43 protein-coding genes (2 of these 43 only partly in view) are annotated in these 57,671 nt (G+C 69.0%); 29 read left to right on the top strand and 14 right to left on the bottom strand.

The features are described 5' to 3' along the window. On the top strand, nt 1–993 hold the 3' portion of the coding sequence (locus IM778_RS17450) for a hypothetical protein (RefSeq protein WP_194410043.1). 129 nt of this gene lie to the left of the window's left edge; only the last 993 of its 1,122 coding nucleotides appear in the window; its start codon lies beyond the left edge, outside the window; it ends in the stop codon at nt 991–993. Between the two features lie 313 nt (nt 994–1,306). Here the strand turns inward: IM778_RS17450 and IM778_RS17445 are convergent, their stop codons facing one another. Further along, entirely contained in the window at nt 1,307–2,152 is an 846-nt protein-coding gene (locus tag IM778_RS17445) for a hypothetical protein (RefSeq protein ID WP_194410042.1), read from the bottom strand. Between the two features lie 235 nt (nt 2,153–2,387). Between IM778_RS17445 and IM778_RS17440 the strand changes: the two genes are divergently transcribed. Next, nucleotides 2,388–4,325 carry a glycoside hydrolase family 13 protein gene (locus tag IM778_RS17440; RefSeq protein WP_228484649.1) on the top strand — a complete coding sequence of 646 codons (1,938 nt, stop codon included), beginning with the start codon at nt 2,388–2,390 and terminating at the stop codon, nt 4,323–4,325. A 29-nt stretch (nt 4,326–4,354) separates the two neighbouring features. On the opposite strand, the gene IM778_RS17435 is transcribed toward IM778_RS17440, so the two are convergent. After that, nucleotides 4,355–5,254, bottom strand: a complete 900-nt coding sequence (locus tag IM778_RS17435; protein ID WP_228484648.1) for a LacI family DNA-binding transcriptional regulator — start codon at nt 5,252–5,254, stop codon at nt 4,355–4,357. 30 nt (nt 5,255–5,284) lie between these two features. On the opposite strand from IM778_RS17435, the gene IM778_RS17430 reads away from it, so the two are divergent. The 6 genes from IM778_RS17430 (at nt 5,285) to IM778_RS17405 (ending at nt 12,337) form a co-directional block, all read left to right on the top strand. Next, on the top strand, nt 5,285–6,148 hold the full coding sequence (locus IM778_RS17430) for an AAC(3) family N-acetyltransferase (RefSeq protein ID WP_194410041.1): 864 nt from the start codon (nt 5,285–5,287) through the stop codon (nt 6,146–6,148). An 85-nt stretch (nt 6,149–6,233) separates the two neighbouring features. Further along, nucleotides 6,234–7,496: a sugar ABC transporter substrate-binding protein gene (locus IM778_RS17425; protein WP_194410040.1), complete on the top strand. Its 1,263-nt coding sequence runs from the start codon at nt 6,234–6,236 to the stop codon at nt 7,494–7,496. Nucleotides 7,497–7,568: 72 nt separating this feature from the next. Further along, nucleotides 7,569–9,185 carry an ABC transporter permease subunit gene (locus IM778_RS17420; protein WP_194410039.1) on the top strand — a complete coding sequence of 539 codons (1,617 nt, stop codon included), beginning with the start codon at nt 7,569–7,571 and terminating at the stop codon, nt 9,183–9,185. Then, the gene (locus tag IM778_RS17415; RefSeq protein ID WP_420488837.1) at nt 9,185–10,126 is read left to right on the top strand and encodes a sugar ABC transporter permease; all 942 of its coding nucleotides are present in this window, start codon (nt 9,185–9,187) and stop codon (nt 10,124–10,126) included. Before IM778_RS17420 ends, IM778_RS17415 begins: the two co-directional genes overlap by 1 nt. A 32-nt stretch (nt 10,127–10,158) precedes the next feature. Then, nucleotides 10,159–11,169 (top strand): LacI family DNA-binding transcriptional regulator, encoded by a 1,011-nt coding sequence (locus tag IM778_RS17410; RefSeq protein ID WP_194410038.1) that lies wholly within the window; start codon nt 10,159–10,161, stop codon nt 11,167–11,169. 703 nt (nt 11,170–11,872) lie between these two features. Then, a complete protein-coding gene (locus IM778_RS17405; RefSeq protein WP_194410037.1) occupies nt 11,873–12,337 on the top strand; it encodes an AAA family ATPase in 465 nt (154 codons plus the stop codon). Between the two features lie 200 nt (nt 12,338–12,537). Here the strand turns inward: IM778_RS17405 and IM778_RS17400 are convergent, their stop codons facing one another. Continuing rightward, nucleotides 12,538–13,233 (bottom strand): TetR/AcrR family transcriptional regulator, encoded by a 696-nt coding sequence (locus IM778_RS17400; RefSeq protein ID WP_194410036.1) that lies wholly within the window; start codon nt 13,231–13,233, stop codon nt 12,538–12,540. Nucleotides 13,234–13,311: 78 nt separating this feature from the next. On the opposite strand from IM778_RS17400, the gene IM778_RS17395 reads away from it, so the two are divergent. Genes IM778_RS17395 through IM778_RS17370 form a run of 6 tightly spaced genes read left to right on the top strand, consistent with a single transcriptional unit; the run spans nt 13,312 to nt 20,991 of the window. After that, on the top strand, nt 13,312–15,072 hold the full coding sequence (locus tag IM778_RS17395) for an ABC transporter ATP-binding protein (protein ID WP_194410035.1): 1,761 nt from the start codon (nt 13,312–13,314) through the stop codon (nt 15,070–15,072). Then, nucleotides 15,069–16,811 (top strand): ABC transporter ATP-binding protein, encoded by a 1,743-nt coding sequence (locus tag IM778_RS17390; protein ID WP_194410034.1) that lies wholly within the window; start codon nt 15,069–15,071, stop codon nt 16,809–16,811. Before IM778_RS17395 ends, IM778_RS17390 begins: the two co-directional genes overlap by 4 nt. 34 nt (nt 16,812–16,845) lie before the next feature. Then, nucleotides 16,846–17,505: an MptD family putative ECF transporter S component gene (locus IM778_RS17385; RefSeq protein ID WP_194410033.1), complete on the top strand. Its 660-nt coding sequence runs from the start codon at nt 16,846–16,848 to the stop codon at nt 17,503–17,505. Nucleotides 17,506–17,524: 19 nt separating this feature from the next. Beyond that, the gene (locus tag IM778_RS17380) at nt 17,525–18,229 is read left to right on the top strand and encodes an energy-coupling factor transporter transmembrane component T (protein ID WP_228484646.1); all 705 of its coding nucleotides are present in this window, start codon (nt 17,525–17,527) and stop codon (nt 18,227–18,229) included. Beyond that, complete coding sequence (locus tag IM778_RS17375) at nt 18,226–19,743, top strand: ATP-binding cassette domain-containing protein (protein WP_194410032.1); 1,518 nt, start codon at nt 18,226–18,228, stop codon at nt 19,741–19,743. The genes IM778_RS17380 and IM778_RS17375 overlap by 4 nt, the downstream gene beginning before the upstream one ends. Nucleotides 19,744–19,752: 9 nt before the next feature. Continuing rightward, nucleotides 19,753–20,991 carry an amidohydrolase gene (locus IM778_RS17370; RefSeq protein ID WP_194410031.1) on the top strand — a complete coding sequence of 413 codons (1,239 nt, stop codon included), beginning with the start codon at nt 19,753–19,755 and terminating at the stop codon, nt 20,989–20,991. A gap of 49 nt (nt 20,992–21,040) precedes the next feature. Here the strand turns inward: IM778_RS17370 and IM778_RS17365 are convergent, their stop codons facing one another. Next, on the bottom strand, nt 21,041–21,532 hold the full coding sequence (locus tag IM778_RS17365; protein ID WP_194410030.1) for a DUF6326 family protein: 492 nt from the start codon (nt 21,530–21,532) through the stop codon (nt 21,041–21,043). Between the two features lie 164 nt (nt 21,533–21,696). Between IM778_RS17365 and IM778_RS17360 the strand changes: the two genes are divergently transcribed. From IM778_RS17360 to IM778_RS17335, 6 genes are all read left to right on the top strand, one after another. After that, on the top strand, nt 21,697–22,311 hold the full coding sequence (locus IM778_RS17360) for a TetR/AcrR family transcriptional regulator (RefSeq protein ID WP_237684667.1): 615 nt from the start codon (nt 21,697–21,699) through the stop codon (nt 22,309–22,311). 68 nt (nt 22,312–22,379) lie between these two features. Next, nucleotides 22,380–22,715, top strand: a complete 336-nt coding sequence (cmtR, locus tag IM778_RS17355) for a Cd(II)/Pb(II)-sensing metalloregulatory transcriptional regulator CmtR (RefSeq protein ID WP_273541851.1) — start codon at nt 22,380–22,382, stop codon at nt 22,713–22,715. Between the two features lie 20 nt (nt 22,716–22,735). Next, nucleotides 22,736–23,407 (top strand): cation efflux transmembrane domain-containing protein, encoded by a 672-nt coding sequence (locus tag IM778_RS17350; RefSeq protein ID WP_194411964.1) that lies wholly within the window; start codon nt 22,736–22,738, stop codon nt 23,405–23,407. Between the two features lie 182 nt (nt 23,408–23,589). Further along, nucleotides 23,590–31,014 carry a DUF7507 domain-containing protein gene (locus tag IM778_RS17345; protein ID WP_194410028.1) on the top strand — a complete coding sequence of 2,475 codons (7,425 nt, stop codon included), beginning with the start codon at nt 23,590–23,592 and terminating at the stop codon, nt 31,012–31,014. Between the two features lie 14 nt (nt 31,015–31,028). Then, nucleotides 31,029–37,286, top strand: coding sequence for a DUF7507 domain-containing protein (locus IM778_RS17340; protein ID WP_194410027.1), 6,258 nt, complete (start codon nt 31,029–31,031; stop codon nt 37,284–37,286). A 103-nt stretch (nt 37,287–37,389) separates the two neighbouring features. Then, nucleotides 37,390–38,370: a Gfo/Idh/MocA family protein gene (locus IM778_RS17335; RefSeq protein ID WP_194410026.1), complete on the top strand. Its 981-nt coding sequence runs from the start codon at nt 37,390–37,392 to the stop codon at nt 38,368–38,370. Between the two features lie 12 nt (nt 38,371–38,382). On the opposite strand, the gene IM778_RS17330 is transcribed toward IM778_RS17335, so the two are convergent. The 3 genes from IM778_RS17330 to IM778_RS17320 all read right to left on the bottom strand — a co-directional run bounded on the left by IM778_RS17330 (nt 38,383) and on the right by IM778_RS17320 (nt 40,219). Beyond that, nucleotides 38,383–38,784, bottom strand: coding sequence for a DUF2255 family protein (locus tag IM778_RS17330; protein WP_194410025.1), 402 nt, complete (start codon nt 38,782–38,784; stop codon nt 38,383–38,385). Nucleotides 38,785–38,867: 83 nt separating this feature from the next. After that, nucleotides 38,868–39,878 (bottom strand): cation diffusion facilitator family transporter, encoded by a 1,011-nt coding sequence (locus IM778_RS17325; protein WP_194410024.1) that lies wholly within the window; start codon nt 39,876–39,878, stop codon nt 38,868–38,870. Then, on the bottom strand, nt 39,875–40,219 hold the full coding sequence (locus IM778_RS17320) for an ArsR/SmtB family transcription factor (protein WP_194410023.1): 345 nt from the start codon (nt 40,217–40,219) through the stop codon (nt 39,875–39,877). The genes IM778_RS17325 and IM778_RS17320 overlap by 4 nt, the downstream gene beginning before the upstream one ends. Nucleotides 40,220–40,400: 181 nt before the next feature. Between IM778_RS17320 and IM778_RS17315 the strand changes: the two genes are divergently transcribed. Then, complete coding sequence (locus IM778_RS17315) at nt 40,401–41,924, top strand: MATE family efflux transporter (protein WP_194410022.1); 1,524 nt, start codon at nt 40,401–40,403, stop codon at nt 41,922–41,924. Between the two features lie 64 nt (nt 41,925–41,988). Here IM778_RS17315 and IM778_RS17310 read toward each other — a convergent pair whose 3' ends face one another. Next, nucleotides 41,989–43,374: an HNH endonuclease gene (locus IM778_RS17310; RefSeq protein ID WP_194410021.1), complete on the bottom strand. Its 1,386-nt coding sequence runs from the start codon at nt 43,372–43,374 to the stop codon at nt 41,989–41,991. 288 nt (nt 43,375–43,662) lie between these two features. On the opposite strand from IM778_RS17310, the gene IM778_RS17305 reads away from it, so the two are divergent. Continuing rightward, a complete protein-coding gene (locus IM778_RS17305) occupies nt 43,663–44,913 on the top strand; it encodes an alpha/beta fold hydrolase (protein WP_194410020.1) in 1,251 nt (416 codons plus the stop codon). A 66-nt stretch (nt 44,914–44,979) separates the two neighbouring features. On the opposite strand, the gene IM778_RS17300 is transcribed toward IM778_RS17305, so the two are convergent. From IM778_RS17300 to IM778_RS17290, 3 genes are all read right to left on the bottom strand, one after another. Next, the gene (locus IM778_RS17300) at nt 44,980–47,259 is read right to left on the bottom strand and encodes an esterase-like activity of phytase family protein (RefSeq protein ID WP_194410019.1); all 2,280 of its coding nucleotides are present in this window, start codon (nt 47,257–47,259) and stop codon (nt 44,980–44,982) included. A gap of 168 nt (nt 47,260–47,427) precedes the next feature. Further along, a complete protein-coding gene (locus IM778_RS17295) occupies nt 47,428–47,604 on the bottom strand; it encodes a CsbD family protein (protein WP_194410018.1) in 177 nt (58 codons plus the stop codon). 56 nt (nt 47,605–47,660) lie between these two features. Then, nucleotides 47,661–48,371, bottom strand: a complete 711-nt coding sequence (locus IM778_RS17290; protein ID WP_194410017.1) for a hypothetical protein — start codon at nt 48,369–48,371, stop codon at nt 47,661–47,663. Between the two features lie 143 nt (nt 48,372–48,514). Between IM778_RS17290 and IM778_RS17285 the strand changes: the two genes are divergently transcribed. Further along, entirely contained in the window at nt 48,515–49,330 is an 816-nt protein-coding gene (locus IM778_RS17285) for an alpha/beta fold hydrolase (RefSeq protein WP_194410016.1), read from the top strand. A gap of 111 nt (nt 49,331–49,441) precedes the next feature. Here IM778_RS17285 and IM778_RS17280 read toward each other — a convergent pair whose 3' ends face one another. Further along, on the bottom strand, nt 49,442–49,882 hold the full coding sequence (locus tag IM778_RS17280; protein ID WP_194410015.1) for a hypothetical protein: 441 nt from the start codon (nt 49,880–49,882) through the stop codon (nt 49,442–49,444). A 129-nt stretch (nt 49,883–50,011) separates the two neighbouring features. Here IM778_RS17280 and IM778_RS17275 point away from each other — a divergent pair, with 129 nt between their 5' ends. The 4 genes from IM778_RS17275 to IM778_RS17265 all read left to right on the top strand — a co-directional run bounded on the left by IM778_RS17275 (nt 50,012) and on the right by IM778_RS17265 (nt 52,577). Further along, on the top strand, nt 50,012–51,394 hold the full coding sequence (locus IM778_RS17275) for a pyridoxal phosphate-dependent decarboxylase family protein (RefSeq protein ID WP_194410014.1): 1,383 nt from the start codon (nt 50,012–50,014) through the stop codon (nt 51,392–51,394). A gap of 147 nt (nt 51,395–51,541) precedes the next feature. Then, on the top strand, nt 51,542–52,108 hold the full coding sequence (locus IM778_RS17270) for a hypothetical protein (protein ID WP_228484645.1): 567 nt from the start codon (nt 51,542–51,544) through the stop codon (nt 52,106–52,108). Beyond that, the gene (locus IM778_RS17825) at nt 52,105–52,251 is read left to right on the top strand and encodes a hypothetical protein (RefSeq protein WP_228484644.1); all 147 of its coding nucleotides are present in this window, start codon (nt 52,105–52,107) and stop codon (nt 52,249–52,251) included. Before IM778_RS17270 ends, IM778_RS17825 begins: the two co-directional genes overlap by 4 nt. Continuing rightward, the gene (locus IM778_RS17265) at nt 52,248–52,577 is read left to right on the top strand and encodes an amino acid transporter (protein ID WP_194410013.1); all 330 of its coding nucleotides are present in this window, start codon (nt 52,248–52,250) and stop codon (nt 52,575–52,577) included. Before IM778_RS17825 ends, IM778_RS17265 begins: the two co-directional genes overlap by 4 nt. A gap of 173 nt (nt 52,578–52,750) precedes the next feature. Here the strand turns inward: IM778_RS17265 and purB are convergent, their stop codons facing one another. Further along, nucleotides 52,751–54,145 (bottom strand): adenylosuccinate lyase, encoded by a 1,395-nt coding sequence (purB, locus tag IM778_RS17260; protein WP_228484643.1) that lies wholly within the window; start codon nt 54,143–54,145, stop codon nt 52,751–52,753. A 44-nt stretch (nt 54,146–54,189) separates the two neighbouring features. Further along, entirely contained in the window at nt 54,190–54,696 is a 507-nt protein-coding gene (locus IM778_RS17255) for a low molecular weight protein-tyrosine-phosphatase (RefSeq protein ID WP_194410012.1), read from the bottom strand. A 185-nt stretch (nt 54,697–54,881) separates the two neighbouring features. On the opposite strand from IM778_RS17255, the gene IM778_RS17250 reads away from it, so the two are divergent. Together IM778_RS17250 and IM778_RS17245 are read left to right on the top strand one after the other, a co-directional pair. Beyond that, nucleotides 54,882–57,518: an ExeM/NucH family extracellular endonuclease gene (locus IM778_RS17250; protein WP_228484642.1), complete on the top strand. Its 2,637-nt coding sequence runs from the start codon at nt 54,882–54,884 to the stop codon at nt 57,516–57,518. Between the two features lie 147 nt (nt 57,519–57,665). After that, a protein-coding gene (locus tag IM778_RS17245; protein WP_194410010.1) for a hypothetical protein crosses the window boundary here: on the top strand, nt 57,666–57,671 show its 5' end (the start). It continues 297 nt past the right edge of the window; the window shows 6 of its 303 coding nt (coding positions 1–6); it begins with the start codon at nt 57,666–57,668; the stop codon falls past the right edge of the window.

Here is a 57,671-nt window from a genome sequence, read left to right as displayed (position 1 = left end):
GCCGTCCAGACTGTCCGCACGTACATGAAGCCCGACAGGGAGCGCGTTGAAGGCACCCTCCTCCTCGACAACATGGAGGACCTCGCGGTCACCAGCCCTGACGTCGCTATGGGTGCGCTGCGGGAGCGCGTCTTCGCAGACGTCGACGCGGGCACCCGGGTCGTGCTGCTCTCGAGGGCACCTCGGATCGCATACCCCGCAGTCGTGGGGAGCTCGCTCCTCGATGACGCGAGCTTCGCGCACGCGCCAGTCGTCAAATCGAACGGACCGGAAGGGTTTCCAGCGTGCGTGGAGGATGGCACGGACCCCACACCTCTGCTGCGGCAGGCATTGAGCGAGCTAGGGCCGGAGCTTTGCGCGTCCCTGGACAGAGCCCTTTACGAAAGCATGCTCACCGGAGAAACCGCCTTGAGCACGCTCTCCGCGCGAGAGCTCGAGGCTCTCGACGGAGCCGGAATCACTGCCCCGAACGGCGCAACCCGAAGCTGGAACTTCTCCAAGCATCTCGTCCCCCTGAAGTCAGCACTCGATGACGTCCTCTCGGATGACCTGGATCCCCAGCACCAGCTAACCGACGTCAGCGCCGGGCTGTGGAAGATCGAGCGGATCATTCGCCGCGAGATCCGCAAGCGGGCAGTGACCGCGTGGGGCGGGAGTTGGCGGCAGCAATGCCTGAACGCTGACCTCACCGAAAAGGTGTTGGAACGTGCGACAGAAGAGGCATACCTTGCCGCCACCTCCATCAAGCACCTTCGCGATCCACTGGAGTGGCTCTCTCTCGGGGAGTTGCTGCAACTGAAGGACAGGACGGAGATCGGGGACCTCGGTCTCAACGCCGCATTCTGGCGTCGCTTCGGCGCTCAGATCATGCCGATACGCAACCGCCTCGCCCACATGCGCACCCTCCGGCCGGACGACGCGACCAACGTGGTGAAGTGGCAGCGCGTCCTGGAACTCCGACTGCTGAAATCTGGGACTAGCGCGGTCAGCTGAGCGGACCGAGCGAAGAGGCGGCAGGCATCCATAGAACCTCGCCGGATCCTGCGGAACTCCCTGTCGCTACGTTGATTCAGAACCTACACCGATCGGGATGCGCTGCAGGAGGAGATCTCGCGCAGCTTTGGGTTAGGGCGTCTGCTCGAGCGAGATTAACTGTCGGCGCCGTTGGCGAGCGGTGCCCAGCGCCCATGCGTAGCGATGGTTGGGACAATCACGCTTGCGCTCAGTCTCTGGGCCTTTTTGACAGCGCAGGTTCGCCACGCGCACATCGTATTGACGATTGTGGCGGCGCGTGGACACGGCGGATTCAGGTCCAACCGAGGCGCAGAGCGACGACGTCGGCCGCTCGTGAAGGGAACTCGCTCCAGCCGGGCTCAAGGATCTGACGCGCGAGTTGGTACAGGTTCAGTGCAGACTCCTCGATCGGCAGGTCGAGCGCTGCGGCGATGCGCGCGCCCCAGATCGGGAAGTCGAGCTCGAAACGCCGCATCGGATCGTTCGTGTCGCGGAGAGCGGTGGATGCTGCGGCGAACCGCCCCCTAATGGCGCGCACCAGAAGCTGCACCGCCCACTGCCTGATGAATGCGTTGCCGTTGAGCGCCTCGCCACGCCGCACCCTGCCGACGCCGATCAGCAGCTTCACGAGCACAAGGCGCACGTCGTTCGCCGGGTCGAACCGGTCCTCCTCGCTGGCGCGTGCCCGCGCCCGTGCCAGCAACCTGGCTGTCGTTCCCGACTTGTCATCGACGACGACCGCGGCGTCCCCGGCGCGGGCGCCGTCGACTTCCTCAGCGTCCGCCAGGGCGAACTCGAAGATGTGCGCATCGTCGTACAGGGCGACGAAGCCGATGTCGCCTTCCCTCGCCGTGAGCACCAGGCGGTCGTAGTCGGGAAGCCACGACAGATCGGGTCGAATCTCGGCGCCTCGCCCCGTTTCAATGAGTGTGAAGAAGTCGTGGTCCGACCACTCGTCACGGCGACCACGCGCCTCATCCGATGCGGAACCGAGCAGCACGAGGCCGATGAGACCCTCACGCTCCCCCACGGAGGTCGCTAGAGCCGCGCTCATTGCATCGAAGCGCTCAGACGCGGTCATGCGCGCTCCATTCGCTGACTGGGCAGCATGCTCTCCGCATAGGTTTTGACGCTTCACGAATGAAGTCACCACCGGCGATCACGCGGGCCACCACCGTACCAGCATCTGCAAGACGTTTCACGAACGTGAGTCTGACGCATCCGACGCACTCTGACAACAGCCGGTTCGACTGTATGTCCGGCCTCGCCGCGGTTCGGCTTCTCGTATAGCCACACGGCAGTCTGCTACGAGCTTGCAACTGATTTCAATGACTGCACGAGTTTGCTAATCTCTCGGGATCACCGTCTGATCGATGACCGAAAAGCCAGAAAGCCTGCCAATGACATCCCTTCACGCGCTCCCGCACCACGACGGCTCCGAACTGTATGCGCCAATCCGGACGCCGATTCTCGGTGGGCTCTACACGGTGCGCCTGCGGGTTCCCGTGGAGTTTGGCCGCATCGGGTCAGCTGCCGTCAGGGTCGTCTCCGACGGAGAGCCGTGCTTCCATTCGATGGCGGCTACCGCACCGGTGACTGGCACAGGCGGCGGGTGCGAATGGTGGACAGCCGAATTTGAAATCCCCAACCAGGTCACCCGGTACCGGTTCCTGCTCAACACAATCGACGGGGATGCCTGGTGGCTGTCGGCAGACGGCGTAGATCGCATCGAGCCGACGGATAGCCGGGACTTCCGCGTCACGACGTTTGACCCCGCTCCTGAGTGGGCGGCATCGCAGGTGATGTATCAGATCTTCCCCGACCGCTTCGCGCGTTCCGCGGCGGCCGACGATCGCTCATTGCCTGACTGGGCCCAAGCCGCAGAATGGACCGCGCCGGTGATCTCTACCGGTCCCCACACGTCTCGGCAATGGTTCGGCGGTGATCTGGACGGCATCGTGGAACACCTCGACCACCTCGAGCGCCTCGGTGTCACCCTGATCTACCTCACACCGTTCTTCCCCGCCCGATCGAACCACCGATACGACGCGTCGACGTTCGACATCGTCGACCCGCTCCTCGGCGGTGACCCGGCCCTCATCCGGCTAGTGGAAGCCGTTCACGCTCGCGGTATGCGTGTGATTGGTGATCTGACAACCAATCACACCGGCGCCGCCCACGAGTGGTTCACGGCCGCGCTGGGAAACCCGTCGGCTGAGGAATCAGACTTCTACTACTGGACGAACGCCCAGCAGACCGAGTACGTCGCCTGGTACGGAGTTCCCTCGCTCCCCAAGCTGGACTGGGGGTCCGACACATTGCGCCGGCGATTCATCGAAGGTCCGGAGAGCGTGGTCGCCAAGTGGCTCCAGCCGCCGTTCAACTTGGACGGATGGCGTATCGACGTGGCCAACATGACCGGACGCCTCAGGGACGTCGACCTGAATCGGGATGTTCAGCGCACCGTCCGACAGACGATGGACACGACCGCTCCGGGACGAGTCCTCTACGCCGAGTCAACCAACGATGCCGCAGGCGACTTCGACGGCGAGGGATGGCAGGCGCCGATGAGCTACTCGGCGTTCACCCGCCCCGTATGGCATTGGCTCCGCCAGCCGAGCGGCGATCCCGCCCACCACTTCGGGATCCCGTTCCGCGTCGAGCCGCGCTACTCCGCAGCCGATGTCGTGAAGAGCTATCGCAATTTCACGGCGCCCTACCCCTGGGCGGTGCGGGAACTTGCCATGAACGCGATCGACACGCACGACACGCCACGATTCGCTCAGCAGGCTGATGATGCCGCGCAGATCGTCGCGGCCGGCCTGTCAATGACACTGCCGGGCACGCCGGTGATCTTCGCCGGCGACGAGTTCGGATTGCGCGGCACGCATGGCGAGGACTCCCGCACCCCGCTGCCGTGGGGTGACACGCCGCGGCTAGCCGAAGCGTACGGCGGCCTCGCGCGGCTCCGTCTAGGGTCCAGAGCGCTGCAGCGCGGCGGGCTGCGGTGGTTGCACGCAGACGACGAATGCATGATCTTCGTCCGGGAGGCCAGCGAAGAGGTGGTACTGGTTTTCGCATCCAGCGGCGCTGCCACCGTTCAGCTCCCCTGTGGCGCTTTCGGCGCTGTGGGCGAGGCGGCCGTCACTTTCGGCGAAGCAGCCGCAGAGCAGTTCGCAGACGAGGTCCGCATCACGTCAACGGGGCTCGCCTTCGCCGTGTGGCGCGTCGTTGAGGACACGGCAACCGTCGCCCGGAGTCCTCAAGCTGACGCGGGGCGCGTCATCGACCTGGCCCGGGCGGGGCTCTGAGAGTGCGGCGTCGGGAACCATAGCGTGCACTAGAAACGGGCGCGGTCGATTTGCGTTAGGAGCGTCTCGACTAGCACCGTCGCGATCGCCCCTGTGCGGCTCGGCAGTATGATCACTTTGCGAGCGTCCGCGAGCGGATGCGATACGGCGCAGATCAGTGGCGCGATCGAATCGTGGCGCTCCAATGAGAACGATCCGGCCGCCGCCGTGACGGCGTCCAGCGCGACATAGGCGACGCGCGCGTCGCGGCGCTGACGTGCCCGGCGATCGAGCTGCTCGGTGAAAGCACCCACCGCGCCTGCGAACGATCCGTCATGCCAGCAGGCGATCCCGCGTGAGACGGTTTCGGCGAGTCCGGAAAATCGCGCCAGAGAACGATCACGTGCCCCACCGACCGCGACGACAAGATCAGCTGACCGCAGCGGCAGCAAAGCGCCGACGCGGCGCCCCACCTCTGCGCCGAGGAGAGGATGCCTTGCTGCCCGAAGAAGCGTCTGTTCCGTCTGGCCCGCCGCGCCCACCTCGGCGCGGGACAGCTGTGCGTCCAGATCGATCACACCGTCAAGCGAGTGCGCCTGACTAAGGCGACGAAGGTACTGGTCGCGGGGCCGCCCGCTCGCGGGGACGAAGTGCAGGGAGGAGCTTCGCTCGCGCACCCAGATTGCCCGCACGCACGATGAAGCCAGCTCGACGGCCTCGACGTCGGCGCCCGCCGTCACAAGAACTCCGAGTCGACCCCGTCCACTGCGGCTGAGGAGTTGGGCTGCTTCCACCGGCTCGTATCCCAGATGGGTGATCGCCCTCCCGACCCGCATCAGCGTGCGGTCGGCGACCAACTCCGGTCTTGACAGCGCCCGTGACACCGTTGCCGTGGAAACGTTTGCGAGTCGGGCGACATCGACCACCGTCGGTCGGCGAGACATTGTCATGGGCCGCGATCGTACGCCAAACTTGCTGACATGAAAAGTCTTGCAGGAGCTGACAGTGCATTCAGTTCAACAATCGTCACGGGGGCCGAGCTGCGCACCGGCCTGGCGACCCTGGGCGTCGAACCCGGCCAGGTCGTTCTCGTGCATGCGTCATTGTCGAGCTTCGGTGTGGTCGCCGGAGGCGAGCAGACCGTGATCGCGGCGCTGCGTGAGGCGGTCGGCCCATTCGGCACCGTTGTCATGCCTTCACAGAGCTGGCAACTATGCGATCCGGACTTCCTAGACGATCCCGCGCTCGGCCCTGCCGCGCGAGCGCAGGTGCGGCAGGGCCTGCCGGCGTTCGACGAGGTGCTCACGCCGACCCGCTCGATGGGTGCCGTTGCGGAACTGTTTCGCCTCCAGCCCGACGCCCACCGCAGTCCGCATCCGCATCGCTCGTTTGCCGCAGCAGGTTTGGAGGCGCGGGAGATCACCCACGTCCATGAACTGAACTCTCCATTCGGTGAGTCGTCGCCGCTGGCTCGGCTCTACGCGCTCGACGCCGTGGTCGTGTTGCTCGGAGTCGGATTCGACAAGTGCACGAGCCTTCACCTCGCCGAACACCGTGCCGCGGAGGGCGGGGAGCGGGCGCTCGTACGCAATGGAGCGCCGCTCGCTGTCTCGGGCGCGCGACAGTGGGTGACATGGGAGGAGCCGGTCGTTGACGACGCGGCATTCGCGTCGATCGGCCGGGACTTCGACTCGGGCGGACACGTCCGCACCACGAACATCGGCGCTGCGATCTGCCGCGCCATGTCGATGGTGGAACTGGTGGACTTCGCTACTCAGAAGATGAAGATCACTTTCAACGGACATGAAAGCAGTTGCAGTTTGAGTAACGGTCTGCCAGCATGATCGCACCCGGGAATGGTGCTCGCGCGTTCGTGAGAGTGCAAGCGCTTGCATCCCGGCCTGACAATCACGCAGAAAGGCACCACCAATGAAGGTGAATCGGAGAACGGCGGCCGCGATCACAGCAGGCGGCGTCATCCTCGCTACCACGCTCGCGGGCTGCTCGGCCGCAGACGACGGCAATGACGGTGATGCGCAGACGGACGCGTCCTCGTCACTCACCGTCTGGGTCGACGCGAACCGCATCGAGGAGATGCAGGAGATCGCGGCAAAGTTCGAAGAAGACAGGGGCATCGCGGTCGAGCTCGTCGAGAAAGAGTACGGCGATGTGATGCGCAACGACTTCATCCAGCAGGTTCCGACCGGCGAGGGGCCCGACGTCATGGTCGGCGGCCACGACTGGCTTGGCCAGCTCGTTCAGAACGGCGTCGTCGCGCCGCTGGAGCTCGGCGACACCGTGAACGACTTCTCCGATGTCGGCGTCCGCGCGATGAGCTATGAGGGCGTCACGTACGGCCTTCCGGTATCTCTCGAGAACATCGCGCTCGTGCGCAATACGGCGCTGGCCGACTCGACCCCGGCGAACTGGGACGAGCTGATCGCCGCCGGCCAGGAGGTCGTCGCAAGCGGTGCGGCGCAGTATCCGGTGCTCGTCCCCTCCGATCCCGTGGACTCCGACCCCTATCACCTCTACCCGATCCAGACCTCCTACGGGGCCCCCCTCTTCGGCATCAGCGAGGACGGCAGCTACGACCCCGACCAGCTGCTCATCGGTTCCGAGGGCGGCAATGAGTTCGCCGCCAAGCTTGTCGAGTGGGGAGCCGATGGTGTGATCAACACCAGCATCACCGGTGACATCGCACGCGACGAGTTCGCAGCGGGGAAGTCGCCGTACATGCTCTCCGGACCCTGGAACCTGCCCGCGTTCCAGGAGGCGGGTATCGACTACGCCATCGAAGCCATCCCGCAGGCAGGCCCAGAGGCGCCGACCCCGTTCGTCGGCGTGCAAGGCTTCTTCGTCAGCTCGGAGAGCGACAACGCACTGGCTGCGAACGAGTTCGTCGTGAACTACCTCGGCAGCGAAGAAGCACAGCTGACCCTGTACGAGGCGGGGGGACGCCCGCCCGCCCGGATCTCCGCGTTCGAGATCGCCGCAGCCGACAACCCCGACGTCGGCGCGTTCGGCGAGGTGGGTCTCACGGGTGTGCCGATGCCGGCCATCCCCGAGATGGGCGCGGTATGGGACAACTGGGGCTCCACTCAGTCGGCGCTCGTCAACGGCACCGCCGGTGACCCGACAGACGCGTGGCAGGCCATGTCGGGCCGGATCCAGGCTGCGATCGACGGCTAGACCCAGCGCCGGGGGCAGCCGAACGGCTGCCCTCGGCACCCTCTCGTTTCGACTCATCCCCCTGGAGACCACATGACTAGCGCAACGACGCCCGAAGTGGATTCGACAATCGTCGCACGGCCGCCTCGCCCGGATCGACGCCGTGCCCTTTCGGCCACTCCGTCGGTCCGGGCCACGATGATCAAGATCGTCAGTCTCGGCCTGCTCGACGCGCTCGTGTTCTACGCGGCGTTCGTGCTGACGTTCAACTCCGAATGGGTGCTCGCCGTCGGCGTCGTCGCGGCTGCCGTCGTCATCAACGTGATCTACCTCAGACGCGGGTGGCTGCCCGCCAAGTATCTGATCCCCGGCACGGTCTTCCTGTTGATCTTCCAGGTGTACGCGATCGTCTACAGCGGCTACGTGGCGTTCACGAATTACGGCGACGGCCACATGATCAGCAAAGAGTCGGCCATCGAGGCATTGATCGACAAGTCGCTGGTTCGGGTTCCGGAATCGCCCGCCTACGGTCTGGTCGTCGTGGAGCGGCTCGGGCAACTCGCCTTCCTCGTAACCGATCCCGAGGGCGAGGCGCTCCTCGGAAGTGACGAGCAGCCGCTGCGCCCTGCAGACAACGCGGAGTTCGCTGGCGATCGCGCGATCGCGGTCGACGGGTACACAACACTCGACTTCTCCGAGATGATCGCCGACCAGAAGCGGATCGCCGCGATGAGCGTTCCGTTGACCGATGACCCGAACGATGGTGCGCTGCGGACGCCCGACGGGTCGCAGGCGTTCGTGTACGCCGCCACCATGCAGTACGACGAGGAAGCGGATGCCTTCGTGGACACCGCGACCGGCACTGTCTACGAAGACACCGGCGAGGGAGCGTTCGTCGCCCCCAACGGCACAGAGCTGAGGCCAGGCTGGAAGATCGACGTGGGTCTGCAGAACTTCGTCGACGCTTTCACCGAAGAGTCGATCCGTCAGCCGCTGCTGGCCGTCCTGATCTGGACGTTCGTGTTCGCGGGGTTCACTGTGGCCGCGACCTTTGCGGTGGGCGTGTTCCTCGCCGTGATGCTCAACGACGAGCGGCTCAGGTTCCGGCGCACGTTCCGTGTGCTGGTGATCCTTCCGTACGCGTTCCCGGTCTTCTTGTCGGCAATCATCTGGAGTGGGATGCTGAATCCGCAGTTCGGCATCATCAACCAGGTGTTCTTCGGCGGCGCCGCCATTCCGTGGCTCACCGACCCGGTGTTGGCCAAGCTGAGCATCTTGACGGTCAGCCTGTGGCTCGGCTATCCGTACATGTTCCTGGTCGCGACGGGTGCGCTGCAGTCGATCCCAGAAGAGTACGTCGAGGCCGCGAAGGTCGACGGGGCGAGCCCGTGGGCGATCTTCCGGCACGTCAAGCTTCCGCTGCTGATGGTGTCGATGGCGCCGCTTCTGATCGCGTCGTTCGCGTTCAACTTCAACAACTTCAACCTCATCTACATGCTCACCAGGGGCGGGCCGCAGGACATCAACACCGGCATGAACGTCGGCGCCACCGACATCCTCATCACTCTCGTCTACAAGGTTGCCTTCGGTGAGACCGGTGGCCGCGACTTCGGCCTGGCGAGCGCCTTCTCGATCATCATCTTCGTGATGGTCGCGATCATCTCGGTGGTCAGCTTCCGGCGCACCAAGGCACTCGAGGAGCTCAACTGATGCACACCGACGCCCAAATGGCAACGTCCAATGTGCCCGCGGTGAACCCGCGCAATCACCCCGCCGCACGAACGAAGATGCAGCCGTCGCAGCGCCGCCGGACGTCCCTCGGTCTTTTCGGGAAGTACGCCGTCGCCGTAGCGACGTCGTTGATCGCGATCTTCCCGATCCTCTACATCTTGTCGGCGTCGCTGAATCCGAATGGGAGCCTTGCGGGATCGGCAGGACTGTTCAGCCAGCTCAGTCTCGAGAATTACCTCGATCTGTTCGACGATCCCGCGCAGCCGTTCGGCGCTTGGTTCGTCAACACCCTGATCATCGGGCTCATGACCGCGGCGGGCACAGTGTTGCTCGGGGGGCTGGCCGCCTACTCCTTCTCGAGGATGCGGTTCTCTGGCCGCCGGTTCGGGCTGATCACCATCCTGCTGGTGCAGATGTTTCCACAGCTGCTCGCGGTCATTGCGATCTTCCTGCTGATGAAGGGAATCGGCGACATCTTTCCCGCCTTGGGGCTGAACACCCACGCTGGACTGATCGTCGTCTATCTCGGAGGTGCGCTCGGGGTCAACACCTATCTCATGTATGGCTTCTTCAACACCGTTCCCGCGTCGATCGACGAGGCGGCCAAACTCGACGGGGCCGGCCATGCGCGGATCTTCTTCACGATCATTCTGCGTCTTTCGGCCCCGGTGCTCGCTGTCGTCGCGCTCTTGGCGTTCATCGCGACGGTGAACGAGTTCGTGATCGCGAGCGTATTGCTCACGGATCCTTCGAAGAAGACTCTCGCGGTCGGTCTTTACCAGTTCATCGCTCAGGAGACCTCCGCGAACTGGCCGGTCTTCGCGGCGGGCGCAGTGATCGCGGCACTCCCGGTCGTGCTGCTCTTCTTCGCGCTTCAGAAGTACATCGTCGGAGGACTCACCGCGGGGGCCGTGAAATAGCCGTGGGCACAGCCGGTGCTACCCTCTTGGGCATGGGGGCGACGCTCGCGGACATCGCCGCACATGCGGGGGTGAGCGAGGCGACGGTCAGTCGCGTGCTCAATGAGCGACCCGGGGTCGCACAGTCCAAGCGTCAAGCGGTTCTCACCGCGCTGGACGTGCTCGGCTACGAGAGGCCGCCCCGATTGCGACGTCGCGCCGGCCGGCCGGTCGGCTTGGTGCTGCCAGAACTGACCAACCCCGTATTCCCAGCATTCGCGCAGGCGCTGGGGCCGAACTTCTCGCGTCGCGGCTTCACACCCCTCGTCGGTGTGCAGAGCGAGGGAGGCCTAGACGAGGACGAGTACATCGATATCTTCGTGGAGTCCGGCGCCACAGGAATCGTCTTCATTTCGGGGCGCCATGCCGACATGAACCTCGCAACGACGCGGTACCAGGAGCTGCGCGGCCTCGGACTGCCACTGGCGTTCGTCAACGGCTACCGCTCTGACGTCGACGCCCCCTTCTTCTCGGTTGATGACGCCAGCGCCATGGAGCTCGCAGTCCGCCACCTTGTGGCGATGGGGCACCGCAGCATCGGCCTCGCCAACGGGCCAGAGTCGTTCGTCCCAGCCCAACGCAAGGCTCAAGGATTCCGCGACGCGATCTGCAACGCCCTCGGCGCCGAGGTCCCGGTGCGGATCGAGGCCGCGCTGTACAGCGACGACGGCGGAACCAGCGCTGCCCGTGCCTTGATTGCGGATGGGTGCACGGGAATCGTCTGCGCGAGCGACATGATCGCTGTCGGCGTTCTCGCCGAAGCCCGCCGGCGGGGACTCAATGTCCCACGCGACGTCTCCGTAGTCGGGTTCGATGATTCGGCGATAGCGCGACACTCCTGGCCGCCGCTGACCACGGTCCGGCAGCCGGTTGCGGCGATGAGCATCTCGATCGCCGACGCATTCGTTGGCGAGATCAACGGCATTCCGGCATCGCGCAACCAGTACATTTTCCAGCCTGAGCTCGTCGTTCGCGAGTCGACCGGGCCCGCCGCGCGAACCTAGTGGCGCCCGACCTCGCCTTCGACATCACGCTGACCGTGCGGTCTCGCCGGAAAGACGATCCAAGAGATCGTGAACATTGCAGACGGCCCGCAACTGCTTTGGCGATGCAATCTCAGACGGTGCTGTGACCCGCGAATCCACGGCCGATCTAGTCCGGGGAGGCGCCGGGCGCCTTGAAGGGCAACCGGAAGGGTCCTGGTTGGAAGCGAAGAGCCAGGACTGTGACCTAACGACAACACGTGGGTCCGTCTCCCTCGCTCAGGCCGTCGCGCGGTTCTGCACCGCGGAAGCGGCGGACTGATCGTTGTCGGCGCCCAGACGAGAAAGACGGTCGGCGCGGAGACAATCTCAAAGATGCGGGGCGTTCCTACGCGACAAGGTCGACCCACCCGCTACCAGCAAGTGATAAATGATCGCGTCTACCCGCCTTCGTTCGTACTGCGGATTGAACTATTCGACGCTGGCGAGGAGAGCGCGGGGCGTTCGGTCGCCGCATGGAGCGTCGTAGGAATCTGTCATCTTGCGTGGAATCTCGATCCTGAGACCGCTGCCAACTACCGTGGAATCCCCGCATCCTTCGCCATCTCGACCGTGAACCTACAGTAGTAGTGGGTTCCGCACCGACGGGTGGCAGTTGACACCCGCAGTGGGTTCTTCGGCACACGCGGGCAGCCGTCATCCCGGACGCCGTACCCTCGCAGGTATGGTGCGCGTGCTGATCACTGGCATGTCCGGGGCGGGAAAGTCGACCTTGCTGGGTCGGCTCGCTCGACGAGGGCACCGCACCATCGACACGGACTACGACGGATGGGAGCTTGCCGACGGAACCTGGGACGAGCCTCGAATGGACGCGCTTCTCGCTGACGGGTTTCCAGTGGTCGTGTCGGGCACCGCGGAGAACCAGGGACGTTTCTACAACCGGTTTGAGTACGTTGTACTGCTCAGCGCCCCGGTCGGTCTCCTGCTTGAGCGTGTTCGCGCTCGCACGAACAATCCATACGGAAGATCGGCACACGATCAAGAAGAGATCCGCCGCTACGTGATCGAGGTCCAGCCGTTGCTCCGCTCCGGCGCCGATCTTGAGCTCGACGGTCGTAGGCCCGTCGATGACTTGGCAGATGAGATCGAGTCGCTTCTCAAATCCGGCACTGCAGCGCCGTCAGTCTAGGAATCCGCCACTTCGTGTGGACTCGCGCCCGCGGCCGAGGACTGACTATCGAGCAGCAGCGGCTCGAGATGGGTCGATGATCGCGGGCCGGTCGACGAGCGAGTTGTCGACCACGAGCGAGGCACGCTCCCACGGCCGTGCGGCCGGGAAACAGATGCGCTGCGCGCCGGATCCGCCATGGTCGATGACGGGTGCACACGTCATTGCTCGGTGCGCTCCGGGAGTCGCTCGAGTCCGGCGATCGTGGTGTCGACGATGAAGTCGTAGTATCGCCGCCGTTCGCGGTCCGCCGGCTCGCCGCCGGCGACGAAAGACGCGACGAACTGGGTCGCCAGCACGGCGACGCCCGGGCTGTGCTGACCCGCCCGGTCGAACTCGGCCATCAGCGCCCCATGATCGCGCGGGCCGTCGTCTTCGTGGATGAGGCGCTCGTCGCCGATCGAGACCGTCAGCATCGCGTTGTTCAGAAGCGCCGCGTACGAGAACGCCGCCCGATCACCGAACCCGGCGTCCTGAAGTACCCCGATCCCCGTGTCGATGATCGGCAGAACCGACGGGAAGGTCGGTCCGTGTAGCAGCAGCCACTTGGCCGAACCGGGATGCGAAACGACTCTGGGATACAGGTCGGCGAGCAGGCCACGGAACCACTCCTGCCACGCGAGCCGCCTCGAAGGAACCGGGGTGCCGGTGAGCACGCGCTCGACGACGTGACGGGCGAGGAGGTCCTTCCCGCCGACGTGGTGGTAGATGACCGAGGGACTGACATCGAGCCGTCGTGCGAGGTCTCGGATCGACCATCCCCACAGATGCGTGGCTCTCGTCAGGCCGACCGCTGCGTCGATGACCACGGATGGCGTGAGTCCGACGTGAAACGAGACGGCCGCGGAGTCAGACATATAGCCATTAGAACACCGTTCGATGTACTGTTGAGAATCGTTCTCATCTCCCATCGTTTGCCGCGAAGGTTCCACGCCATGCCCGACACGTCCACCGAGAGCTTCTTCGCGCCCATACGCGGCAGCCTCGCCGCGATCGTAGGCCTGAGCCTGCTCGGCGCGGTGAGCAGCGTGGTGCCGTTCATCGCGATCGTCGAGCTTGCCCGAACGCTCCTGCCCGCACTGTCCGGCGCCGCTGTCGACTCCGCGCGGGTGTGGGCGATCGTCGCGATCGCCGTCGCGGCTCTCGTGGTGAGTTTCGGGTCGGCGTTCCTCTCGAGTTTCGTGAGCCACATCGCCGACGCCGAGCTGCAACTGTCGCTGCGCCGGCGCATCGTCCGTCATCTTCAGCGTCTTCCCCTCGGCTGGTTCGACCGCCGAGCTTCGGGTACCGCGCGCAAGCTCGTCGAGAACGACGTGAGGTCGCTCCATCAGCTGATCGCCCACGCGATCCACGACGTCGTCACCGCGGTGGCCGTGCCCGTGGTCAGCCTGGTCTACCTCTTCGCCGTGCAGTGGCAGATGGCCGTCGCCGCGCTGGTCCCGCTCGTGCTGACAATGATGCTGTTCCCGCTCATGATGCGCGGGTCGAGCCAGAAGTACCGGCAATATGACGAGGCCACCCATGCGCTGGCCGGCGCCACTGTCGAATTCGTGCACGGCATCGCTGTCGTGAAGCGGTTCGGGCAGGTCGGACGCAGCCACCGCCGCTACCGCGAGGCGACCAAGTCCTACGCCGAGTTCGTCGGCGAGTGGACACGAGAAACGGCGCTGCTCTTCACCATCGTCGAGCTGGTGAGCTCACCGGTTGTCGGGTTGGTGTGGCTGCTGGCGGCGGGCACCTGGCTCGTCGAGATCGGTGCGGCCACACCGATCGAGGTGCTGCCCGGACTGATCCTCGGCCTCGGGCTGTCCAGCCCGTTCATGAAACTTGGAGCATCAGGGCAGTTCCTGCGGAACGCCTCGAAGGCTCAGCAGTCGCTGGCCGCGTTCTTCGCCATCCCCACCATCCCGCAGCCGACCTCGCCGGGCACGCCGCAGGGGCATGACATCGAGTTGGACGCCGTGTCATTCAGCTATGACGAATCGCATCGGGTGCTGCACGACATCGTCGCGGCGTGCGCTCCGGGCACCGTCACCGCGCTCGTGGGGGCATCCGGATCCGGCAAGTCGACACTGGCGAAGCTCGTTCCGCGGTTCTATGACGTGGAGTCGGGCACGTTGACCGTCGGCGGGGTGGACGTGCGGCAGATCGCCTCGCGGGACCTGTACCGGGATGTCGGGTTCGTCTTCCAGGACGTGCAGGTGCTGCGCGCGAGCCTGCGCGACAACATCCGGCTGAGCCGGCCGAGCGCGACCGGCCAAGAGGTCGAGGACGCCGCCCGTGCGGCGCAGATCCACGACCGGATCCTCCGCTTCGACCGTGGCTACGATGCCGTCGTCGGCGAGGATGCGAATCTCTCGGGCGGCGAGGCGCAGCGCGTCACAATCGCTCGCGCACTGCTCGCCGATGCGCCGATCCTAGTGCTCGACGAGGCGACCGCGTTCGCGGATCCCGACTCCGAAGCCTCGATCCAGCAGGCCCTGAGCGTCCTCGCGGTAGACCGAACCGTCCTTGTGGTCGCCCACCGGTTGCACACCATCACCAACGCCGATCAGATCCTCGTCCTCGAAGGCGGACGCATCGTCGAGCGCGGCCTGCACTCCGAGCTGGTGGGCGCGGGTGGCCGGTACGACCAAATGTGGTCGAACTACGTCGACAATCACGCCCGGTCCCTCTCGCAAGGAGTCGAACGATGATCCGCAGGCTGCTGCACTACTGCTCGACCCGAGCCCGGCGACTCGTCATCGTCGAACTGGCCTTCATCGTCGCGTCCGCCGTGCTGCAGGGAGTCGCCTTCCTGCTGCTCGTCCCACTGCTGCGCGCGCTCTTCGATGGCCAGGCCGGCGTGGCCGCGAACTGGCTCGCCGTGGAGGCTGTTGTCGCGGTGCTCTACGTGGCCGTCGCGTGGTTCGCGAGCCAGATCGGGATGCGGGCGAGTACCGCTGTGCTGGAATCGCTCCTGGACCGTCTGGGCGACAATCTGGTGGAGCTCCCCGTCGCCTGGTTCGGCGTGGAGCGGTCAGGCCTGGCCACCGGAATCGCCACGCAGGGCGCCATGTTCGTCTCGACGGCGCCCTACGCGATCCTGCGCCCCGTGCTCGCCGGCTTCGTCACGCCCGCGACGGTGCTCGTAGGGATGTACTTCTTCGATTGGCGCCTTGCCCTGGCGATGACCGCGATGGTGCCCATCCTCATGTGGGGCTACCGCGGGCTGCGCAACAGGATCGGGCGAGGCGACGCGCTGCACGCCGAAGCCGTCGCGGAGGCCTCGAGCCGCGTCATCGAGTTCGCGAGGATCCAGCCGGCCCTGCGCACCGCCGGCGACGACTCCATCGCCGAAAGTCTGGTCGACGATGCCCTCCACCGTCAGCATCGCGTGTACCGAGGGATGCTGATCACCGGCGGAGCGGGGATCGCGACGTTCTCGGGTCTCGTGCAGCTCTCGCTCACGGTGGTCCTGATCCTCGGGGCGTTCCTGGCCATCGGCGGATCAGTCGATCCCGCGACGCTGATCGCACTTCTCGTCCTCGGCGTCCGTTTCAACGAGCCCATCGTTCAGGCCGGGGACCTTGGCGGCGGACTCGCGGTCGCCCGCACCACGCTCGACCAGCTCGACGTGCTGGCTGCGGTGGAGGGGCTCCCCGAGCCGTCCCATCCCGCGACGCCGGACGACTGGAGTGTGGAGTTCCGAGGCGTCTCCTTCGGATACGGGGGCCGTTCTGTCCTCCGCGGCCTCAGCTTCGCCGCACCTCCCGGCAGGATGACGGCGATAGTCGGCCCGTCGGGCTCGGGCAAGACGACCATCACAAAGCTCGTCGCGCGGTTCTACGATCCCGAGGACGGCATGGTCGCGATCGGCGGTGTCCCGCTCCCGGCGCTCGGCACGGCTGTCGTCGAGGGGGCGGTCGCCCCCGTCTTCCAGGAGGTCTACCTCTTCGACGACAGCATCCTGAACAACATCTGGATCGGCAATCCGGAACTGCCCCGCGACGCCGTCATCGCCGCCGCCACGCGCGCACGTGTCGATGAGATCGCCGATCGCCTACCCGGCGGCTGGGATGCGCGCGTGGGAGAGGGCGGCTCCAACCTGTCCGGAGGCGAGCGGCAACGCGTGTCGATCGCGCGCGCACTGCTGAAGGACGCCCCCATCCTCGTCCTCGACGAAGCGACTTCGGCCCTGGACATCGGCAACGAGATCGCCATCGGCGAGGCCATGGACCACGCACGCGTCGGCCGCACCATGATCGTCGTCGCACACCGGCTGCAGACGATCATGACGGCCGACCAGATCATCATGCTCGACGGCGAGGGCGGGATCCGCGAATGCGGCACTCACGACGAACTCCTCGCCGTCGACGGCGCCTACGCCCGCTACTGGCGCGAGCGTGTCGACGCAGCGGGCTGGCAGCTCGCCCCGAACGACTCACGGCTCTGACAGCCCTCCAACCTCCACCCGAAAGAAGGACCGCATGACCGAGCAAGACGCTTCGACGCACGCCACCGAAACCCCGGTGATGCAGGCCTCTGCACCACGTCCGCGATCGAGCGTCGCATTCAGCGCGCGGGATCTGCTCAACGTGGCGATCTTCGCCGTCATCTACTTCGTGATCGTCTTCGCGATCGCCATGCTCGGGATCATCGGCCCTCTCATGATGCTGCTCACCCTTCCGCTGAGTGCGATCGCGGCCGGCATCCCGTACATGCTGTTCCTCACTCGCGTGCGACACGCGGGGATGGTCACGCTGTTCGGCGTCGTCGTGGGCCTGCTGTACCTCATGATGGGTCACCCCTGGCAGAGCACTCTGGTGACGATCGCCCTATCGTTGGTCGGGGAGCTCATCCTTTGGGCCGGCCAGTACCGTTCGAAGTGGGCCGCGATTTGGGCGTACACGGCATTCTCCGGCTGGTTCATCGGGCCCTGGATCCCCCTGTTCCTCGATCGCGAGGCATACCTGCGCACACAAGGCATGGAGCAGATGGGCGCGGAGTACGTCGCCGCATTCAATGAGGTCGTGACCGTCCCGGCAATCCTGGGGCTCTGGGTGGCGACGCTGGTCTGCGGATTCCTGGGCGCAGTCCTGGGCACGGCGCTGTTGCGCAAGCACTTCCGCAAAGCCGGTCTCGCGTGACGTTCCGGTCTCGATCGCTGTGACCGGCCGACCCGGCTTGGACCCTCGCACCAAGATCGTGCTCGTCATCGTGGTGAGCGCGCTCGTGATGAGCCCCGGCGGGCTGCTGTTCGTCCCGGCCGCCCTCGCCCTGGCGGCCGGCCTCGCTGCTTGGGAGGGGGCGTGGGGACGAGTGGGAGGACTCATCGCGACGGCGGCCGTCATGTGGCTGCTCGGCTGGATCCTGCCGCTGCTGTGGGTGAACCCGTTCACCGCGGTCCTCTCGCTGGCGTGCACATACCTGATCAGGTTCGTCGCAGCGATCGGCGTCGGGATGCACCTCATTGCGACGACGTCGCCCACGAAGCTCAGTGCAGCCCTGCGGGCATGGCGGATGCCCCGTGCCATCGCGGTGACGCTCGCCGTCATGATGCGCTTCTTCCCCGTGGTCGCCGGCGAGGCGGCCGCCGTGCTGGATGCCATGCGCCTTCGGGGACTCGTGGGCGCTGGAGGACTCGTGCGGCATCCGATCCTGAGCCTCGAACGCTTCACCGTCCCGATGATCGCCGCGAGCCTGCGCGCCAGCGACGATCTGTCGGCTTCGGCGATCCTGCGCGGACTCGGCGCCCGCCGCACGCCCACGACGCTCGACCCACCCCGATTCGGCATCGCCGATCTCACCCTGACGCTCACCGCCGCCGTGCTCGCGACCGCGAGCCTGACCCTGCCCTCGCCACTCGCATGATCCGACTCGAACAACTCACGTGGTCGTATCCGCACGCCGAGACACCGAGCCTCAGCGATCTCGATCTGCACGTTCGGCCCGGCGAGTTCGTCGTTCTGTGCGGCGCGAGCGGGTCCGGAAAGTCGACCGCGCTCCGTGTCATGAACGGGCTCATTCCTCACTTTCACGACGCAGGGGTGCTCACCGGCACGGCGTTCGTCGGCGGGATTGCGACCACCGGCGCCGAGCTGGACGAGATCGGAGCGCTCTCGGGCACCGTGCTTCAGCATCCGCGCCGCCAGTTCTTCACCGACAGCGCGCGCGAGGAGCTCGCCTTCGCGATGGAGAACCTCGGCTTTCCCGTCGCCCGAATGCGCGAGCGGGTCGACGCGCTGATGCAGCGCCTTGCCGGCGCGGTGCCGCTGGGGCAGCGCCTGCAGCAGCTTTCAGGCGGTCAGCAGCAGCAGGTCGCCATCGCCGCGGCGACGGCGCATGAGCCCAAGGTGCTCCTGCTCGATGAGCCCAGCTCCAATCTCTCGGCCGACGCCGTGCACCGACTCGCCGACACCCTCGGGGCGCTCAAAGCCGACGGGGTGACGATCGTCGTCGCCGAGCATCGCCTGCGGTACCTGGAGCATTTGGTGGACCGTGTCATCGTCATGCGTGACGGGCGCATCGACCGGGAGTGGACGGCGGAGCAGTTTCGGGGTGTGTCCGACGAGACCCTCAAGGCCGAGGGCCTACGCGGTGAGGTCGCGACGCCGGAGCTCCCGTTGCTGCCGGCCGCCGGGGCGAGCATCGCCTCACCTGCGCCGGCGGGCAGCATCTCACCCGGGACGCTCGAGCTCGACGGAATCCGCTGCCGGCTCGGCGGCCGGCTCGTGCTCGAGATCGACCGCCTCATGTTCAACGCCGGATCCGTCAACGCCATCACCGGCGTGAACGGAGCCGGGAAGTCGACGCTCGGCCGCGTCGTGTCCGGGCTGCAGCGCAGCAGCGGCACCGTGCGCCTCGACGGGAGAGTCCTCAACCGTGGCGCGCGTCAGCGGGCCACGGCGGTCGTCATGCAGGACGCGCAGCGACAGCTGTTCACCGATAGCGTGCGTGCCGAGATCGAGTTGGCACGTGCGGATGCTGGGTCCGCTACCGGCGTGCGCGACATGCTGAAGGCCCTGGATCTCGACCATCTGGCCGACCGTCACCCGCTCTCGCTGTCGGGCGGTCAGCAGCAACGCCTGGTGTTGGCGGCCGCGCGCGTCGCGGGGCGGAGGATCGTGATCTTCGACGAGCCCAGTTCGGGCGTCGACCGCCGTCACCTCGCCTCCATCTCTGAGCAGATCCGGCAGGTCGCCGCTGACGGTGCCGTGGTGATTCTCATCAGCCACGACGACGACCTGCTCGCGCTGGCGGCGGATCGACAGCTCATTCTCTCCCCACCGCATGCCCGGTGGGGGCCGTCCACGGAAGATCGATCGGCGCAGGAGGCGCGGTGCCGCCCGCTCGGCTCGACGACTCCCCCGGGTCGCGCATCGTAGGTTGGAGGAATGGCTCGCATCCTCGCCGTGACCGGCGGTCACCTCGTTCCCGTCAGCTCCGACCCGATCCCCGGCGGCACCGTGGTCGTCACGGACGGCGTCATCACCGCGATCGGCGGGCCCGAGACCCCGGTGCCCGACGGAGCGCACATCGTCGACGCCTCAGGTCGCTGGGTGGTTCCCGGATTCGTCGAGTCGCACGGGCACCTCGGCGTGCACGAAGACGGCGAGGGCTGGTCGGGTGAAGACACCAACGAGATGACCGACCCGAACGGCGCGCGCTTCCGCGCCCTCGACGGGATCGACATCGAGGAGGTCGGGTTCCGCGACGCCCTGCGCGGCGGAGTGACCACGGCCGTCGTCAAGCCCGGATCGGGCAACCCCATCGGCGGACGTACCGTCGCGATCAAGACGTGGGGCGGACGCACCGTCGACGAGCAGATCCTCGCCGCCGACGTGTCGGTCAAGTCCGCGCTCGGCGAGAATCCGAAGCGCGTGTACGGCGACAAGAAGCAGACTCCGTCGACACGCCTGGGCGTGGCATCCGTCCTCCGCGAAGCGTTCGTCGCGGCCCGCACCTATGCCGAGAAGCGGGACGCGGCCACCGAGAAGGGCGAGCCGTTCGAGCGCGACCTCGGAAAAGAGACCCTGGCCGCGGTGCTGGCCGGCGAGCTGGTGTGGGATCAGCACTGCCACCGGCACGACGACATCGCGACGGCGATCCGCATCGCCGAGGAGTTCGGCTACACGCTGGTCGTGAACCACGGGACCGAGGCGCACAAGATCGCAGACGTGCTGGCGGAGAAGCAGATCCCGGTGATCTTCGGCCCGATGCTGACCTCGCGGTCGAAGGTCGAGCTGCGCGACCGGGCGATCGGAAACCTCGCGCTGATCGCCGAGGCAGGCGTGAAGGTCGCGATCACGACCGACCACCCCGTCGTGCCCATCGACCACATCCGGCTGCAGGCCATCCTCGCGGTGCGCGAAGGTCTGCCGTCGGCGACGGCGCTGCAGGCGCTGACGACGAACCCGGCCGAGATCCTGCGACTCGACGAGCGCGTCGGCGCCCTCGACGTCGGCCGAGACGGCGACATCGTGGTGTGGTCGGGAGACCCGCTCGCGGTCGATTCGCACGTCGAGCGCGTGTTCATCGAGGGCCGCGCGGTGTACGAACCAGGAACGGATGCCGCGTCCCCGCGCGTCGTCGAGCGCTGGGAGCGCTTCGGCCGATCGTCCTGGACGGCATAGGCTCCGCATCTCGCCGCGAGCACTCCCGCGCTGAGGCCTGCTCCGCGACCTACTGTCGAAGGTCGTGGCGCAGGTCAGTCGTCGCAGGCACCATGGCGGGGACGGCGGCGGTTCGAGGCCAGGTCCACGCGGTGCGCAGGATGAAGGCCAGGAGCAGCAGCTCGACTCCGATGGAGAGGCCGTAGAAGAACGCCCACTCCCAGGTCTCCCCTGCCGCGTTGAACACCGAGTAGGGGATGAGGAGTGAGGCGACGACGAGGTTCGTGACGCGGTTCACCCGGGCGGGCAGCGTCATGGACAGCATCACCATCACGGCGGGGATCGTCACGGAGACGAGGAAGATCGTCAGCAACGTCGAGCTGACGTCGAACTCCCACACGCGGCCCTTCAGGATGTCGTCGACGACGCCGGGCTTGTAGAAGTTGACGACGTCGACGTAGACGTAGAGGAACATGAAGCTCGTCCATGCGGCGGCGAGCTTGGCCTGCACGGAGACCGGCGGGTTCTCGAGCGGGTGCGAGGTCTTCGTTCGGAGGGTCATCGGTTCTTCTTCCTTCTCGAGTTCTTCGTACACCGTACGTCGTACGCTGTACTATGGCCGTACGCTGTACGATTGTCAAGCCGTTCGAGCGAGCGAGGAGGCCTGTGTCTGCGAGGGAACAACGCCGGGGCGCGTCAGACGCCGGGCTGAGCAAGCAGCGGGTGGTGGTCGAGGCGCTCCGGCTCGCCGACAGCGAGGGAGTCGACGGGCTGAGCATGCGCCGGCTGGCCGGCGTGCTCGATGCGGGCGCCATGTCGCTTTACCACTACGTGGCGAACAAGGACGAGCTGCTCGACGCCATGATCGACCGGGTGTTCGAAGAGATCGAGCTGCCTTCCGAAGCGACCGACTGGCAGTCGGCGATGCGACGCCGGGCGGTATCCGCCCGGCAGGTTCTCGTGGCCCACCCGTGGGCCATCGGCCTGATGGAGTCGCGCACGTCGCCGGGGCCTGCGAACCTCCGCCACCGCGAAGCTGTCACCGCGTGCCTGCGAAAGGCCGGCTTCTCGGTCGTGATGGCGACGCACGCCAACTGGCTGCTCGACAGCTATGTCTACGGTTTCGTCCTGCAAGAAGCCAGCCTGCCGTTCGACACCGCCGACGAACTCGCGGACCTGACCGAGGGCGTCTACCTGCCCCAGCTTCCTGCTGACGAATTCCCCTACCTCAACGAGTCCGCCGCAGCGCTCCTCGCCGCCGGCTACGACCCGGCGGATGAGTTCATCTTCGGCCTCGATCTCGTCCTCGCCGCTCTCGAGCCCTTGCGAACCTCCGCATAGCGACGCCCGCACTGCACACCGTACGCGCCGGCTGGCAGACGGGTCAGCCAAGACTGTATAGTCAGCGAGTGCTGACCATTGCTTCGCGCCTCGACGTGATGAACCGACTCGGCCGTGCGATGGCCGACCCGACGCGCTCCCGCATCCTGCTGACGCTGCTCGAGGGGCCCGGCTACCCGGCCGAGCTCGCCCGCGAACTCGGCCTCACGCGCACGAACGTCTCAAACCACCTCGCCTGTCTTCGCGGCTGCGGGCTCATCGTCGCCACGCCCGAAGGGCGGCGCACGCAGTACGAGACCGCCGATCCGCACCTCGCAGTCGGCATGCGACAGCTGCTCGAGGCCGTCGTCGCCGTGGACGAGGGTGCGCCGTGCCTCGACGTCGACTGCGAGTGCCACGCGTGACCGGCGGGCCCGCCACCCCGATGGCACTCAGCGCCGAGCGCCGCAGCGTCCTCCAGCGGCGGATCCGCTGGATCGTCGCGGCGACGATCGGCTACAACCTCGTCGAAGCCATCGTGGCGATCGCGGCCGGGACCGCGGCATCCTCCGTCGCCCTCATCGCCTTCGGACTGGACTCGACCATCGAGGTGCTCTCGGCGGCCGCCGTCGCCTGGCAGTTCACGCGTCGTCGACCGGAACGCTGGGAGAAGGGCACGCTGCGGGTCATCGCCGCCGCCTTCTTCGCGCTCGCGGCATACGTCACGGCGAGTTCACTGATCGCGCTGATCGCGCGCGTCGACGTCGAGCACTCGCCTCTCGGGATCGGCATCACGGCGCTCAGCGTCGTCGTCATGCCGTTCCTCTCCCTCGCCGAACGGCGTGCCGGGCGAGAACTCGGATCGGCGACGGCGGTCGCCGACTCGAAGCAGACTCTTCTCTGCGCCTACCTCTCTGTCGCCGTGCTCGTGGGACTCGTCCTCAACAGCGCATTCGGATGGTGGTGGGTCGACGCGATCGCCGGGCTCGTCATCGCGGGATTCGCGGTGCGGGAGGGCGTCGAGGCTTGGCGCGGCGACGCGTGCGCCACCTCGGTCGGAATGCTCCTCGACGACGAGGGCGACGAGGACGACGAGGACGACGAGGGCGAGCACTGAGGGCGAGCTCGCACCGCCCCGACCAGGCATTTCATTCCATCTAGGTGATGACCCCTCCTGGGGGGAGTGGCCACGGTGGATTCAAGCGCCGAAGCGTCGGCCCGTCGGGAAAGACTCAGGGGGTCCCCCGAAAGGCCGCAGCGAACCGCTCCACGGTTCGGGCGCGGACGGGGGTGGATGCTGTGAAGACACGTATCTCTACGGCAGCGGTCGCGGTGCTCGCACTGCTGCTGGGCGTACTGGCGCCGGTCGCGGTCCCCGCGGCGGTCGCAGGCCCGGGGAGCGCCATCAGCGGAGTCGTCTGGGCTGACGTCAATCGCGACGGCATGCGAACCGCGGATGAGGCCGTGAAGTCCGGCGTCACCGTCGAGCTGCTGTCGTCGCCGACCGGCCCGGTCGTCGCCACGACCACGTCCGCGGCGAACGGAGGCTACAGCTTCGCCAACGTCGCCGACGGCAGCTACCACGTGCGGGTGGTCGCGCCGGGCGCGCATCGCTTCCCCGACGTCGCCGAGGGGCAGAACGTGTTCGTGCGGGCCGAGGTGCCGACGGCCGGCAACCCCGAACGCGGAATCACCGGGCCGGTGACCATCACGGGTGCGACACAGGCGACGAGTCTGCACGCCGGCCTGCAGCCGATCGCGACCCTCGAGATCGACCGGCTCGAGATCCCGAACTCGTGCGAGGGCTACGCGACGACGGGCACCCCGCCCTTCGATGCGACCTCCGGACCGGGTCTGGACACCGGACCCGACAACTGCATCGTGCGCGTCGGCGACACGGTGCTGCAGAACTACTCGGTGTCGCTCACCGGGCTGCCGACGGGCGTGACCGTGCCGAACGTCGTGATCGAGATGACGATCAACCCCGTGCCGAACCCGAACGATCCGGGCGATGTCGCGGACTCGACCCTCCAGCTCGCCGGGCCCGGTACGAACGGACTGCCCGCGGGGTGCCTGGCGGCGGCGAACGGTGCGAACCCGGTGTCATCCGCGACGACCAACGCCGACGGCTCCATCACCGTCGTATGCAACCTCGGGCCGATGTCGTCGAACGTCGGCACCGTGCAACTGGCGTACCGGTTCGCCGACAACACGCCGATCCCGGGCTTCGCCGAGGTCACGGCCCACGCCTACACGGGCCAGGACGACGCCGCCGCATCGGGCACCGTCCAGGGTCCCGTGATCGAGGTCACCGGGACGGCGGAGTGGGAGGCGAAGAAGTCCCTGCAGGCCGGACCGTTCGCCTCGAGCCGCACCATCAACGGAGTACTCACGCCGGGATTCCGAGTGCAGTACTGGATCGACATCGACAACATCGGCGGCACCGGCGGGTCCGACCTGGAGTGGCCGATCAGCTTCACGGACCGGTTGACGAAGTTCCCGAACGCCGTCCTGTACCTGTGCGAGGATCGCCGCACCGACAACATCAGCGCCCGCAGCGGCTGGACCATCACCTGCCCGATCGATGAGGCGGCCGGCGCCGACGGCTGGCCGATGACCGTCAGCAAGCCCGCGAACTCGCCCTACGACAGCACACGCATCCTCGTGCACGTGTTCGTGCCCACGGCGGACGCGTACCGTTCGGTCGACCCGGCGTGGCAGCACGGTGACACTCCCCCCACCGGAACGGTGTCGTGGCAGAACAACGTGGAGGACACCGATGGCTGGCACATGATCGGGGGCCAGCTGAACAATCCGCCCGGCGGAGTCGGCCCCGGCTTCGAGGCCGGGTGGGACGGCACGATCGCGACCGGCGACAACGTCGTGCCCAGCCAGTTCAACATCACCGAGCCCCGCTGGGACTTGTCGAAGACCAACACCGGCAACGTCACGTTCGTCGATGGATCGCTCGACAACAACCCCCTGACTCCGCCGGTTCCCGGCTTCCAGGTCGTGTATCAGTTCAGGGTGGACGAGTCCAACGGCAACCTCCTCAGCACCAACCTCGACAACATCGCATTCAAGGACTTCATGCCGGACTGGCCGGATGCCGTGCTCACACAGTGCCTGTGGCACTCCGGCAACTTCAACACCGGCACGCCGACGTGTGAGACCGGGGTGCAGCCGGCCGACGGCTGGGATATGAGCTTCACCCCGAACGCCAACGGCAACAACACCAAGACCAACACGTGGCAGGCGTTCTTCTTCGTGCCGACGCCGACGGTGCCCGACCCGTGTCGCGCCAACGTGAGCGACACGCTCTCGTTCCGCAACGAGGCGCGGAGCACCGAGGGGTGGACGGCGGACGACTGGCCGATGAACAACACCGGGTTCGAGCCCGGCTGGGACGGCACGACCGCCACGGGCAACAACGTCTCGACGCGCACGTTCAACGTCCGCAGCACGGTCAGCGACTGCGGCACGCTCACGGGCAACAAGCAGTACGAGGGCATCGCGGGCGGCCTCACGAACTGGAACCAGTTCTCGATCGGCGACGTCGTCAACTCCCACGTGTGGACGACGGCGAGCACGACCCGGATCTCGGTGACAGACCCGGTGGTGTGCGACGTGTTCGACGTGTCGGTGTGGCGCGTCTCGGGCAACCCGCTGGCACCCATCACCGGCGCCGACCCCAATCCGCACCTCCAGGCGCGGACGGCGACGATGAACCCGGGCTTCGACCTCAACAACTACGTGATCGAGTACGGCGTCGGCTCCAACACGGTGGACACGCAGACCGGCACCGGCAACGGGCTGGACAACTCCCCGAACGTCACCGACGCCCGGCAGTGCCGTGACGACGAGGGCCCGTGGACCACGGATCCCGCGGCGACCTTCGGCGCCGACTGGCGTGACGAGGTGAACATGGTCCGCGTGAGCCCGATCAACGCCGGGCACGTGGAGGTCGGTCCGTTCACCCTCGGCCTGTACGTGCCGCTGCAGTCGCGCTGGCAGTACAACGGCGGCCCCAACGCGGGCGAGGACATCCCGCAGGGCGTGCTGCTGAACAACACCGGCAGCTGGCCCGAGACCAACCAGGACGGCGGCATCGTCTACGACGACGTCTCGCGCCAGCTCGCGGCGAACCTGCCGATCACGGGCTACAAGTACTTCACCAACGAGGCCGGCAACGCGTGGGCCGACAACACGACGGTCGCATCGGGCCAGCGAGTCCAGTCGTGGGCCGGCCTCGAGGTCGACTGGAACGGCATCCGCAACGCCGGGACGGCACGCGGCGTCCAGGCTCCCGGAGCAGAGGAGGCCATCGGATTCCCCGTCGACAACCCGATGGTGTGCGACACCTTCGACGTGTCGGTCTTCCAGCTCGACGGCCCCGCCTGGTTCACGGCGCAGGGCCGCGCCACCGCCTCCGAGTACGTCATCGAGTACGGCGTCGGCACCAACGCGGTCGACACCCAGGCGGGTGCGCCGGTCGGCGGGCTGTACCCGGTGGACCGGACCTCACTGCTCGGAGACAACAACGGATGCCGCGAGCACGACGGTCCGTGGCACACCGACGCCGCTCAGTTCGGCGCCGACTGGCGCGACCGGGTCAACATGGTGCGGATCCGCGCCGTGGAGCCCGACCACGTCGAGCACGCCGCGTTCCGGCTCGACCTGAAGATGTTCCTGCGGGCCCGCGGGTCGTACAACGGCGGTCCGAACGACGGCGAGCCGCTGCTGACGGGCATCCGCCTGTCGAACATCGGCGGCTGGTCCACGGGCCCCCGCGGTGATGGCTGGACCACGATGCAGCAGGAGCTCCGGTTCCAGGGTCTTCGCCTCATCGTCGCGAAGAACGTCGGGCAGGCGACGTACCTGCCGGGCCAGGACGCGATCTGGAATCTCAGCGTCGGCGTCAACAACGCCCCCATCGGCGCGATCGTCGAGAACCTGCGCCTCGTCGACACGGTGCCGATCGGCCTCATCTACAACGAGGCCTGCACGCAGAGCAGGCTCCCGGCCGGTGTGACCGTCAGCTACAACGCAGCGACCCGGGAGGTCACGTTCGTCCTCGGCGACATCACCACGACCGCGGCGAACTACTGGATCCGCACCGGCGCCACCGCCCTTCAGCTGTGCGCGACGCTCGAGACGGTCGCACAGCCCGGTGACACCTACGTCAACCAGGTGCAGGCGTTCTCGAACAGCGCCGAGAACGCGCCGACGGCGACGGCGACCACCACCGCGACCGGGTCGGGCCAGCTGGGCCTGGTCAAGAACGTCGACAAGGCGTTCGTGGCCAGCGGCGAGACGTACACCTGGTCGCTGGACTGGGCGAACACCTCGACGGTCATCTCGTTCCAGCCGACCGACCTCATCGACGTGCTGCCGTGGAACGGCGACGGCGACCCGGCGGCGGGCTCGGCCCGCGGTCAGTACGCATCGGCCTACGAGGGTCTCTCGGAGCTGACCGGACCGCTCGCGCAGCCCATGTATGTCCGTGGTGGCATGGGCGAGGTCGCCGGCACGTGGTACTACTCCGTCGCGGATCCGTCGACGTTGAACCACGACCCGCGTGATGCTTCGAACGCGGACCCCGCCGCGCCGGGCGGCACCTGGCGGACCGCCGCCGAGATCACCGACTTCGCCGACGTGACGGCGGTGCGGTTCGTCGCCACCGAGTGGCTCGGCACGGGGGCGCGCGTGCGCGCTCTGATCCCGATGGTGTCGACCAGCGACGACCTCAACAACGTCTATGTCAACCGCGCGATGATCTTCTCGGGCACCTTCCCCAACCAGCCTCTGCTGTCGAACGAGCCGTACGTGCTGATGCCGGGGTTCACGCTCGGCGACCTCGTGTGGCTCGACCGCAACGGCAACGGCCGATTCGATGGGGAGGAGCAGGGCATCGCCGGCGTCGACATCGAGGTGCGGAACCAGGACGGCGATGTCGTCGCGACCACGACGACCGATGCGCAGGGTCGCTGGTCGGTGACGAGGATCCCCGCAGGCGTGTACACGGTGCACATCCCTGCCGAGATGTTCGGCGACGGCGGACCGCTCGAGACCTACGTGGTCCGCACCGTCGGATCGGGCAGCTCCGACATTCCGAACGAGAACAGCGACAACAACAACACTGCGACGCCCGATCCCCGCGCGACGGGTCTCACGAGCACGCCCGTGACGCTGGCCTACCGCTACGAGGACGATCGCCTCATCGGTGCCGACGGCCCGTCGGGCGACGATGTGGCGCAGCTCGCCCCGCCTCTCTTCCCGGACGCCTTCAGCACGTTCACGGTGGACCTGGCTCTGCTCCCGGGGCCGTCGGTCGACATCGAGAAGTCGACGAACGGGCAGGATGCCGACACCCCGACCGGCCCGAACGTCGCGGTGGGCGGCGAGGTGCGGTGGACGTACGTCGTCACCAACACCGGTGACGTCGATCTCACGAACGTGACGGTGACCGACGACCAGGTCGACGACGCCGCCATCGACTGCGACGGCACCGGCAGCAATGTGGTTCCGGGCCCGCTCGCCCCCGAGGCATCCTTCACCTGCGTCGCGACCGGCACGGCGACGCCGGGGCAGTATGCGAACACCGGCACCGTGACCGGCTTCGACCCCGCCCAGGTGGCGGTGACGGACGAGGATCCTTCTCACTACTTCGGCGCCGAGCCCTCGGTCGACATCGAGAAGGCGACGAACGGGCAGGATGCCGACACCCCGACCGGCCCGCTGGTCACCGTCGGCGGTGCCGTGCGGTGGACGTACGTCGTCACCAACACCGGCAACGTCCCACTCACGAACATCACGATGACCGACGACATGGTCGCCGCCGAAGACATCGACTGCGCCGGGTCGGGCAGCAATGTCGTCGCCGGCCCGCTCGCGGCCGGGGCATCCGTCACCTGCGTGGCGAACGGCACCGCCGACACCGGCCAGTACGCGAACCTCGGAACCGTCGTCGCCAGCGGGCCCGAGACGACCGACGTCGACGGGAACCCGGTCGCCGCCGACGAGGTGGGCGACGAGGATCTGTCGCACTACCTCGGGATCCAGCCCGCCGTCGAGCTCGAGAAGGCGACGAACGGGCAGGATGCCGACACTCCGACCGGCCCGAACGTGGCCGCCGGCGGTGACGTGCGGTGGACGTACGTGGTGACGAACACCGGTGACACCGCGCTCACCGACGTCACGGTGACCGATGACCGGATCGCCGCCGCCGACATCGACTGCGACGACACCGGCTCGAACGTGATCCCCGGTCCGCTCGCGCCGGGCGCGTCCTTCACGTGCGTCGCCGAGGCCACGGCGGTCGAGGGTCAGTACGCGAACCTCGGGACGGTGACGGGCACCGCGCCCGCCACGACGGACGTCGACGGGAACACGGTCGCCGGACAGCAGGTGAACGACGACGATCCGTCGCACTACTTCGGCATCGCGCCGGGCATCGACATCGAGAAGGCCACCAACGGGCAGGATGCCGACACTCCGACCGGCCCGTTCGTCGCCGTCGGCGGTGACGTGCGGTGGACGTACGTGGTGACCAACACCGGCAACGTCCCGCTCACCGACGTCACGGTCACCGACGACCAGGTCGCCGCGGCCGACATCGACTGCGCCGGGACGGGCAGCAATGTGATTCCGGGACCGCTCGAGGCCGAGGCATCCGTCACCTGCGTCGCGACCGGCACGGCGACCGCCGGCCAGTACGCGAACCTGGGTTCGGTCACCGGCGTCGGGCCGCAGACGACGGATGTCAACGGCAACCCGGTGACGGGCGTCACGGTCGACGACGAGGATGCCTCGCACTACTTCGGCGCCTCCCCCGCCGTCGACATCGAGAAGTCCACGAACGGCGAGGACGCCGACGAGCCGACCGGGCCCTTCGTGCCCGTCGGCGGCACGGTCGAGTGGAGGTACGTCGTCACCAACACGGGCGACGTGCCGCTGACGAACGTCACGGTGACCGACGACATGATCGCCGCCTCCGAGATCGATTGCGCCGAGACGGGGACCAATGTGATCCCCGGCACGCTCGCACCCGGCGACGGGTACGTCTGCCTCGCGACCGGCACCGCGGTGCCCGGGCAGTACGCCAACCTCGGCACCGTGACCGGGACCGGCCCCGACACCACAGGCGTCGACGGCGGCATCGTCCCCGGCGACCCGGTGACCGACGGCGACCTGTCGCACTACTTCGGCGCCGACCCGGCGGTCGACATCGAGAAGAGTACGAACGGGCAGGATGCCGACACCGCGCCGGGTGTGGCGCTCGCGGTCGGCGCCGTCGTGGAGTGGACGTACGTCGTGACGAACACGGGCAACGTCCCCCTCACGAACCTCACCGTGACCGACGACAGGATCGCCGCGTCCGAGATCTGGTGCGGCGACACCGAGTCGAACGTCGTGGCCGGACCACTGGAACCCGGTGAGTCGTTCACGTGCAACGCGTTCGGGGTCGCCGTCGCGGGCCAGTACGTCAACGTCGGCGGGGTCTCCGCAGAGGTCCCGGCCCTCGGCACCACCGTGACCGACGACGACCTGTCGCACTACATCGCGCCGGCTCCGTCGGCCACGCCGCCCCCGCCGGTACCGCCGGCGCCGGCCGCTCTGCCCGCGACCGGCGGCTCGCTGCCCGTCCTGCCGATCGTCGGCGGGGCACTGGTGATCCTGCTCGGACTGATGCTCGTCGCCACCGGCCGCCGCCGGAGGGCGTGAGAACGGAGAACGTCGTGAAGAGACGTTCACAGGTCACGCTGCTGGTGGTGGCGGCGTTGATCGCCGGGGTGGTGGCGCCGTCCGCTGCGATCGCGGGCCCCGGCAGCATCGTCAGCGGCATCGTGTGGGCCGACACGAACCGTGACGGCGTACGCCAGCCGACCGAGCCGGCACGGGCCGGGGTCACGGTGCAGCTCCTCACGGCACCCGGCGGCGCGGTCGCCGCCACGACGACCACGAACGCCAGTGGCGCGTACTCGTTCGCGAACGCGGCGGACGGCGACTACATCGTGCGCGTGGATGCCCCCGGTGCGTTCGTCTTCCCGGCGACCGCCACCGGACAGAACGACTTCGTCCGCGAAGGTCAGCCCCTCCCGGGTCAGCCCGAGCGGGGCGTGACCGCCGCCTTCCCCATCACGGGTGCGGGCCAGGTGACAGGAGTGGACGCCGGCATGCAGCCGATCGCCACCCTCCAGCTCGCCCGCCTCCCGATGGCCGACGCCTGCGAAGGGTTCGCGCGGACGGGCACGCCTCCCTTCGACGCGACCGACGGTCCGGGCCTCGACAGCAGCAGCGCCAACTGCATCGTCCGCACCGGCGACACGGTGATGCAGCAGTACGGCGTGTCGTTGACGGGGCTTCCCACCGGCACGTCGGTGCCGAACGTCGTCGTGGAGTTCCGGGTCTCCTCGCCCGACGGTGCGAGGCTCGCGCTGGTGGGCCCGGGCGTCAACGGCATCCCGTCCGAGTGCCTGACGGCGGCGACCGGCGCGAATCCGCCGTCGTCCCGCACGATCAACGCGGACGGGTCGATCACCGTGCGCTGCAATGTGGGAACGCTGTCGTCGACCGCAGCAGGGATCCCGCTCTCCTACGAGATGACCGAGGCATCCCCGATTCCGTCGCACGCCCTGATCGAGGCGGTCGCCTATGCCGGCGGAGGTGACGCCGGCGTGTCGAGTCCCGTCGCCGGGCCGATCGTCGAGGTGACCGGCCGCGCCGACTGGGACCTCGTGAAGAACCTGTATCCGACGAACCAGTACCACCAGGCCGGCCCGGACTACCGAGCGATCGAGGTCGCCGGCGTCGGAACACTCGAGGGCTACGTCGTCAGATACCAGTTCGACATCCGCGACCTGACGGACGGGCTCGGCGGCGGCCAGCTCCAGTGGCCGGTGACGTTCACCGACGTGATGCCGGACTTCCCGAACGCCCGGATCCTCGAGTGCCGCAACACGAACCTGAGCGACCGCGCCGGCCGTTCGTTCTGGACGCTCGGCTGCCCCGCCGTGACCGAGACGCAGGGCGCCGACGGGTGGCAGCTGAGCATCTCGCCGAACTTCGCCAGCAACCCGGACCTCACCGAAGGTCACATGGTGATGACGGTGTTCCTCCCCGTCGATGAGATGAACCGCGCGATCGACCCGTCGTGGCAGCCCGGCGATCCGTTCGCGACGGGGGATGTCGTCTTCGACAACGTCGCCGCGGGCACCGACCACTGGACGATGAACGGCGGTCAACCCAACACGGGCGAGGATCCCGCGAACAACACGGCCACCGTCACCGGCGCGGCCGCGGCGCCGCGCTGGGACCTGGTGAAGGATGTCTCGAACACGATCACCTTCGCCGAGCGACAGATCGATGGCGTCCCGACCGAAGGCTACGACGTGCTGTTCGCCCTGACGGTGATCGACCTCGCCGGCGCCGGCAACATCGCTCCGTGGTTGGACCGGCCGGTGGCGTTCAAAGACCGCTTCGTCAGTCATCCCGGCTCCTACCTGATCGAGTGCACGCAGCGAGCAGTCGGCACGGGTGGCGCGACGGCCACACCGACGTGCGAGACAGGTCTCCAGCCTGCCGAGGGATGGGACATGAGCCTCGTGCCCACGGAGTGGGGCCTTGAGAGCCGGCGCGGCGACTTCTGGGCGCGGGTCTTCATCCCGATGGATGCGATGGAGCTCGACCCGTGCGCGGCGGCGAACCCGCAACTGCACGTCAGGAACGAGGCGATCGACTCCAACGGCTGGACCGCGGGCGGCGCGCCCAACTACAACTTCGGCACCGGATTCGAGCCGGGCTGGGACGGCACCGTAGCCACCGGCAACAACCTCGTGAATCGCACGATCAACGTTCCGCCCGCGGCCTGTGGCACATTGGCGGGCGACAAAGGGTACTTCCGCGTTGCGGGGCAGGCTCCGATCACGCCCGCGTTCGCCGGCCATATCGTCGGATCGCAGGTGCTGGCCACGGCGAACAACGACCGCGTCCGCGTTCCGAACTTCCAGCTGTGCGATGTCTTCGACGTCTCGGTGTTCCGGCTCACCGGCGAAGCGTGGATGCTGGAACGACCGGAGTGGCCGAACCCCGGGGCGTACGTCATCGAGTACGCAGTCGGGCCGAACGAGGTCGACACCCAAGCCGGCCCGATCACCGGCGGGCTCTATCCGATCAACTCGTCCTCGGTGCGAACAGCCGCGACCCAATGTCGTGACGACGGGACGATCGCCTGGTCGTCCGATCCCGGCGCCGACTTCGGGCCGGCCTGGCAGGACAGCGTCAACATGGTGCGGATGCGGCCGATCGACCCGGCCCACGTCGAGGTCGGCCCGTTCTCGGCGCATCTGCAGATGCACCTCCAGGTGCGCGAGTCCTACAACGGCGGGCCGAACGCAGGCGAGCAGATCCCGACGGGCGTCCGCCTGACCAACGTCGGAGGCTGGCCGACGGGGCGCACCGGGTCCTCCTGGAACACGGTCGCGCGCGAGATCACCTTCTCGGGCATGCTCCTGGGCGTCGCGAAATCGGTCACGCCGACCCAATACCTGCCGGGCACGAGTCCGGTCTGGGACCTGTCGGTGTCGATCGACCGCGCCACGATCGGATCGACCATGCGGAATCTGCGCATCGTCGACACGCTCCCGGCGGATCTTCACTTCGATCTCCCGTGCACGCAAGGCCTGCTCCCGGCGGGCGTGGCGGTGAGCTACGACTCGCAGACACGGCGGGTGACCTTCCAGGCCGGCGACATCCCGCTCGTGAATGCGCCCACGCAGGTCGTGTTCGGCCCCAATGCGAACGCAACGCACGGGCGGCTGCGCATCTGCACGACCATCGACTCTCTGGCCCAGCCCGGCGACACCCACGTGAATCGCGTCCAGGCGCTCGCCGACAACGCCGAGAACGCCCCGACCGCCCAGGCCACGATCCAGGTCGTAGGCTCCGGTCAGCTGGGCATCACCAAAGCCGTCGACAAGCCGTTCGTCGCGTCGGGCGAGGACTACACGTGGTCGCTGGACTGGGGGAACACGTCCACCTCGATCTCGTTCCTGGCGCCCGATGTGATCGACGTCCTCCCGTGGAACGGGGACGGGGATCCGGCATCCGGCTCGGCACGTTCCCAGTTCCCGTCCGAGTACACCGGGCTGGCGCAGCTGACGGGGCCCCTCACGGCGCCGACGTACATCCGGGGCGGCACCGGCGCCGTCGCGGGAGCGTGGTTCTACTCGACCGCCGATCCCTCGACGATCACCCATGACCCGCGCAGCCCGGCCAACGCCGATCCGGCGGCACCGGGTGGTCTCTGGCAGACCGAGGGCGAGATCGCCGCCGGAGCCGGATTCGGTGCGGTCACGGCGATCCGGTTCGTCTCGGGCTCTGCCCTTCCGGTGCAGTCGCGCGTGCGAGCCGTGGTCGGAGCGGTTTCGACGAGCAACGACCTCGACAACGTCTACGTGAACCGGGCGATGATCTTCTCGCCCTCCTTCCCCGACCAGCCGCTGCTCTCCAACGAGCCGTACGTGCTGATGCCCGGGTTCACGCTCGGCGATCTGGTCTGGATCGACCGGAACGGCAACGGCCGGTTCGACGCGGGTGAGCAGGGGGTCGCGGGCGTCACGGTCCAGGTCATGGACGACACCGGATCCGTCGTCGCGACACGCGTCACCGACGCCGACGGCCGCTGGTCGGCGGCCGCCCTTCCGGCGGGGACCTACACCGCGCACATCCCGCCGTCGATGTTCGCCGACGGCGCGCCGCTTGCCGAGCATCTCGTGCGGCTCGTGGCGTCCCGGCCGGATCAGGACGTGAACGAGAACGCCGACAACAACAACACCGCCAGTCCCGACCCGACGGTGACCGGGTTGACGAGCACGCCCGTCACACTCGCGTACATCTACGACGACGGGCTCCTCGAGAGCGGCAACGGCCCGCTCGGTGACAACGTGGCGGGTCTGGGCAGTGACATCATCCCCGACGTCTTCACGAACTTCACCGTCGACCTCGCGCTCATGCCTGCGCCGGGCATCGACATCGAGAAGGCGACGAACGGGCAGGATGCCGATACCGTGTCGGGGCCGGCTGTCACGGTGGGCGGCGACGTGCGCTGGACGTACGTGGTGACCAACACCGGCGGGGTCGACCTCACGAACGTGACGGTGACCGACGACGTGGTGGACGACTCGACCATCGACTGCGACGGGACCGGCGGAAACCTCGTCCCGGGCCCGGTCGCCCCGGAGGCATCCTTCACCTGCGTCGCCACCGGCACGGCGACGGCGGGGCAGTATGCGAACACCGGAACGGTGACCGGGCTGGATCCCACCCAGGTGGAGGTCACCGACGAGGATCCGTCGCACTACTTCGGCGTCCAGCCCGCGATCGACATCGAGAAGGCCACGAACGGGCAGGATGCCGACACCCCGACCGGCCCGCTGGTCACGGTCGGCGGGGCCGTGCGATGGACGTATGTGATCACCAACACCGGCAACGCCGCATTGACGAACGTGACTGTGACCGACGACCAGGTGCCCGCGGCCGACATCGACTGCGAAGGCACCGGCGGCAATGTGATCGCGGGCCCGCTCGAGCCCGAGGCGTCCTTCACGTGCGTCGCCACCGGCACCGCGACCGCCGGCCAGTACGCCAACACGGGCACGGTGATCGGCACGGGGCCCGTGACGACCGACGTCGACGGCGACACCGTCGCAGGTGCCGAGGTCACGGATGCCGACCCGTCGCACTACTTCGGCGTGCAGCCGGCGGTCGATATCGAGAAGGCGACGAACGGGCAGGACGCCGACACCGCGCCGGGAGTGCAGACCTACGACGGTGCGGTGGTGACCTGGACGTATGCCGTGACGAACACGGGCAATGCGCCTCTCACGAACGTCACCGTGACGGACGACATGCTCGCGGCGGGCGACATCGACTGCGACGGAACCGGCTCGAACGTCGTCCCCGGCCCGCTCGCGGCAGGCGGGACGTTCGAGTGCGTCGCGACCGGCACGGCGGTCCGCGGACAGTACGCGAACCTCGGCACCGTGGTCGGCACCGGGCCCGAGACCACCGACGTCGACGGTGAACCGGAGGCGGGGGACGAGGTGACGGACGACGACCCGTCCCACTACTTCGGGCACTTCGGCGCGATCGACATCGAGAAGTCGACCAACGGTGAGGATGCCGACGAACCGACCGGACCCTACGTTCCGGTCGGCGGTGGAGTCGAGTGGACGTATGTCGTCACGAACACCGGCACGGTGGATCTCTCCGACGTCACCGTCACCGACGACATGGTCGCGGCGACGGAGATCGACTGCGCCGGGACGGGGAGCAATGTGATTCCCGGTCCGCTCGCACCCGAGGCATCCTTCACGTGCGTCGCCACGGGCACCGCGATCGCGGGCCAATACGCCAACATGAGCGACGTCATCGGCGAGGCGCCCGATCTGCCGAACCCCGATGATCCCGAGCAACCGTTCACGGTGACCGACGACGACCCGTCGCACTACTTCGGCGCGGCACCAGCGGTCGATATCGAGAAGGCGACGAACGGGCACGACGCCGACACCGCGCCGGGCGTCGCCCTCGGGGTCGGGGCGGTCGTGGAGTGGACCTACGTGGTCACGAACACGGGGAACGTCCCGCTCACGGACGTGACGGTCACCGACGACCGGGTCGCCGCATCGGAGATCTGGTGCGCCGGATCGCCGTCGAACGTCGTGGCGGGGCCGCTCGCGCCCGGTGAGTCGTTCACGTGCAATGCGCTGGGGGTCGCGGTCGCCGGCCCGTATGCGAACACGGGCTCGGTCACGGCGAACGTCCCGAGTGTGGGGGGCGCGGTCACCGACGACGACCCGTCTCACTATCTCGCTTCGGCACCCGCCGGACTCCCGGTCACGGGCGCCGCCCTGCCGATCGTCACACTGGCGGCCGGCACGCTGCTGAGCCTGCTCGGGCTGCTGCTGGTCGCCGCCACCCGCCGCCGGAGGACGTGACCTTCACCGACCGACGCCCGGCCTCGCGACGCGGTTCGCGGGGCCGGGCTTCGCCCGTCGTCGCTCTTGCGGCTAGCCTGCGTCACAGGAAGGAGAGCGGCCGATGATCAGACTCGCGACGATCGGCACGAGCGCGATCGTGCGCACGTTCCTCGGGGTGCTGCGCGGAGTCGACGGCATCGCCGCGACCGTCGCGTACTCGCGCGACCTCGGCCGGGCACACGAGTTCGCCGCCGAGAACGGGGTGGCCGGGGCATCCGCCGATCTCGACGCCCTGCTCACGTCGGGCGAGGTCGATGCGTTCTACATCGCGTCGCCCAATGCCGTGCACCACGCCCAGGCGCGGCAGGTGCTGCGAGCCGGTCGTCACGCGTTCATCGAGAAGCCGGCGACGCTCACGGCAGCCGAGTTCGCCGAGCTCATCGACGACGCGGCCGCGCACGGCGCCGTCGTGTTCGAGGCGATGCGCAGCGCGTACGACCCCGCGTTCGACCTCGTCCGCCGGCTGCTGCCCGAGCTCGGCGCCGTACGCGCAGCGTCGCTGTCGTATTGTCAGCGCTCGGCGCGCTACGACCGCGTGCTCTCCGGCGAGCGCGTGAACATCTTCGATCCGGCGCTCGGTGGCGGCGCCCTCAACGACCTCGGCGTGTACGCGGTCAGTGCGCTCGTCGACCTCTTCGGAGAGCCGGAGGATGCCGCGGCCGTCACGATCCCCCTGGCCTCGGGCGCCGACGGGGCCGGTGCGGCTCTGCTGCGCTACGACGGGTTCGCCGCCCAGGTGGCGTACTCGAAGATCACGGCGTCATCGCGGCCGAGCGAGATCCAGGGCGAGCGGGCCACCCTGGAGATCGACCACATCGCGGCGCCCGCACAGCTGACGCTCCGGCGCATCGACGGCACGGCCGACGTTCACGTGCTCCGCGATGCGGCGGTGAACACCGGGGCCCCCGAGCTCAATATGCAGTTCGAGATCCGGCGCTTCCTCGACCTCGTGGCAGGGGCCGATGCCGCGCCCGACCACGCTCGTACCCTGGCGGTGCTGCGCACCGTCGAGCGCATCCGCGCGCAGTCGCAACCGGCGTAGCGCCGGGTCCGATCAGCGGGGGTCGAGACGAAGGGTGGCCTCGTGGCTCACCGGGCCGACCACCGTGCCCACGATCGCGGGCCCGTGACGGTCGTACTTCGCGTGGAATGCGGCATCCACCGCCTGCTGCACGACGGCGTCGCCGGGATCGATGCGGGTGAACGACACCTCGCGGTCGACGCCGCCCGCCTGGATGCGCCCGATGCCCGACGAGACGGCGCGGCGGAACCACGGGTTGCCGGTGCCGTACGCCGAGCGGATGTAGAGGTGGTCGCCCACGCGCACGCCCCAGATCGTCACGAACGGCCGGTCGGTGCCGTCGGGGCGAGTGGACGAGACCTGCAGCTCTTCGGCTCCTCCGATGCGCTCCAGCTCGTCAGGGGTGAACGGTCCTGCGGACGTCGACTGCGACATGGCGTTTCCTCCTCGCACCGCAGCCAGTCAACTCCACGTCGAGGGGGTGCAGGGCCGTTTCGCCCCTACTGTCTCTACTGCCCCTACTGCTCCGGCGGTTCCGCGAATCCGGCCACGAGCGTTCGCACGGGGAACGCGTCGACCTGCGGCAGGTGATGGCGGACGGATGCCTCGGCACGGGCCGCGATCGCGTTCGCCTCGTGCAGCGGCACGTCGCCGATGCGGACGACGGCGTCGCCCTGCAGCCGGTGCCCGGCCCAGCGCAGCCGCACCTCGTCGATCGAGACCACTTCGGGCATGTGCTCGAGCGCGTGCTGCGCCTCGTCCACGAGCTCGGGTTCGACCCCGTCCATCAGCCGGCGGCCCACGCTGCGGACGGTGCCGATCAGGAGCACGAAGATCGCGGCCGAGATCACGAGTCCGACGATCGGGTCGGCCAGCGGCATGCCCAGCAGCACGCCGACGCCGCCGACCACGACGGCGAGCGACGTGAAGCCGTCGGTGCGCGCGTGCACGCCGTCGGCCACCAGGGCTGCCGACCCGATCCGGCGGCCCACCCGGATGCGGTAGACCGCGACGGCCTCGTTGCCGACGAAACCGACGACACCGGCTGCGATCACCCACCCCAGGTGGTCGAGCGGCTGGGGGTGGACGATTCGGTCGATCGCCTGCCATGCCGCGACGACCGCCGACAGCGCCACGACCGCGACGATGAAGAGCCCCGCGAGGTCTTCGGCGCGGTGCAGTCCGAACGTGTAGCGGCGCGTCGCCGCGCGCCGCCCGAGCGCGAACGCGATCCACAACGGCACGGCGGTGAGCGCGTCGGCGAAGTTGTGCACGGTGTCGGCCAGCAGTGCAACCGAGCCGCTGAACCACACCACGACCGCCTGCAGCGCCGTCGTGATCAGCAGCACGACGAGGCTGATCTTGACCGCGCGGATGCCGTCGACGCTCGCCGCCATCGCGTCGTCGACCGAGTCGGCCGCATCGTGCGAGTGCGGCACGAGGATGCCGTGGAGCGCGCCGCGGAGCCCCGACGGATGCCGGTGCCCGTGGTCGTGGGCGTGGCCGTGGCTGTGTGCGTGCCCGGTCATGTGTGGTGCCGGGGAGTCTCTTCGACGGAGTGCTCGGCCTGGCGGATCGCCTCGACGACGAGTCGCGTGGCGTGCTCGTCGCTGAGGCGGTAGAACATGCGGTTGCCGTCCTGCCGGACGCGCACGATCTTGCCCCAGCGCAGCTTCGCAAGGTGCTGCGAGACCGCCGCCGGCGTGCGCTCCACCGCCTCGGCGAGGCTGTTCACCGACAGCTCGCCGTCGCGCAGGGCGAGCACGATCCGGATCCGCGTGGCGTCGGCGAGGAGCCGGAACACCTCGACGGCGACCTCGACGTAGGTGTTGTCAGGTCCGAGGTCAGCTGGCTCCGTATCTACGTGCATACGCAGATACTAATAGCTTGGGACGAGGAGGGGACCGGCGTCCTCAACGGCGTGCCCACGTACGAACTCTCGTCGACGCCGCGGGCGTGCGGACACGGGCAGCCGAATCGATTCAATAGGCTGGGAGGGTCGTCGCTCCGACATCCCCCATGCCCGCCCTCCTCGTTCGAGAGCTGCCCTCATGTCCACCGCCCTCACCGCGGGCCACCCGTGGCGCGTCATCGCGCTGTTCTCCGTCCCGCTGCTGATCGGCAACGTCGTCCAGCAGCTGTATCAGGTCGCCGACGCCATCGTCGTCGGCCGGCAGCTCGGCGTCGACGCGCTCGCCGCGGTGGGCGCGACCGGCAGCATGATGTTCTTGCTGCTCGGCTTCGCGTGGGGGCTCACGTCGGGGTTCGCGATCCCGACCGCTCAGGCGTTCGGAGCCGGCGACATCACGGCGGTGCGCCGATCGGTCGCCGCGGGGACGCTGCTCACCGCTGCGTGCACGGTGTTGCTGACGATGGGTGCGCCGCTCCTCACCGAGCCCATGCTCGTGGCACTGCGCACCCCGCCCGAGCTCATGGACGACGCCGTCGTCTTCGCCCAGATCAGCTTCCTCGGCGCCGGCGCCATGATGTTCTTCAACTACCTGTCGGCCGTCATCCGTGCCATCGGCGACTCGCGCACGCCACTGGTGTTCCTCACGCTCGCGTGCGCGCTCAACGTCGGCCTCGTGATCCTCATGGTCGGACCGTTCGGGTGGGGCGTGGGCGGCGCGGCGCTGGCGACCGTCGTCTCGCAGGCGATCTCGGTGCTGCTGTGCCTCGAGTTCGTACGGCGACGGATGCCGGTGCTCCGCGTCCGCCGCGAAGACTGGCGCGTCACGCGCGCCGAGCTGGCCGAGCACCTGCGGCTCGGGCTGCCGATGGGCTTCCAAGCGTCGATCATCGCGATCGGGACGCTCACCGTGCAGGTCGCGCTCAACGACCTCGGCGCCGAGGCGGTCGCCGCGTACACCGCGGCGGCGCGGGTCGACGGACTCGCCGTGGCGCTGTTGCAGTCGCTCGGACTCGCCGTGTCGATGTTCGTCGCGCAGAACCACGGCGGCGGACGCCCCGACCGCATCCGCAGCGGCGTGACGCAGGCGACCTGGATGTCGGTCGCCGTGTCGATCGTGCTCGGCGCGCTGCTCATCGCGTTCGGCGCCGCGCTGGTGCGGCTGTTCGTCGGCGACGAGTCGGCGCACGTCGTGGATCTCGCAGCGCAGATGCTCGCCATCAACGGCGCGACGTACTGGCTGCTCGGCATCCTGTTCGTGCTCCGTGGCGCGCTGCAGGGGCTCGGACACACCCTGATCCCCACGGTCACCGGTGTGATCGAGCTGTTCATGCGCGTGGGCGCGGCCGTCGTGCTCGGCGGGCTGTTCGGTTTCATCGGCGTCGTGGCGAGCAACCCGCTCGCGTGGCTCGGCGCCGTCGTCGTGCTCGTGCCCGCCTACCTGCACGCGCACCGCCGGCTCGCCTCGGCGCCGATCACCCCGTCGGCTCCGACGCCCACGACGCCGATCGCCGTCATCGGCCCGACCGACGGCTCCATGGTCGTCGACGCCGTGGTCACGCAGCCCATCGTGCTGCCCACCGGCACCCAGACCCCGGGTGGCCTGCGTCGCCTCCGCCGCCCCTTCGCAGCCGTCGCGCGGACCTCCCGCCGCACCCGCCGCTAGGGCTGAGCTGACAACCGCGACCGGCGAGGGGACGCGTGCGCCACTGCCGGCCGCGTGCGGGCGGTCAGAAGGGTGGCGCGCCTGGCGTGCCGGGTGGATGGTCGTCCGAGAACAGCCAGGGTTCTCGCGTGATGCGGCGACGGTCGAGAAGCGCCTGGTCGGGTACGAACCGGACGGTGGGTTCGGGCCGGTCGGTGTGCCTGCGGCCGGTGGGGCTGGTCCACACCAGGACGCCGGGCGAGACCTGCTCGACGGTCCAGGCGTCGATGCTCTTGAGCACGTGATGGCGGCGGCAGAGGTGAGCGAGGTTTTCGTGACGGGTGGGACCGTCGTCGACGCGGGCGATGGTGTGGTCGATGTCGCACCGCCGGACCGGGCGGCGGCATCCGGGGAATCGGCAGTGCTCGTCGCGGGCGGCGAGGAACCTCTGCAGCGCGGGGCCGGGCCGGTACCGGTCGACGGCGAGCACGGCACCGGTGACCGGGGAGGTCATCACGCGTTCCCAGCCCGGTGCGGCAGCGGCGAGAGCACGGGCGGTTTCGGAGTCGATGGGGCCGTAGCCGGCGAGCAGGCAAGGCTCGTCGGAGGCGCCGGTCATGGTGAGGACGGGGACGGTGACCTGCACGGTCGGGCGGATCGCGTCGAGACCCTCGCCGGCGACGCAGTCCTGGGGGCCGGCGGTGAGCAGGGTGTCGGTGAGGATGTCGGCGCGCAGTTGGTCCATCGTGCGGGTGTCGCGGGGCTCGTCCTCGCCGCCGGCACCGCCGGTGTCGCCGGCAGCCGGGGGGACGGGTTCGCGGGCGGCGATGACCGAGCGCGCCTGCGCGGTGATCCGGTCGTGGATGCCGTGGATCAGGGTGGCGTCGGCGGTCAGGGTGAGAGCGGCCTGGTTGTCGGGGAGGTCCACCACCTCGACGCTGCGTCGACTGTTCGCTTCGATGCGGCGCTCGTCGAGGCAGCGGTCGAGGAAGCGTTCCGCGACGGCACGCAGCACCGGTGCGAGCCTGCCCGGGGTGAGCTGCCGCGCACGGTCCAGGGCGATCCGGACGAACTCGTCGCGCGCAGCATCGTCGTCGATCGGGTCGCCGATGTCGTGGATCGTGGCGAGGTGCTGCCGGGAGATCTCTCCGCGTGCCAGCGCGTCCACCCCCGCGGTGAATCGGGCGCACAGGTCGGTGGCTTCGGAGAGGAGCCGGGTCACCGTGCGCTCCGACGTCCTCGTCGAGGCGGCGAGGTCCGCGACCAGGGCCCGTCGGCTGAGCTCCGCCCGCCGTGCCTGATCGGGCGATGCGTGGGCGGGCCGGGCGACGGCGGCCGCGGCATCCGCCAGCAGCCGGATCTCCGCAGCCTCCGCAGCCGCCCGAGAGCGTCGGCCCGCCTCGAACCCGTCGACCAGCCTCGACACGGCGACGAATGCCGTGGAAGCGTCGAACACAGGATCGGCAGACATGAGGCTCGCAGACGAAAGAGCGGACAGGGGTGAGATCCCGGCGCATCTCGCGCCCTGCACTCACCCGTCACGCATGCGGCCGAAGCCGCCTCACTCTTCGCCCGCAGACTGCTTACCGGGCCACTTCTTCAACGAATCTCTGATCTACACTCTACCCGCTCCGTGGCACCCACACAAGAACAAAGATACGAACTATCCACTCGAGGCATCGGGGCCCGGAGCACGCATGGCCCCGACGACCTCGGATCCGGCACCGCGCGAGTCGGTGCCACGCCCTAGGCTCACTGCATGTCTGTGTCGACGCGCCGCATGCAGGATCTGACCGTCCACGACCACACGCTCACCGTCCCGCTCGTATGGGGCGACGGCTCCGACTCGCGCACGATCGACGTGTACGCCGCCGAGGTGGTGCGCGAGAGCGGCGAAGACCTGCCCTACCTGGTGTTCCTGCAGGGCGGGCCGGGCCACGAGGCGCCGCGCCCGTTCCACTCGCCCGTCGCGCCGTCGTGGCTCGACGCCGCCCTCGAGCATCACCGCGTCGTACTGCTCGACCAGCGCGGCACGGGCCGGTCGACGCCCGTCAGCGACGCGGATCTCGACCGCGGCGACGACGAGCTCGCGGAGTACATCACGCACCTGCGCGCCGACGCGATCGTCCGCGACTGCGAGGCGATGCGCGCGCACCTGGGCGCTGCGACGTGGAGCGTGCTGGGGCAGTCGTTCGGCGGGTTCACCACGCTGGCATATCTGTCGACGGATGCCTCGTCCCTCGAGCGCGTGTACATCACGGGCGGACTCAGCGCCGTGGGGCGGCACCCCGACGATGTCTACTCCCTCACGTACGACAAGATGCGCATCGAGTCCGAGCGGTACTACCGGCGCTTCCCGAGCCATCGCGACAGGATCCGACGCGTGCTCGACCTCGCGTCGGCGGGCAGGCTCGTGCTGCCCGACGGCGAGGTGGTGTCGGTGTCGCGGGTGCGCTCGCTCGGTGCTCTGCTCGGCAGCAACGACGGCTGGCAGACCCTGTGGGCGCTGCTCGAGCACGAGCCGCACACCAACGCGTTCCGCCACGACCTCGCCGCCGCGATGCCGTTCGGCGCGCGCAACCCGCTGTACTACGTGTTCCACGAGTCCAGCTACGCCGACGGCCACGCGACGCGCTGGTCGGCCGACCGCGTCGAGCCCGACGACTTCCGCGCCGATCCGACGCTGCTGACGGGCGAGCACGCGCGTCGCGAGTGGCTCGACACCGTCCCGGGCCTGCAGCCGTGGCGCGAGGTGACGCTGGCGCTCGCCGAGTTCGAGTGGCCGCGGCTGTACGACGAGGCGGCGATCGCGGCATCCGGTGCCCGCGGCGCAGCCGCCGTCTACGTCCATGACGTCTACGTGCCGTTCGAGTTCTCGATGGACACCGCCCGGCTCCTCCCCGGCGTCACGCCGTGGATCACCAGCGAGCACGAGCACAACGGACTGCGGTCGGGCGGCGACGTGCTCGAGCGGCTCATCGACCTCGCGCAGGGCCGGCGGGTGCGCTGACCGTGACGACGAAGGAGGGGGATGCCGCGGCATCCCCCTCCTCGTGCGTGTGCGGTGCGATCCGGCTCAGCCGCCGAGAGTCACGGTGTCGATCGTGACCGCGGCGATGCCGGGGTGGTCGCTGAAGACGCCGTCCATGCCGGCGTCGAGGAACACCCGCAGCTCGCCGGCGAGGTCGCCATAGGCGGCCGGGTCGGCGCTCGATCGGAACTCGGCCGGGAGGAACTGGTTCTCGGCGCGGAACGTCCAGCCGTGCACCGAGAGGCCCGCAGCGTGCGCATCGGCGATCACCGGCGTCGGCGTGCCGAGGGTGCCGGCCGCGGTGCGCGGGATCATCACCGACTTCTCGAGTCCGACGCCGTCGGCGTACGTCGCGATCTCGGCGAGGCCCGCCGGCGTCACCAGGTCGCGGTAGGTGCGTGCGTCACCGGCGAGCGTGAAGTCGTACGGGCGGCCCGACGAGCTCACCAGCTGGGCGAGCGTCACGTCGGTGAGCGCGTCGAGGTCGCGCAGGTTCGCGGTCTCGAAGCTCTGCAGGATCACCGGCGCGTCGGCACGGTCGAGCCCGTTCGCCCGCAGCGTCGCGACGAGCGGCTCCTCGAGCGACAGGCCGAGGGAGTCGAAGTACGAGGGGTGCTTCGTCTCGGGGTACACCCCGACGGGGCGGCCGTCGCAGCTCACCGAGTGCCGCGCGAGGTCGAGGACCTCGTCGAGCGTCGGGATGAGGTAGAGACCGTCGAACGCGGTGTTGCCGGGGCGCACCTGCGGCAGGCGCTCCTTGGCGCGGAGCGTGCGCAGCTCGGCGAACGTGAAGTCCTCGGTGAACCAGCCGGTGATGCTCGTGCCGTCGATGACCTTGGTGGTGCGGCGCGCGGCGAACTCGGGGTGGTCCGCGACATCCGTCGTACCCGAGATCTCGTTCTCGTGACGGGCGACCAGCACGCCGTCCTTGGTCGAGACGACGTCGGGCTCGATGTAGTCGGCGCACTGCACGATCGCGGTCTCGTACGCCGCGAGGGTGTGCTCGGGACGCGAGCCGCTCGCGCCGCGGTGCCCGATGAGGCTCACCGTCGACGGCTCGAGCTTCGTCTTGTCGAGGTCGATGACGGCGAACTCGGTGTCGTCGGGCGTGCCTGCGATGCGGGCATCGTTGCCGGGGTAGTTGTTGTCGTTGCCGATGAGGAGGCTGCCGTCCTTCAGTTGCACGACCGTCTCGAACGACTGCACCGGCAGCGAGAAGATCTCGCCGGTGCCGTACCCGTCGCCCGCGCCGATGCCGTGCGGGTTGGCGATGCGCAGCGCATCGAGCACGAGCGACTTCTCCAGGTAGCCCTCGGAATCGGTGCGGCGGAGGTCCACCTCGTACACCCGCTTGGTGACGGCCTGCTCACCCTCGAAGTCGTCGCGCTCGATGAGGATCAGCACATCGCTTCGCACCGTGAAGGCATCGCCGATGACGTTCGCCTCCTGATCGGTCTGGTAGCTCCACGTGCGGCCCGTGTACTGGCCGCTGCGGGTGTCGAACTCGAGGATCTCGCGCCGGCGCAGGTCGGGATCGTCGGCGTACGACCCCTCGACGACCGGGTACAGGTAGCGGCCGTTGACCGACCAGGCCATCGCCTCGAATCCGCGGCTCGCTCGCACGCGCGGGGTCTCACCCGCGACGAGGTACGGGTTCTGCGGTGACTTCGCACCCTCGAGCGAGTACGGCTTCTCGAGCAGCGTGCCCTCGGCGTCGAAGTGGAGCAGGAACGGACCGAACTCCTCGCCGACCCAGAACGTGCCGTCCTTCGCGCGCACGACCGACTCGACGTCGAAGTCGGCGCCGGTGAGGAGCCGGTCCGCGGTGCCGTCGTTCACGATCGGGAAGTCGAGGACCCCGTTGCGGTCGTTGTAGGAGATGAAGCGCTCGACCTGGATGGAACCGTCGCCGCCCTCGGCGGTCTGCCAGGCGGGACGCACCAGGTAGTTGCGCAGCAAGAAGTCGGCCGAGTTGCCCTTCGAGCCGAAGCCGTTGTCGGGCTGCGCCCAGAAGGTGCCGTCGCCGTTGTCGATCATGGCCGAGAAGCCCGGGATCACCTGGCCCGGCCAGGGGCCCGTGCGCCCGTTGCCGGGCGACGCCAGCGCACCCGAGGCCGGTCCCGGCTCGAGGTGGTCGGCCGAGAGCGTCGCCCGCGCCACGAGCGTCGGCACATGGGTCTGGACGTACGGCGATTGCGAGCGTGCGTCGCCGGGGTTCGCCGGCGTGGCGCTCGCCGCGGCGGGGAGGAGGGCGGCCGCGGTGGCGGCGGCGGTGGTGACGGTGAGCAGGCGCATCAGCGCGCGCGACGTGCGATTTCGACTCATGCCCCGACGCAATCGGGGCAGTTCTGCCACACGATGACGATGGTCCTACCAATCCCGGGCCGTTCGGTGAACGCGCGGCGAGCGGCTCGTGAGAATCCGCTCACGCGACCGTGCGCAGACGCCGCGATGCCCCGGGATCGCATGACCCCGGGGCATCGCGACGTGAGATCAGCGGTCGTCGGTGAACGCGTCCTTGACCTCGTCGCCGGCCTTCTTGATCTTGGCGCTGGCCTGGTCGGCCACGCCTTCGGCCTGAAGGCTCTCGTTGTCGGTGGCGTCGCCGATCTTCTCCTTCGCCTTGCCCTTCATGTCTTCCATGTCGTGCTTCATGTCGTCCATACCCATCGGGGCATCTCCTTTTCTCGAGTGGTTCATCGGGGGGTTCGGTGGGGCCGGCGGCGTCAGTCGCCGAGGCCGACCCGGTCGACGCGGCGGTGGTAGCGCATTCCGGCCATGCCGCCGAGGACCGCGGCGGCGAGCGTGACGATCGCGGCGCCGAGGGCGGTCAGGATGCCGGTGACCGTGGCGGTCTCGGGTGTCACGGGGATCCGCGGGAAGCCGTCGAGGTTGCCCAGGATGTCCCACTGGCTTCCGGCGACGGCCGTGAGGATCGCGACGATCACCGCGAACACCACGGCCCACAGCCAGACCGCGAGGCCCTGCTTGGCGCCGCTGAACCGCGCCATCCGGCCGGCCACGTAGCCGCCGGCGAAGTATGCGAGGAACAGCACGATCGCGATGGCGATCGCGCCGATGATCGTCGCAGCGCCCATGTTCTGGTTCGCCGCCTCGGCGGCGTCCTCCACGGATTCCGGGGCGGCAAGGCCGAGGGCGGCGCCGATCGCCGCCACGACGGCGGTCAGCAGCAGCAGCGCACCCATCGCCGTCAGCCACCCGAGGAAGGCGGAGCCGAACTTGAACCCGCCGAACCGCTCGTGCTCGCGATGCACCACGTCCTCGCGCAGCGTGGGCCGGTCGGCCGGCACCGTGCGCGCGTCGTCGGCGACGACGCGGCGATCGTCCGCGATGCCGTCGCCGTCCGCGTCGTAGCGGGCCGTGGGCGGGTCGGCCCGCCGGCCGCCCGGCTCGTCGTACGTGTGATCGGTGCTCATGCCGAGAAGCTATTCCGCTCCGCTCATTCGGCCATCCCGGTTGCCAACCGGCGCCGAGGGGCGTAACCTGCGCCGCCTGAGCACGACGACGCTCGTCGACGGCGTGTGCTCGCGAACCGCCGACCCGGAGCAGAATGGGCGGCATGGACGCCGCCCCGCTGGTTCGCACCGAGATGCCCGCCCCGAGCTTCGTCATGTCGGAGGAAGGACACCAGCTCGCGACCTACTCGTGGGGTGATCCGGATGCCGAGCCCGTGCTCTGCGTGCACGGCTTCGCATCGAGCTGCCGCGACAACTGGGTCGACACCGGCTGGGTGCGCGACCTCACGCGCGCCGGGTATCGCGTCATCGGCGTCGACCAGCGCGGTCACGGCGCGAGCGACAAGCCGCACGACCCCCGCGCGTACTCGATGGACTCGTTCGTGGCCGATCTCGTCGTCGTGCTCGACACCTACCTCGTCGCGGAGGTGCGCTACGTCGGCTACTCGCTCGGCGCGCGCGTGGGATGGCAGCTGGCGGTGGACCACCCGGAGCACGTCCGGCGCGCCGTGCTCGGCGGCATCCCCGACGGGCGTCCGCTGGCCCGGCTGCAGATCGACCAGGCACGGGCGTATGCCGACGATGGAATACCTGTCGAGGACCCGGTGACCCGGAACTACGTGACGCTGGCCGAGCGGGTCCCCGGCAACGACCTGCGCGCCCTCGTCGCGCTCGCCGAGGGGATGCGCCTGGGCGACGCCGACCCGGATCCGAACCGTCCGCCGGTGCAGCCCGTGCTGTTCGCGACCGGATCGGAGGACGCCATCCTGTCGCGATCCCGCGCGCTGGCGGCCACGGCGCCGAACGGCATCTTCGAGGAGATCCCGGGCCGCCACCACTTCAACGCACCCGGGTCACGCGCCTTCCGGCAGGCCGCGCTCCCGTTCCTCGCAGGCCTCGCACCAAGCGCCGACGCCTGAGGCCTGAGCGCCGACGCCTGAGGCCTGAGCGCCGACCGGATGCCGCGAGCCGCGGCATCCGGTTCCCGTACGGGTGAGCGGGTGCCGCGGCTCGTCACGCGCGGGCGGAGCTCAGTCGACGGCCGCCTTCACGAGCGCCGTGACGCGCTTCTCGACCGCCGCCGTCCACGCCGTCACGGCGAACCCGATCGGCCACATGTCGCCGTCGTCGAGGGTCGCCGGGTCGTCGAAGTTGATGGTCGCGTAGCGGGTCTTGAACTTCGACGCGGGCTGGATGAACACGACGACCTTGCCCGCCTCGTTGGCGTACGCCGGGAACCCGTAGAACGTCTTGGGCACGAGGTGGGGCGCCGCCTCGCCCACGACCTTGTGCAGGCCCTCGGCGAGCACCTTGTCGGTTCCTTCGAGCTTCGCGATCGCCTCGAGCACCTGCTTCGTGCCGGCCTCGCGGCTCTTGCCCGCCTTCGCCTGGGCGCGCAGCTCCTTCGCACGCTGCTTGACGGCGTCGCGCTCCTCCTGGGACAGTCCGTCGGAGGTGGTCTTCTCTGCCATGTCGTTCTCCTTCACACTCGTGGGCCATCCGGCCGATGTCCACAACGCTACGGACGGCGCCGCTCGCGCGCTTCTCCATTCCTGCGCGATCCCGTTACCGTGATGTGCAGCCCGAGAGCAGGAGCAGACATGTCCGCGACGAACCCCGCCCAGATGCACGCGATCTCCGACGAGACGCGTCACACGGTCGACGACGTGCTCGACTACGCGCGACGCCGCGCGCTGTACCAGGACGTGCCGCTCGACAAGCCGATGACGCCGCGCGACCTCGCGCGCCTCGCCTCCGGCTCGATCACCGACGGCGGCATCGGCGCCCGTCGCGCGATCGCCCTGTTCGAGAACGTGCTGGCGCCGGCGTGCCTGTCGACCGACCATCCGGGGTACCTGTCGTTCATCCCCTCGGCTCCGAGCAAGGCGGCGCTCGCGTTCGACGTCGTGGTGTCGGCATCCGCCGTGTACGGAGGATCGTGGATGGAGGGGGCCGGGGCCGTCTTCGCCGAGAACGAGGTGCTGCACTGGCTGGCGGCGGAGTTCGGGATGCCGGAGGGCTCGGGCGGCGTGTTCGTCCAGGGCGGCACGATCGGCAACCTCTCCGCCCTGGTCACCGCGCGCGACGCGGCACGCCGCCGCAACCGCGAGGCGGGACGACCCGACCCGGCACGGTGGGTCGTCGTCTGCAGCGCCGAGGCGCACTCGTCGATCGCGTCCGCCGCGGCCGTCATGGACGTCGACGTCGCCACGGCGCCGGTCGACGCCGGCGGGCGACTGCGCGGGCCCGCCGTGGCGAGCGTGCTCGACGACCTCGGCGACGCGGTGTTCGCGGTGGTCGCAACCGCCGGCACGACCAACTTCGGCATCGTCGACGACATCGCCGGCGTCGGGACCGAGGCCAACGCCCGCGGCATCTGGTTCCACGTCGACGGCGCCTACGGCCTGGCGGCGATGCTCGTCGAGAGCGCCCGCCCGGCGTTCGCGGGCGTGGAGCTCGCCGACTCGGCGATCGTCGACCCACACAAGTGGCTGTTCGCGCCGTTCGACGCGTGCGCCCTGATCTACCGCGAGCCGGCGTTGGCGCTGTCGGCGCACACGCAGAAGGCCGAGTACCTCGACACCCTCACCGACAAGCCGGACTGGAACCCGTCCGACCTCGCGGTGCAGCTCACGCGCCGCGCGCGAGGCCTGCCGCTGTGGTTCTCGCTGGCGACCCACGGCACCGAGCAGTACCGGTCGACCATCGCGTACGGCATCGATCTCGCGCGGCGCATCGCCGATGAGATCGAGTCGCGCGAGGGGCTGTCGCTCGTGCGCGACCCGCAGCTGTCGGTCGTGGTGTTCCGGCGCGAAGGGTGGACGGCCGCCGACTACGCCGCGTGGTCCGACCGTCTGCTCGACGAGCAGCACGCGTTCGTCGTGCCGAGCTCGCACGCCGGCGAGCCGGTGCTGCGGTTCGCGATCGTCTCGCCGCTCACGACGTTCGAGCTGCTCACCGGGATCCTCGACACGCTGGCCTGAGGCATCCGTTCTCGCGCTCGTCCGGTCCGGCACGGGATCGCCTGATCCGGCGCCGGATGGGCGGCGGATGCCGCGACCGGCGCCGCGCGTAGGATGGGGGCATCCGTTCCCCATCTGGGAAACGCCTCCGCTCCCGCAGGACAAGCCGTGACCTCAGCCGAATCCCGCACGTTCGCCGTGCGCCACGTGCAGCTCGCCCGTGCCGCGTTCGCGGCGCTCGCAGCGCTCATGATCACGTTCTCGCCCGACCACTCGGCGGCGGTCGGCATGGCGGTCTTCAGCGGCTTCGCGATCGCGAGCGGACTCGTGCTGCTGCTGTCGGTGTGGCTCGTGTACCCGGCAGGCCGTCGGTGGCAGGCGGGCGCTCTCGGCGGCGTGACCCTCGTCGCAGGCATGGTCGGCGGACTCGGTCCGATGCGCACCGTCACCGGATTCTTCGTCATCGTCATCGCGTGGGCCCTCGTCAGCGGAGCACTCGAACTCCTCGCGGGCTCTCTCGGCCTGCGCGGCCGCACCGAACGGCGCGAGATCGCGCCGGGCGTCGCCGACGCGCGGCCGCCGGCCCCGGTCGGCCGCGCTCCGAGAGCCGGGACGCCGCCGTCGCCGGCGCGATCACGCTGCTCCTCGGCGTGGCGCTGCTGTTCGTCCAGCCGGCGTACGCCCTCGACTACACCATCGAAGAGGCGCGGCAGACGTTCACCCTCACCGGGGTGACGATCGGCGTCGGCATCTTCGGCGGCTACGCCGCCATCATCGCCGTATACCTCGGCATCGCCGGGTTCTCGCCCCGAGCCGTCGCCGACACGACGGCAGCCCCCGCATCCACTGATGCGGCCGATCAGAAGGACTCCGCGTGAGCGACGACCGTCCCACCCGCCGCGACCTCATGAAGCCCGTGCAGCTGCTGGGCCTCGCGTTCGGCGCGGCCGCGTTCGCCGGCATCGTGACGCTCGTGTCGATGGGGTTCTTCCAGCAGCGCACCGCCGCCGAGGCTCAGGCGGCGGTCGTGGTCGCGCTGATCATCGCGGGCGTGAGCTTCATCGCCGTGCTCCTGATCGTGTCGCTGCTGCTGCTGGCCGTCGACCCGGCGCAGATCACCAAGCAGGTCGACCGGCCGGTGCTGCTCCCCGAGGAGTCCGACGACGATCCGGATGCCGCGGCATCCGCCGACCCCAAGGCCTGAGGCGGGACGAGCGAAGCGCCCCCCCGGTCGTTGAGCGAGCCGCGCTACCCCCCCGGTCGTTGAGCGAGCCGCGCTACCCCCCGGTCGTTGCGCGAGCCGAGCTACCCCCCCGGTCGTTGCGCGAGCCGAGCGACCCCCCCGGTCGTTGAGCGAGCGAAGCGATACGAAACGCGTCAGAGCTCGTCGACGAGCTGCGAGGCGAGGCCGTCGTAGGTCGCGGGGGTGAGCGCGAGCAGCCGCTCCTTCGCGTCGTCGCCGATGTCGAGCCCGCGCACGAACTCGGCCAGCTCGGCGGCGCCGACGCGACGGCCCCGCGTGAGGTCCTTCAGCAGTGCGTAGGGGTCGCTGATCTGCGAGCGCCCCGCGGCGATCTCGGCGCGCACCACGGTCTGGATGGCCTCGGCGAGCACCTCCCAGTTCGTGTCGAGGTCGGCCAGCAGCACCTGCTCGGCGAGGGCGATCTCGCCGAGGCCGCGCTGCAGGTTGTCGAGCGCGAGCAGCGAGTGGCCGAGGGCGACGCCGATGTTGCGCTGCGTCGTCGAGTCGGTGAGGTCGCGCTGCAGCCGGCTCGTGACGAGCGTCTGCGAGAGCGTGCCGAGGAGTCCGCCCGCGATCTCGAGGTTGGCCTCGGCGTTCTCGAAGCGGATGGGGTTGATCTTGTGCGGCATGGTCGACGAGCCGGTGGCCCCCGCGACCGGGATCTGCGTGAAGTAGCCGATCGAGATGTATGTCCAGACATCCGTCGCGAGATTGTGCAGGATGCCGCCGGCATGACGCACGCGGTCGTACAGCTCGACCTGCCAGTCGTGCGACTCGATCTGGGTCGTGAGGATGTTGAAGTCGAGGCCGAGCCCCTCGATGAACTCGCGCGACAGCGCGGGCCAGTCGACCTCGGGCTCTGCCGCGAGGTGCGCCGACCACGTGCCGGTGGCGCCCGAGAACTTCGCGAGGTAGTCGCCGCCCTGGATCTGGTCGGCGACGCGAGCGAGGCGCCACGCGAAGACGGCGAGCTCTTTGCCCATCGTCGACGGCGTCGCCGGCTGCCCGTGGGTGCGTGAGAGCATCGCCGCGTCGCGATGCCTGACCGCGAGGTCGCCGAGCGTGGCGATCACGGCGCGCAGCTTCGGCAGCCACACGCGCTCGACCGCGCGACGCACGGTGAGCGCGTAGGAGGTGGAGTTGATGTCTTCGCTGGTGCACGCGAAGTGGGTCAGCTCGGCGATCGCGTCGAGCCCGAGCGACGACAGCCGGTCGCGCACGAGGTACTCCACGGCCTTGACGTCGTGACGGGTGACCGACTCCTTCTCGGCGAGCCAGTCGATCTCGCCCTGCCCGAACTCGAGGTACAGCGCGCGCAGCCGCGCCTTGTCGGCCTCGGCGAGCGGCGAGGTGCCGAACAGCGAGCGGTCGGTGAGGGCGATGAGCCACTCCACCTCGACCTCGACGCGGGCGCGGTTCAGGCCCGCCTCCGAGAGGTACTCGCCGAGCTCGCCCACCGCGGGGCGATAGCGACCGTCGAGCGGACTCAGCGGCTGCCACGGTAGAGCGGAGGAGGGCAGAGAGGTCACGGTGGCTCCCGTCGGGCTTCGAAAACGGCCGGCGGACCGCGGCGCTACGGCACCGGTCGGATCGCGGGTTCGAGTTGCCGGAAGAGCGCCCGGCTCGCACTCTCGATCATACCGAGCACCTCGTCGAACATCCGGGGGCCGGCGTAGTACGGGTCGGGCACGTCGAGCGTCCGGGCCGTGGGATCGAACGACAGCAGCAGCGCGATCTTGTCGGCGTCGGCCTCGGTGCGCGCCCAGCCCCGCAGGATCCGCTCGTGGCTGCGGTCGAGCGCCACCACGAGGTCGCCGTGGGCGAAGTCGGCGTGCGTGAACTGCCGCGCGCGATGATGCGTCCCGTCGTACCCGGCGCGGGCGAGCGCGTCGATGGTGCGCTGATCGGCCTGCTCGCCCACGTGCCAGTCGCCCGTGCCGGCGCTCGTCGAGGCGACCCGCGCACCCAGGCCCGAGGCATCCGCGAACTCCCGGAACACGACGTCCGCCATCGGCGACCGGCAGATGTTCCCCGTGCAGACGAAGACGACGCGGAAGGGCTCCACGGCGCTCGCGGTCATGCGCTCCATTCTGGCGCGACGCGCACGAGCACCCAAGTGCGCCGGCGACGGTCCGACACCCGGCGTTCACGTCCTCTCCTCCTCGGGGTCTTCCGCGACGGATGCCGCTCCCTTACGTTGTGAGGATCGGGGAGGGTCATGCACGCCCTCCCCACGTGTGTCCGCTCCACCCACCAGGAGGATCCGTGCCCCGTCCCACCCGCCGCCTCACCGCGGCCCTCACCGCCGCGGCGCTCGCCGCCGCCGGAGTCGTGGCCTTCGCCGCGCCCGCGGCTGCGGCATCCGGCGATCTGCTGATCAGCGAGTACATCGAGGGAACGTCCAACAACAAGGCGATCGAGATCTACAACCCCAGCACCGCCGCCGTCGACCTCGGCGCGGCCGGCTACTCGCTGCAGGTCTACTTCAACGGATCGGCGTCGGCGGGCCTGACCGTGCCGCTGGCGGGCACCGTCGCGCCCGACGACGTGTTCGTGCTCGCGCACGCGTCGTCCGTGCCCGCCGTGCTCGCCCAGGCCGACCAGACGACGTCGTCGGGCGTGTTCAACGGCGACGACGCCGTCGCGCTCGCGAAGGGCGGCGCCATCGTGGACGTCGTCGGGCAGATCGGATTCGACCCCGGCGCCGAGTGGGGAACCGGCCTGAACTCGACCGCCGACAACACGCTTCGCCGTGCGCCGGACACGTGCGTCGGCGACACGAACGGGTCCGACGTGTTCGATCCCGCGGCGGGCTGGATCGGCTTCGCGGTCGACACCTTCGACGGCCTCGGGGCGCACGACGCGGACTGCGCGCTCGACCCCACTGACCCGACCGACCCGGACGGCGCGGACTGCGACGCCGCGCCCGTCGCGATCGGATCGGTGCAGGGCGCCGGGGCGGCCACGCCCATCCCGGGCCAGGCGGTCCTCATCGAGGGCGTCGTGGTCGGCGACTTCCAGACCGGCGGCTTCGACGGCTACTACGTCCAGGACGCCGGCGACGGCGACTCCGCCACGTCCGACGGCATCTTCGTCTACGCCCCGGGTGGCGCAGCCGTCGCGCCCGGCGACGTGGTGTCGGTGGCCGGCACGGCGACCGAGTTCTTCGGCATGACGCAGGTCTCGGCCACCGACGTCGAGATCTGCGCGACCGGCCAGGCGCTCCCCGCCCCCGCCGTGCTGACGCTCCCGGCGACCACCGCGCAGCGCGAGGCGCTGGAGGGCATGTACGTGACGCTGCCGCAGCAGCTCGCGATCGGCGAGACGTTCGAGTTCGGCCGCTTCGGCACGATCACGCTGACGCTCGGCCGTCAGTACCAGCCGACGGGGCTCCACGACGCCGGATCGACCGCGGCGATCGAGCTCGCCGCGAAGAACGTCGCCGAGAGCATCACCGTCGACGACGGTCGCGGCATCCAGAATCCCGACCCGGCGATCCACCCGAACGGCGAGGTGTTCACGCTCGCGAACACGTTCCGCAGCGGCGACCTCGTCACCGACGTCACGGGCGTCCTCGACTACCGTTTCGACACCTGGGCCGTGCAGCCGACCGAGGGTGCGCAGTTCGCGTCGGGCAATCCCCGCACCGGTGTCCCCGAGGTGGGCGGCGACCTGACGGTCGCGAGCTTCAACGTGCTCAACTACTTCACGACGCTGGGCTCGCGCGGTGCGAACGACGCCGCCGAGTTCGAGCGGCAGGAGGCGAAGATCGTCACCGCCCTCGCCGAGATCGACGCCGACGTGTTCGGCCTCATCGAGATCGAGAACAACGGCACGGCGGTCGCGGCGCTCACCGACGCGCTCAACGAGCGCCTCGGCGCCGAGGCGTACGACTACGTCGACACCGGCGTGATCGGCACCGACGTGATCACGACGGCGCTGATCTACAAGCCCGCCTCGGTGACGCCGGCCGGCTCGTTCCAGCTCATGGACCAGTCGAAGGACGCGCGCTGGCTCGACGCCTTCAACCGCCCGGGCCTGACGCAGAGCTTCACCGACGCGGCGGGCGCGACCTTCACCGTCGTGGTGAACCACCTGAAGTCGAAGGGCTCCGACTGCAACGCGGTCGGCGACCCGACCGACCCGAACGGGCAGGGCAACTGCAACGGCGTGCGCACGCAGGCCGCCGCGGCGCTCGCGGACTGGCTCGCCACCGACCCGACGGGTCAGGGCGCCGGGCGCGAGCTCATCATGGGCGACCTGAACGCGTACGCCCAGGAGGACCCGATCCAGGCGCTCGCGGGCGCCGGCTACACCGACCTGCTCGCGCAGTTCCACGGGACGGATGCCTACTCGTACATCTTCGACGGGCAGCTCGGCTATCTCGACTACGCACTCGCCGGCGGCGACGTGCTCGACGAGGTGGTCGGTGCCGCGACGTGGAACGTCAACGCCGATGAGCCGAGCCTCATCGACTACGACATGACGTTCAAGCTGCCCGCGCAGGACGCGCTGTACGCGCCCGACGCCTACCGCTCGAGCGACCACGACCCGGTGATCGTCGGGCTCGCGCTCACGCCGCCCGACACCACCCCGCCGACCATCGAGGCGATGGCCCACCCGTCGTTCCTCCTCGCGCCGAACAACAAGATGCGCGCGATCGAGATGCACGTCGACGCGGCCGACGACGGTGGCGAGGTGACGGTCGAGCTCACCGGCGTGACGGTCGAGGGCACGTCCAAGGGCGAGTGGCGCCAGACCGGCGACCGCACGTTCGAGGTGAAGGCCGTGAACGGCGCGGTCTACACGTTCACCTGGACGGCGACGGATGCCGCGGGCAACACGTCCACCGACACCGCGGTCGTCAAGGTCGGCGTGAAGAGCCTGTTCGACCTGTCCTGACCCGTGCGACGAGGCGCCGTCCCTCCGGGGGCGGCGCCTCGTCGCGTGCCCGCGCCCGGCTCCTCCCCAGGGCACGGGTGCCGCCCGTCGTGCACAGATCTCCCGCTGCGGCCGGGGCCGCACCGCGGCCGGCGCCAGCATGGACGCGTGAAC

Origin of the sequence: Microbacterium cremeum (assembly GCF_015277855.1) — a bacterium.
Classification (GTDB): Bacteria; Actinomycetota; Actinomycetes; order Actinomycetales; family Microbacteriaceae; genus Microbacterium; species Microbacterium cremeum.
This window is presented reverse-complemented; position numbering and strand designations above follow the sequence as displayed.

Bases quoted from the DNA above. Each gene is read 5' to 3' on its own strand.
- IM778_RS17440 (WP_228484649.1), top strand. From the start codon at position 2,388: ATGACCGAAAAGCCAGAAAGCCTGCCAATGACATCCCTTCACGCGCTC.
- IM778_RS17435 (WP_228484648.1), bottom strand. From the start codon at position 5,254: ATGACAATGTCTCGCCGACCGACGGTGGTCGATGTCGCCCGACTCGCA.
- IM778_RS17430 (WP_194410041.1), top strand. From the start codon at position 5,285: ATGAAAAGTCTTGCAGGAGCTGACAGTGCATTCAGTTCAACAATCGTC.
- IM778_RS17425 (WP_194410040.1), top strand. From the start codon at position 6,234: ATGAAGGTGAATCGGAGAACGGCGGCCGCGATCACAGCAGGCGGCGTC.
- IM778_RS17420 (WP_194410039.1), top strand. From the start codon at position 7,569: ATGACTAGCGCAACGACGCCCGAAGTGGATTCGACAATCGTCGCACGG.
- IM778_RS17415 (WP_420488837.1), top strand. From the start codon at position 9,185: ATGCACACCGACGCCCAAATGGCAACGTCCAATGTGCCCGCGGTGAAC.
- IM778_RS17410 (WP_194410038.1), top strand. From the start codon at position 10,159: ATGGGGGCGACGCTCGCGGACATCGCCGCACATGCGGGGGTGAGCGAG.
- IM778_RS17405 (WP_194410037.1), top strand. From the start codon at position 11,873: ATGGTGCGCGTGCTGATCACTGGCATGTCCGGGGCGGGAAAGTCGACC.
- IM778_RS17400 (WP_194410036.1), bottom strand. From the start codon at position 13,233: ATGTCTGACTCCGCGGCCGTCTCGTTTCACGTCGGACTCACGCCATCC.
- IM778_RS17395 (WP_194410035.1), top strand. From the start codon at position 13,312: ATGCCCGACACGTCCACCGAGAGCTTCTTCGCGCCCATACGCGGCAGC.
- IM778_RS17390 (WP_194410034.1), top strand. From the start codon at position 15,069: ATGATCCGCAGGCTGCTGCACTACTGCTCGACCCGAGCCCGGCGACTC.
- IM778_RS17385 (WP_194410033.1), top strand. From the start codon at position 16,846: ATGACCGAGCAAGACGCTTCGACGCACGCCACCGAAACCCCGGTGATG.
- IM778_RS17375 (WP_194410032.1), top strand. From the start codon at position 18,226: ATGATCCGACTCGAACAACTCACGTGGTCGTATCCGCACGCCGAGACA.
- IM778_RS17370 (WP_194410031.1), top strand. From the start codon at position 19,753: ATGGCTCGCATCCTCGCCGTGACCGGCGGTCACCTCGTTCCCGTCAGC.
- IM778_RS17365 (WP_194410030.1), bottom strand. From the start codon at position 21,532: ATGACCCTCCGAACGAAGACCTCGCACCCGCTCGAGAACCCGCCGGTC.
- IM778_RS17350 (WP_194411964.1), top strand. From the start codon at position 22,736: ATGGCACTCAGCGCCGAGCGCCGCAGCGTCCTCCAGCGGCGGATCCGC.
- IM778_RS17335 (WP_194410026.1), top strand. From the start codon at position 37,390: ATGATCAGACTCGCGACGATCGGCACGAGCGCGATCGTGCGCACGTTC.
- IM778_RS17330 (WP_194410025.1), bottom strand. From the start codon at position 38,784: ATGTCGCAGTCGACGTCCGCAGGACCGTTCACCCCTGACGAGCTGGAG.
- IM778_RS17325 (WP_194410024.1), bottom strand. From the start codon at position 39,878: ATGACCGGGCACGCACACAGCCACGGCCACGCCCACGACCACGGGCAC.
- IM778_RS17320 (WP_194410023.1), bottom strand. From the start codon at position 40,219: ATGCACGTAGATACGGAGCCAGCTGACCTCGGACCTGACAACACCTAC.
- IM778_RS17315 (WP_194410022.1), top strand. From the start codon at position 40,401: ATGTCCACCGCCCTCACCGCGGGCCACCCGTGGCGCGTCATCGCGCTG.
- IM778_RS17310 (WP_194410021.1), bottom strand. From the start codon at position 43,374: ATGTCTGCCGATCCTGTGTTCGACGCTTCCACGGCATTCGTCGCCGTG.
- IM778_RS17305 (WP_194410020.1), top strand. From the start codon at position 43,663: ATGTCTGTGTCGACGCGCCGCATGCAGGATCTGACCGTCCACGACCAC.
- IM778_RS17300 (WP_194410019.1), bottom strand. From the start codon at position 47,259: ATGAGTCGAAATCGCACGTCGCGCGCGCTGATGCGCCTGCTCACCGTC.
- IM778_RS17295 (WP_194410018.1), bottom strand. From the start codon at position 47,604: ATGGGTATGGACGACATGAAGCACGACATGGAAGACATGAAGGGCAAG.
- IM778_RS17290 (WP_194410017.1), bottom strand. From the start codon at position 48,371: ATGAGCACCGATCACACGTACGACGAGCCGGGCGGCCGGCGGGCCGAC.
- IM778_RS17285 (WP_194410016.1), top strand. From the start codon at position 48,515: ATGGACGCCGCCCCGCTGGTTCGCACCGAGATGCCCGCCCCGAGCTTC.
- IM778_RS17280 (WP_194410015.1), bottom strand. From the start codon at position 49,882: ATGGCAGAGAAGACCACCTCCGACGGACTGTCCCAGGAGGAGCGCGAC.
- IM778_RS17275 (WP_194410014.1), top strand. From the start codon at position 50,012: ATGTCCGCGACGAACCCCGCCCAGATGCACGCGATCTCCGACGAGACG.
- IM778_RS17255 (WP_194410012.1), bottom strand. From the start codon at position 54,696: ATGACCGCGAGCGCCGTGGAGCCCTTCCGCGTCGTCTTCGTCTGCACG.